This is a genomic window from Caballeronia sp. LZ029 (genome assembly GCF_031451275.1).
GTDB lineage: Bacteria > Pseudomonadota > Gammaproteobacteria > Burkholderiales > Burkholderiaceae > Caballeronia > Caballeronia jiangsuensis.
In genome coordinates this window covers 1,184,695-1,242,365 of record NZ_JARUXO010000004.1, presented here as the reverse complement: position 1 = coordinate 1,242,365, position 57,671 = coordinate 1,184,695, and the positions used below count along the sequence as shown (strand labels likewise).

The following is a 57,671-nucleotide window of genomic DNA, read 5'->3' as shown; positions in this document are numbered from 1 at the left end:
CGAATCTCGGCGACGAGATCGTCAACGTGCACAGCAAGCTGATGATCGTCGACGATGAATTGCTGATCGTTGGCTCGGCCAACCTGAACAATCGCTCGATGGTGCTCGACAGCGAGTGCAACGTGTCGATCGACGCGGGCGCCGATGCGCGCATCCGCCGCGCGATCGCCACGATGCGCGACACGCTGCTCGCGGAGCATCTCGGTTGCGAGGTCGCGGATGTCGTGCGCGAGCGCGACGCGCGAGGCGGCATGAACGCCGCGATTCAGGCGCTGCTGCGCGATCGAGACGAACATCGCACGCTGGTGCCGCTCGACCCGCAAGTGTCGATGGAACTCGATCAACTGATTCCGCCCGAAGCGCTGATCGATCCCGAAACGCCAATCGCCGCCGACGAACTCGTCGATCAGTTCGTGCCCGCAGAGAAGACGCGCCCGCTCATCGGACGCTTCGCGCTGCTCGGCGTGTTCGCGCTGATGATCGTAGGCGTGGCGGCACTGTGGCACTGGACGCCGCTCGGCGATTACGCGAACCTGAAGTCGCTCACGAACGCAACGCGCCATATCGACTCGCTGCCGCTCGCGCCGTTGTGGATCGTCGTCTGTTATGTCGCTGCTGCGGTCATGTCGGTGCCGATCACGCTGCTCATTGCGGCGACGGGCCTCGTCTTCGGCGCGTCATGGGGCGGCGCATACGCGTTCCTCGGTACGACGATCGCGGCCGCCATTTCCTATTCGCTCGGCAACTGGCTCGGCCGCGATGCGGTGCGCAAGCTCGCGGGCGCGCGCGTGAACCGGCTGTCCGAGCGCGTCGCGAAGCGCGGCATCGTCGCGGTGGTCGTGTTGCGACTCCTGCCGGTCGCGCCGTTTGCGATCGTCAATCTGGTCGCGGGCGCATCGCATATCCGCATGCGCGACTTCATGATCGGCACGATGCTCGGCATGGGTCCGGGCATCTTTCTGACGGTCGCGTTCGCGCATCAGCTCGTCGCATCGCTGCATCGGCCGACGATCGGCTCGTTCGCGGTGCTGATCGGCATCGGCGCGGTGTTGATCGGCGTGTCGCTGCTGCTGCAGCGCTTTCTCGGCCGCGCGGATCAGAAGGAAGCCCACGAAGGCGCGCCAGGCGATGCCGACAAGCCGCGCGCAAGCGACGAAGCCCGGCGCGCGAGCGAGCTGCGCGAAACCGGCACGATGCCGCGCGATGCGGCGGCGCGCGCATCGACGAGAAACGAGCGGCCCGACGAGGTCAGCTCATGACGTCGATGCGTGGCGAGCTGCGTATCGCGACCTACAACCTGCATGGCGCGATAGGCATCGACGGGAAGTTTTCGCCGGAGCGCATCGGCGCAGTGCTCGCGGAGATCGATGCCGACATCTTCGCGCTACAGGAAGTGCCGCTCGGCGGCAGCGGCTCGCCCGATGTGCTCGACGTGCTGCAACGCATGACGAACCTTCACGCGGTCGCGGGCCCGACGCTCGATACGCCCGAGCGCCGTTACGGCAACGCGGTGCTCACGCGCTATCCGGTGCGCGCGGTGCGCACGCTCGATCTGTCGTTCAGAAGCCGCGAGCCGCGCGGCGCACTCGATGCCGACATCGATTGCGGCGGCGAACTATGGCGCGTCGTCGCGACGCATCTCGGTCTTGCATCGAGCGAGCGGCGTGCACAAGTGGAGCAAGTGTTGCAAAACTTCGATACGCCCGCGCTGCCCGTGATCCTGCTCGGCGATCTCAACGAGTGGTTCGTCTATGGCCGCACGTTGCGGCGGCTCGTTACGCACTTTCATCGCGCGAGCGCGTTGCGCACCTTTCCGACGCGCTATCCGCTCTTCGCGCTCGATCGCATCTGGGTGCATCCCGGCGAGCGTCTCATGCGTGTCGACGTGCATCGCACACGGCTGTCGCGCATCGCTTCCGATCACTATCCGCTCATCGCTCACATCGCGCATCGCGCGTTTGCATCGTCCACGCAGGGTTAAAACGCATGACGTGTTCGATGTAAACGCAGCGAAGCACATGGCGAATGATGCCTTCATGGCTCGCGTGTCAGCGCGACACCACGAAAAACCCCTATAAAAACGATATAAAAGCGCAAAAGACTCGCACGAACTCGCTTGGCCTATGTAGAATCCGGCGTGATACGAACGCATCGGTGCGAACGTATTCGAATATCACTGACCAAAAAACAGGTAGGAGAAACATGCCGACTTCCGCTAAAACCGCTGCAAAGAAGGCCCCGGCCAAGAAGGCCACGGCGAAGACCGCCGCCGCACCGGCGAAGAAAGCTGCAGCACCGAAGGTTGCCGCGAAGAAAGTAGCCGCGAAGAAGACCACGGGCGCTCCCACGCCGATCAAGGATACGTTCACGAAGGCATCGCTCGCGACGCATCTCGCAGATCGCGCCGCTGTCGATCTGAAGGCTGTGAAGGCCGTGCTGGTCGCGCTGGAAGACACCATCCTCGGTTCGATCCACAAGAAGGGCGCTGGCGAATTCACGCTGTCGGGCCTGCTGAAGATCTCCGCGCAATCCGTGCCGGCGAAGAAGAAGCGCTTCGGCAAGGACCCGTTCACGGGCGCCGAGCGCTGGTTCCCGGCCAAGCCGGCAAGCGTTCGCATCAAGGCGCGCGCGTTGAAGAAGCTGAAGGACGCAGCGGCTTAAGTTTCTTTAGCCTGCGTTGCGGCTTTGGTTTCGTTGGCGAAATCGAAGCTCGATGAAAAAGAGGCCAGCTTCCCTTCAGTGGGATGCTGGCCTCTTTTGCTTGTGCGTTTCGATCAGCCGCGCACGTTGAATGGCGCGAAGACCTCGCTCAACCAGTCCGCGAAAACCCGTACGCGCGCGGAGAGCTGACGGTTCTGCGGATAGAGCACGGAGACGGGCATGGGCGGAGGCGGAAGGTCTGGAAGCACGACTTGCAGACGGCCATCGGCGAGGGCATCGTCGATGTGATAGCGCGGCACCTGCACAATGCCGAGCCCCGCGATCGCCGCTTGCGTATAGAGTTCGACGCCCGACACCGAAACCGCCGCCCGCAATTCGATGGTCTCGATACGCTCATCGACCGTGAATTCCAGCGGCAGCACGCGGCCCGTCGCGCTCGATACGAAGTTCACCGCGCGATGCGACGCCAGCGCTTCGAGATCGTCCGGCACGCCTTCACGCGCGAGATACGCGGGACTCGCCACGCTCACCTGTTCGAGCAGTGCAACGCGCCGGCCGATCATCGACGAATCCTGCAACGTGCCCGCGCGCAGCACGCAATCCACGCCTTCGCGCACGAGATCGACGAGCCTGTCGTCCTCGCCGATATGCAGTTCGATCTGCGCATGCCGTTCGAGAAACGCGGGCAGTCCCGGCATGACGAAGTGCCGCGCGAGCGTGCCTTGCAGGTTCACGCGCAACAGACCCTTCGGCGCCGTATGTCTGAACGAGCCTTCCGCTTCCTCCAGATCGGCGATCAGACGCACGCAACGCCGATAGTGTTCCTCGCCGTCATGCGTGAGACGCACGGTGCGCGTCGTGCGTTCGAGCAGACGCGCGCCGAGCCGCTCTTCCATGCGCTTCATCAGATTGGTGACGGTGGCGCGCGGTATCTGCAGATCGTCGGCGGCCTGCGTGAAGCTGTGCCGCTCCGCGATGCGCACGAAGACCTGCATTTCCTGGAATCGATCCATGAGCTCGAGATTGTTGAAGCAACTGGAACGATGATACTAAGCCACACGCGATGATCGCGGAAACGGAATGATTCATCATGCTCTCCATCGAACAGCTTTCCTTGAGGAGCACATCATGAGTCAGATCAATACGAAGCGCGTGGCCGTCGTCACGGGTGCATCGCGCGGCATCGGCGCACAGATCGCGCGGCGTCTCGCGCGCGACGGCTTCGCGGTTGCGGTGAACTATGCGTCGAGCGCGAAGGAAGCGGATGCGCTCGTCGCCGAATTGCGCGAAGCGGGAAGCGCATCGATCGCGGTGAAGGCGGATGTCGCCAAAGCCGACGACGTGCGCCGCATGTTCGAGACCGTCGAAGCGGAGCTCGGCAAGATCGATGCGCTGATCAATAACGCGGGCGTGCTCAAGACCGTGCCGCTCGCCGACACGAGCGACGCGCTCTACGACCAGACCTTCGATATCAACGTGCGCGGCACCTTCAACACGCTTCGCGAAGCGGCGGCGCGCATGAACGGCGGCGGGCGCATCGTCAATTTCTCGAGCACGACGCTCGCGCTCAACATGCCCGGCTACGCGATCTACAACGCGACGAAGGCCGCGGTCGAATCGTTCACGCATGTCTTCGCGAAGGAGTTGCGCGGACGCGGCATCACGGTGAATGCGGTTGCACCGGGGCCGGTGGCGACGTCGCTCTTTCTCGACGGCAAGACCGACGAACAGATCGCCACGTTCTCGAAGATGCCGCCGCTGGAAAGACTCGGTCAGCCGGACGATATCGCGTCGGTCGTCGCGTTTCTCGTCGGGCCGGATGCGGGCTGGGTCAACGGACAGGTGCTGCGCGCAAACGGCGGCATCGCGTGAGCCGCGCCTAGAACATCAGCGCGAACTGATCGATTGCGATGGCGCGCGGCTTCGTCGCGCGTTTCGTCGGCTGTGCGATGGTCGCGGCGACCGCGCGCACAGGCGCATCCTGTACGACGAGATGAAACGCCGGACGTGCATCGCAGGCGATCCACGCAAGTTGCCCGGACGCGAGACGTTTCGCGATCAGGCTGTACACATCGGAATCGAACGGGCGCAGATCGGGTGCATCGGCGAGCAGTTGCGCGATGTCGGCGCGCGTCGCGCATGTGCCGATATAGCACCAACGATCGATCACGTGCCATGCCTCGCGGCCGGTTTGTTCGTCGCGCTCGGCGATGGCGATCGGCCCTTCATGCGGCCATTTCACGAGCCGCGCATGGTCGAGCGCGGCGAGCGCGCGCGCCGCGTGTTCCGCGAGCGCTTCGGCTCCCGCGCACGATCCTAGGCAGCGTTTCACCTGATAGCCGAAGCAGCCGCGCCCGCGCGACAGCGGCGCTTTTTCGAGTCCGAGCGTCGCATGGCAGAGCGTGTGCTCGTCGGCGACATGGCGCATGAACTCGAGCGCCTTCGCCCGCGATGCGAACACGCCGAAGAGATGATCCTCGCGCGACAGATCGCGCCGGTTCGCCTTCACGAGCGCCGGCGCGCTCGCGCCCGGCAGCCACTGCCACGCGCACGTTCCCGACGCGCCCTTCAGCAGACGGTTGTGCGTCGGCTTCAATGCCTTCACGAGCTTCGCTTCGAGCAGCAGCGCGCCGAGTTCCCCGACCGTCTCCCGGCATTCGATGCGACGGATGGCCTGCGAGATCGACAAGTCCTTCTGAAGCCTGTGATCGCCCGAAAAATGGGCCGCGACGCGCTGTTTCACGTTGATGCTCTTGCCGACATAGAGCGGTACGTCGTCGTCGCCGTGAAAGAGATAGACGCCGGGCGTCGATGGCAACGCATCGAGCGCGCCTTCGGGCAGCGCGGCGGGCAGGCTCGCGCGCCGCACCAGCGTTTTGATGGCGGCATCGACGAGATCCTGCGAATAGAGCGCGTGAATCTTTTGCCAGAACTGCCATAAGAGATCGGCATCGGCGAGCGCGCGATGGCGTCCTTCGGGCGCGAGATTCAGCCGCGCGATGAGCGCATCGAGACCATGCCGCTCCACCGATGGAAAGAGCGCGCGCGAGAGCCGCACCGTGCACAGCGTATCCGCGCGAAACGCGATGCCCGCGCGCCGGAACTCGTTCTTGAGAAAGCCGTAATCGAAGCGCGCGTTGTGCGCGACGAAGAGCTTGCCATGAAGACGTTCGGCGAGCGCGGGCGCGAGCGATTCGAAGCTCGGCTGGCCGCGCAGCATCGAATCTTCGATGCCGGTCAGGCGCGAGATGAACGGCGGCACCGGCACGCCCGGATCGACGAGCACGCTCCAGCGCTCGATGCCCGCCGTGCTCGCTTCCACCACGCCGATTTCGGTGATGCGATCCTCGGTTGCGTTCGAGCCCGTGGTTTCCAGATCGACGAACACGATCGGGCGCGCGAGTCCCGCGAGCAGGGCATCGGCGAGGGAATCGGGTTCGTCTTCGAGCGCGTCGGACATGGGTGAAACGTTGAGCATGAACGCCGAGTCTAGCGCAAACGGGCATGCACCATCGCGGCACGTTAAAAAATTCGCACGCGCGAAGTGCTTTCGTTCGATACTGCGAAAAAGCCGCTGAAACAACGCGAAGGACGCAATGATGCAGATCTACGATGAAATGCGTCAGGACGACTCCGTGCGCCGTCACTACGCACGGTTTTCGCGCTGGCTCGCAATGCAGAGCCCCGAGACGATCGCGCGCAAGCGGGCGGAGGCGGACGTGCTGTTCCGGCGCGTCGGCATCACCTTCGCGGTGAACGGCGACCTGTCCGGCACCGAGCGGCTGATTCCCTTCGACATGATTCCGCGCATCATTCCCGGCGACGAATGGCGCGTGCTCGAAGCCGGTCTGCGGCAGCGCGTGCAGGCGCTCAATCTCTTTCTGCACGATGTCTATCACAACGGCGATATCGTGCTCGCCGGGCGCATTCCCGCGGAGCAGGTCTATACGAATGCGCAGTATCGGCCGGAGATACAGGGCGTGGACGTGCCGCTCGACGTGTACGCGCATATCGCGGGCGTCGATGTCGTGCGCGCGGGCGGCGCGGGCGAGTTCTACGTGCTCGAAGACAATCTGCGTGTGCCATCGGGCGTCTCGTACATGCTCGAAAACCGCAAGATGATGATGCGGCTCTTCCCCGAACTGTTCGTGCAGAACCGCGTCGCGCCGGTCGCGCATTATCCCGATCTGCTGCTGGAGACCCTGCGTTCGATCGCGCCCGAAGGTGTCGACGATCCGGCCGTCGTCGTGCTGACGCCCGGCATGTACAACTCGGCTTACTTCGAGCACACGTTCCTTGCGCAGCAGATGGGCGTGGAGCTCGTCGAAGGCAAGGATCTCTTCGTCGACGACAACTACGTCTTCATGCGCACGACGCACGGGCCGCGCCGCGTCGACGTGATCTATCGCCGCGTGGACGACGACTTTCTCGATCCGCTCGCGTTCCGCGCGGATTCGGCGCTCGGCATTCCGGGCTTGCTGACGTCGTATCGCGCGGGCCGCGTGACGCTCGCGAACGCGATGGGCACCGGCATCGCCGACGACAAATCGATCTATCCGTTCGTGCCCGACATGATCGAGTTTTATCTCGGCGAGAAACCGATCCTCAACAATGTGCCCACATATCAGTGCCGCAAGCCGGACGATCTCGCGTACACGCTCGCGCATCTGCCGGAGCTCGTCGTGAAGGAAGTGCACGGCGCGGGCGGCTACGGCATGCTCGTCGGGCCGGCATCGACGAAGGACGAGATCGAGGCGTTCCGCTTGCTGCTGCTCGCGCGGCCCGAAGGCTATATCGCCCAGCCGACGCTCGCGCTTTCCGCCTGCCCGACCTTCGTGGACGCGGGCATCGCGCCGCGTCATATCGATTTGCGGCCGTTCGTGCTCTCCGGCCGCGAAGTGTCGATGTGCGCGGGCGGCCTCACGCGCGTCGCGCTGCGGGAAGGCTCGCTCGTCGTCAATTCGTCGCAAGGCGGCGGGACGAAAGATACCTGGATGGTCGATTGATTCACTCACCGCACATGACCTCATGCTGAGCCGCACTGCCGATCACCTGTTCTGGATGGCGCGCTACATGGAACGCGCGGAGAACACCGCGCGCATGCTCGACATCGACATGGAAGGCGCGCTCCTGCCGCAAACGCCCGAACAGGAGGCGCGCGGGCAACGCTCGGTGCTGAAGATATCCGAGCTGGAGGAGATGTTCGACGAGCGTCATCCGGGATCGTCCTCGCGCGACGACATGCTGCATTTCATGGTCGCCGATGCGCGCAATCCGTCGAGCATCCTCTCGTGTTTGCAGGCGACGCGCGAGAACGCGCGCGCGGTGCGCGGCACGCTCACGACGGAAGGCTGGGAGACGATCAACTTCACGTGGCTCGAATTCAATCAGCGGCTCGCGAACCGGGAGCTCGAAACGGGCCCGGATGCGCTGTTCGAATGGGTCAAGTACCGCTCCAATCTGTGCCGCGGCGTGATGCAGGGCACCGCGCTGCGCGACGACGCGTTCTTCTTCATGCAACTCGGCGCCTATCTCGAACGCGCGGACAACACGGCGCGCATTCTCGATGTGCGCTTCGCCGACGCGACGCCCAACTCGCGCGAGGCGGCGCGCCAGCTCGAAGACTTCTATTACTGGACGTCGATTCTCAGTTCCGTGTCGGCGCTGGAGATCTATCGCAAGGTGTATCGCGATGTCGTGACGCCGGCGCGCGTCGTCGAACTGCTGATTCTCAACGAGCAGATGCCGCGCTCGCTGCTTGCCTCGCTCGATGGCGTCTGCGATACGCTCGCGAAGCTGCGCACGGATGCGTCGAAGGATTGCGAGCGCTTCGCGGGCAAGTTGCGCGCGGACGTGCTGTACTCCGACATCCGGCTGATTCTGGAGACGGGCGTGCACGCGTGGCTCACGCAGTTCCTGAAGCGCGTCGATGAACTCGGCCTGCGCGTGATGCACACTTTCCTCATGTTGCAGATTGCGTGAATCATGCTGCTGACCATACGCCACGACATCCGCTACCACTACGCCACGCCGGTGACGTATTCGATCCGGCAGTTTCGCGTGAGTCCGGCAAGCGGGGCTTCGCAGATCGTGCGGCACTGGCATGTCGAAGCGCCGGGCAAGCTCGATGCTGCGCGCGACGCCTATGGCAACGCGCTGCACACGCTCGTGCTGACGAAGCCGCACAGCGAGATTCACGTGAGCGTGACGGGCGAAGTCGCGACCGAAGCGCTGCCCGATGGCCGTCTCTTCGACGAAGCCGGGCCGATTCCGCTCGAGCATTTCACCTGCGCGACGCCGCTCACGATGCCCGATGCCGCGATCCGCGCGCTCGCGCACAGCGTGCCGTCGCTCGATACGCCCGCGTCGCTCGTCTCGCTGGCGGAGCGCATCGGTGAAAGCGTGCAGTATCGCAGCGAGCCGGCGTATGCCGCGGGCACGGCCGCGCAGGCGCTCGCGAGCGGCCTCGGCGATGCGCGCGATCTCGCGCATCTGCTGCTCGCGTGCTGCCGTGCGCGAGGTGTGCCCGCGCGCTGCGTGAGCGGCTATTTCGACGCTGGCACGGACGAAGCCGTGACGATGCACGCATGGACCGATGTCTGGGTGGAGCACGGCTGGGTGTCGCTGGATGCGACGCAGGGCGCGTTCGCGGGCGAGCGTCACTGCCGGCTCGCGGTGGCGCGGGACTACGAGGCGGCGGCGCCCGTGCGCGGCTCGCGCGTGGGCGGCAAGGAGGAGACGCTCTCGGTGCATGTCGGCATCGACACGCTGTGGGATCAGTAACGGGAGGGATGCGACGCGCGTTCGCGCTCAGTACAATGAGGGTTTGCTTGTTTCAGGATCGATTGACATGACTTATTGCGTGGGCATGTGCGTGGACGAGGGACTCGTGTTCCTGTCCGACACGCGCACCAACGCCGGCGTGGACCACGTGAGCGCCGCGCGCAAGATGGTTGTTTTCGAACAACCGGGCGAGCGCGTGATCGTTCTGCTCGCGGCGGGCAATCTCGCGCTGACCCAGGCCGTGACGCATCTGCTCGCGGAACCGACCGATCCCGGCGCACCCACGCTCTACAGCGCGCCGACGATGGCGGAAGCGGCGCGTATCGTCGGCGATGCGGTGCGGGAGGTGCATCGGCGCGATGCGCTGTCGCTCGCGGAGTTCAGCGTCGACTTCAATTGCAGCTTCATCCTCGGCGGACAAATTTGCGGCCAGCCGCCGCGTCTCTTCATGATCTACGCGGCCGGCAATTTCATCGAATCGACGCGCGTGTCGCCGTATTTTCAGATCGGCGAATCGAAGTACGGCAAGCCGATCATCGATCGCGTCATCACGCCGGCATCGCCGCTCGACGAAGCCGCGAAATGCGCGCTCATTTCGATGGATTCGACTCTGCGCTCGAATCTTTCTGTCGGTCTGCCGCTCGATCTGCTGGTCTATGAAAAGGACTCGCTGCGCGTCACGCGTTTCGCCACGCTCGACAACAACAGCGCCTATTACCAGATGATCAACAAGACGTGGGGCGAGCGTCTGAGGCAGCTTTTCGGCGAGATTCCGAACCCTTCCTGGACCGAGCTCGACAACGTCCCGCTGCGCCCGCGCGAAACGCGCAGCACGGTTCCGCGGCTCGTCATCGGCGACCTGCCGTGCCCGGGCGCACCCGCGCAGACACTCGCGGAAGACGTCGAAAAGAACGGCAACGCGCCGCAACTCTGACTTAACAATCGCGAGCACGAAAAAAAACAGCCATCGGAAAACCGATGGCTGTTCGAGCGTACTGCGTTCCTCCCGACGCGGCACTTGCGTGCCGCGCCAGTCGGTTGTTCTTAGAACTTGTGGCGCAGACCGATGAGCACCAGTTCCTGGTGGCTGCGGCCGCTGGCGAAACCGAAGTCGCTGATCGAGGCTTGCGCTTCTTGCGTCGTGCCGTCCGCGTTGCGCTGCGTGCCGCTCGCGTGCTGATAGGCGCCGACAGCGTAGACGTCGGTGCGCTTCGACAGCGAGTAGTCGGCGCCCAGGCTGACCTGGTGGTAGTTCGCCGAGGTGTCGCCGCTTGCGTGCGTGTACGTGTAGCCCAGACCGAGCAGCGTTGCCGGCGTCAGTTGGAAGTTCAGGTACGTGTTGGCCACGTTGAACTTCTCTTGTTCCCGGAACGTCGAGTTGCCGTCGTTCTTGTACTGCGCGAAGCTGTACGAAGCGCCGACCGTGAACGGACCGAACACGTACTGGCCTGCACCGCGCGCGATACCGATCGCGTGGGCCGTGTCGTAGCCGGCGTTGATCACCGTGTTGAACAGCGAGTCCGACGACGGGCTGTTCCAGCCGGTCGCGCGGTTCGCCGACGGGTTGTTCACGTACAAGTAGCTGGCCGCGATCGAGAACGGACCGTTGCCGTACGTTGCCGCACCGCCCCAGGTCTGGCCCTGGCCGGTCGTGCCCGCCAGGTTGCTGAAGCCGTAGATGCCTTCGAACTGGAAGCCACCGAACACCGGCGAAACGTACTTGACGGCGTTGTTCACGCGCAGGCTGTTGTCGTAGTTGTCGACGTCGCCCGGCGTAGCGAACGCTGCGCCCCAGTAGTTGTCGCCCGTGAGGCCCTGAACCATGTCCACCGACGGGTCATACTGACGACCCAACGTGACCGTACCCCACTGGTTGCCGCTCAAACCGACGAACGCTTGACGGCCGAACAGGCGACCGCCCTGGTTCGACTGGCCCGTGCCCGGATCGAAGCCGCTTTCCAACTGGAAGATTGCCTTCAGGCCGCCACCCAGGTCTTCCTGACCCTTCAAGCCCCAACGCGGGCCGGAGAGCGTGCCGTTGACCATGCCGAACAGATGGTCGCCGTTTTCGTTGGCGTGGCTCACGTAAGCGAGGCCAGTGTCGATCACGCCATAAAGCGTGACGCTGCTTTGTGCTTGCGCCGCACCTGCTGCGCCGAGGAGCGCCAGCGAGAGGGACGTCAGTGCGATTCGTTTCATCGAATTCTCCACGCGAATGATTAAAATCGTTGTTGCCGGCGCAGAGAATAACGCAACGTTTCGTAACTTAAGAAACGAAAAAATATTGACTGTCTCGAAAAACACACACTCAGGTCGGACGCCCGCCTGTAAAGGTTCTCCGGCAGTCTAAAAACGAATTTTGGGAGACAGGCGTGTCTTGGAAAAGTTCCGCGCGCAATCGGACATTCGAATAGCGATTTTTAGCAGCGATATTCGATTACGCTCGATTCAAATAACAAACCGCTTTCTCGACGGCTGATTTTTCGGATTGGATGGACAGCCGTGTTGCAGCGCGCGAAAGTCAGTTTCGAAAGTCCGATGCATCCTCGCGTGCGGAATCGCGCCGCGACAAAAGCGCAACCGCCATTCCCGCGCTCGCCGCGAAAAGCACCGCGCGCCACGGATGCCGCCGCACCGCCGCGTTTGCATTCGACGCCTTGCGGCCGGCGCCGACCATCGCGAGCGCGGTGACGCGAGTCGCAGTCGATTCCGCCCGCGCCAGCTTGCGCGACAACTCCAGCGCACGCGCCACGGCGGACACCTTCTTGCGCGCCTGTCCCGTCAGTTGCTGCGCGTGCTGCGCGCGGGCGCCGATCGCGCGTCGCGCGCTCGCCGGGACCGGCGCATCCACGCGAGCGCCCGCCGGCGTGACCGGCGCGGCCGTCGATGCGCCGGCGGCAAGCGGCGTCGCGGAGCGGGTCGATGCGGCGAGCATCGAGCCGATCTTCGCGCGGCTTCCGGGCGGCACGCGGCCGTTGTTCTGCTGTCCCCACGCGCCGCGCGGATCGTGCAGACGCGCGCGCGCCGCCGAGAACTCCGCGCCGAGCAGGAGCACGGCGGCGGAGAAGTACAGCCACATCAGGAGCACCGCGAGCGATCCCGCCGCGCCGAACGCGCTCGCGGTGCCCGCGTGCGTCAGATACAGCGCGAACAGCTTCTTGCCCGCGGAGAACAGCAGCGCGGCGACGAGCCCGCCGACGAGCGCATCGCGCCATTCCACCGGGGCATCGGGCAAGAACTTGAGCAGTGCGCCGAACGCGACCGTGAGAATCGCGAGGCCGACGGCGAGTTGCACGACATCGCCGACGATCACGAACGGCGAATTCGCCCACAGCCACATGCCGACCGCCTGAATCGCGGTATCGAGCACGAGCGAAACGATCAGCAGAAACGCGACGCCGAGCACGAGCCCGAACGACACGAGCCGCACGCGCACCATCGCCATGACGCTGGAGCGTTGTTCGCCGGTCATCGGCCAGACGATATTGAGCGCCGTATTGAGCGATGAAAACGTCGCCGACGCGCCGACCGCCAGCAGCACGAACGAAATGATCGCGGCGATGCCGGTCCCGCCGCTGCGATGCGCATTCTCGACGATGCTCTGCACGCCGGAGGCGGCCTGATCGCCCAGGAGTCCGTTCACCTGATGAAAGAGCTGCCCGCGCGCGGCTTCCGGCCCGAACACCCAGCCCGCGACGGCGATCACCATGACCAGTGTGGGCGCAAGCGAGAACGCCGAGTAGAAGGCGATGCTCGCGGCCATCGCGGCGCAGCGGTTTTCCGAGAACTGCTTGAGCGCGCCGAGCACCCAGGAAGCATCTTTTTTCACGACCGCTTCGATCTTCTGCGTGGACACGGAACTCATGACGACCTCTCGATTCGATTCGATGATGGAGCGCGGATGCCCGGCAATGTTCATCCGAGCGAGCACGTTCCATTCCAGAACATGCGCAAGCGGGCCTGCGATTTGCTAAACGAGCGAGGTTTGTGTCGGCGCACGGGCGCATTGGTGCAAACACCGTGTCAACCCGTCTGCGAGATGTAATCGGTCACCATATACTCTAGAAACCCACTTTACGACGCGTCGAGGGCAATCATGCTCCAGATGTCACGGCGACAGTTCCTGAAGGTCTCCGCGAGCACGCTGGCCGGTTCGAGCCTGGTGGCAATGGGCTTCTCTCCGGCACCCGCGCTTGCCGAAGTCCGGCAGTACAAACTGTCGCGTACCACGGAAACGCGCAATACCTGTCCGTACTGCTCGGTCGGGTGCGGCATCCTGATGTACGGCCTCGGCGACAACGCCAAGAATGCGAAGGCCAGCATCATCCATATCGAAGGCGATCCGGATCATCCGGTCAATCGGGGCACGCTCTGCCCGAAAGGCGCCTCGCTCATCGACTTCATTCATAGCCCGAGCCGGCTGCTGTATCCCGAGCATCGCGCGCCGGGGTCGAACGAGTGGAAACGCATCTCGTGGGAAGAGGCGCTCGACCGCATCGCCGTGCTGCTCAAGGAAGATCGTGATGCGAATTTCGTCGAGACCACGCCCGACGGCAAGAAGGTCAATCGCTGGCTGACCTCGGGCTTTCTCGCGGCGTCGGCGGGGAGCAACGAGGTCGGCTATCTGACGCACAAGACCGTGCGTAGCTGGGGGATGCTCGCATTCGACAATCAGGCGCGTGTCTGACATGGCCCGACGGTGGCAGGTCTTGCCCCGACGTTTGGCCGTGGAGCGATGACGAACCATTGGGTCGACATCAAGAACACGGACCTGATTCTCGTGATGGGCGGCAACGCAGCCGAAGCGCACCCGTGCGGTTTCAAGTGGGTGACCGAGGCGAAGGCGCATCGGCGTGCGCGGCTCATCGTCGTGGACCCGCGCTTCACGCGCACGGCATCGGTCGCGGATTTCTACGCGCCGATTCGCACCGGCACGGACATCGCGTTCCTGGGCGGCGTCATCAACTATCTGCTCACGAACGACAAGATCCAGCACGAGTACGTGAAGAATTACACGGACATGTCGTTCATCGTGCGCGAGGACTTCGCGTTCAAGGACGGCCTGTTCTCCGGCTACGACGCTGAAAAACGCAAGTACGACAAATCGAGCTGGGACTACGAGCGCGGCGACGACGGCTACGTGAAGACCGATCCGACGTTGCAGGATCCGCGCTGCGTCTACAACCTGCTGAAGCAGCATTACGCCGCCTACACGCCCGAGATGGTGACGAAAGTCTGCGGCACGCCGACCGACAAGTTCCTCAAGGTATGCGAGATGCTCGCGACGACCGCCGCGCCGAATCGCGCGGGCACGATCCTCTATGCGCTCGGCTGGACGCATCACTCGGTCGGCGCGCAGATGATCCGCACGGGCGCGATGGTGCAGCTTCTGCTCGGCAACATCGGCATCGCGGGCGGCGGCATGAACGCGCTGCGCGGGCATTCGAACATTCAGGGCCTGACGGACCTCGGCCTGATGTCGAACCTGCTGCCCGGCTACATGACCTTGCCGATGGAAGGCGAACAGGACTACGAGGCGTTCATCAAGAAGCGCGCGGCGCAGCCGCTGCGGCCGAATCAGTTGAGCTACTGGAAGAACTATCGCGCGTTCCACGTGAGCTTCATGAAATCGTGGTGGGGCGACAACGCGACGGCAGAAAACAACTTCGGATTCGACTACCTGCCCAAGCTCGACAAGTCCTACGACATGCTCCAGGTGTTCGAGCTGATGGCCGCGGGCAAGATGAACGGCTATATCTGCCAGGGCTTCAATCCGCTCGCGGCGGCGCCGAACAAGGCGAAGATCGGGCTGGGTCTGTCGAAGCTGAAGTGGCTCGTCATCATGGACCCGCTCGCGACGGAAACGTCGGAGTTCTGGAAGAACCACGGCGAATTCAACGATGTCGATGCGTCGAAAATCCAGACTGAAGTCTTCCGTCTGCCGACGAGTTGTTTCGCGGAAGAGCGCGGCTCGCTCGTGAGTTCGTCGCGGGTGCTGCAATGGCACTGGCAGGGCACGACGCCCCCCGGCGAGGCGAAGAGCGACCTGGAGATCATGTCGGGCCTGTGGCTGCGCATGCGCAAGGCGTATCAGGAGAAGGGCGGAAAGTATCCCGATCCGATCCTGAAGATGACGTGGCCGTATGCGGACCCGGAAAGCCCGACGCCCGAAGAGATGGCGATGGAGTTCAACGGCCGCGCGCTCGCCGACGTCACCGATCCCGCCGATCAGACGAAAGTGCTCGCGAAACGCGGCGAGCAGCTCGCGAGCTTCGCGCAACTGCGCGACGACGGCTCGACCGCGAGCGGTTGCTGGATCTTCTGCGGCTCGTGGACCCAGGCGGGCAATCAGATGGGCCGGCGCGACAACTCGGACCCGACGGGCATCGGCCAGACGCTCGGCTGGGCGTGGGCATGGCCGGCGAACCGCCGCGTGCTGTACAACCGCGCATCGTGCGATGTGAACGGCAAGCCGTTCGATCCGTCGAGAAAGCTCGTCGCGTGGAACGGACGCGCATGGACGGGCGCGGACATCCCCGACTTCAAGGCCGACGAGCCACCGGACAAGGGCATGAGCCCCTTCATCATGAACCCGGAAGGCGTAGCGCGTTTCTTCGCGCGCGACGGCATGAACGAAGGACCGTTCCCCGCGCATTACGAACCGTTCGAAACGCCGCTCGGCTACAACCCGTTCTTCCCGGACAACAAGGCCGTGACGAGCAATCCGGCCGCGCGCGTATTCCCGGACGATCGCGCCGCGTTCGGCACCGCCGACAAGTTCCCGAACACCGCGACCACCTACCGGCTCACCGAGCACTTCCACTACTGGACCAAGCACGCGCGCCTGAACGCGATCGTGCAGCCGCAGCAGTTCGTGGAGATCGGCGAGGAGCATGCGAAGGAAGTGGGCGTCGTCGCGGGGGATCGCGTGAAGGTGTCGAGCAATCGCGGGCATATCGTCGCGGTGGCGCTCGTCACCAAACGCATCAAGCCGTTGATGGTGGAGGGCAAGAAGGTGCACACCGTCGGCCTGCCGTTGCACTGGGGCTTCAAGGGCCTCGCGCAGCCGGGCTATCTCGTCAACACTCTCACGCCTTCCGTGGGCGACGGAAACTCGCAGACACCCGAGTTCAAGTCGTTTCTCGTGAAGGTAGAGAAGGCATAAGGGGGACGAGATGGCTCTGCAATCGCTCGATATCAAGCGTCTCTCGGCGACGACCGTGCCGCAGACGCAGGTGCGCGAGCCGGTCACGGGGACGGTGGCGAAACTCATCGACGTGTCGAAGTGCATCGGCTGCAAGGCGTGTCAGACGGCCTGCATGGAGTGGAACGACCTGCGCGACGACATCGGTCACACGACCGGCGTCTACGACAACCCGCGCGACCTCACGGAGCATTCGTGGACGGTGATGCGCTTCACCGAATACGAGAATCCGAAGGGCGACCTCGAATGGCTGATCCGCAAGGACGGCTGCATGCATTGCGAGGATCCGGGCTGTCTGAAGGCGTGTCCGTCGCCGGGCGCGATCGTGCAGTACACGAACGGCATCGTGGATTTTCACGAGGAGAACTGCATCGGTTGCGGGTATTGCATCACCGGCTGTCCGTTCAACATTCCGCGGCTCTCGAAGGAAGATCATCGCGTGTACAAGTGCACGCTGTGCTCGGATCGCGTCGCGGTCGGACAGGAACCCGCGTGCGTGAAGACGTGCCCGACCGGCGCGATCATGTTCGGCACCAAGGTGGACATGCAGGCGCAGGCGGCGGAGCGTATCGAAGACTTGAAGGAGCGCGGCTTCGCGAACGCGGGACTATACGATCCGGCGGGCGTGGGCGGCACGCATGTGATGTACGTGCTGCATCACGCCGATCAGCCGGAGCTGTATCACGGGCTTGCTAAAGACCCGCACATCAGCCCGCTCGTGTCGATCTGGAAGGGCGTGACGAAGCCGCTCGCGATGGCGGGCATCGCGCTGGCGGCGCTCGCGGGCTTCTTCCATTACACGCGCATCGGGCCGAACGAAGTCAGCGAGGAAGACGAACTGGAAGCGCACCGCGAAGCGGAAGAGATGCGGCGTCGGCGGGAAGGCGGACAGGAGCGCGAAGATGAAACACGATAGCGAACTGCGTGACGTGAAGGGCCATCGTCTGATCGTGCGCTATACGCCGAACGAACGCACGAATCACTGGATCACCGCGATCACGTTCGTGCTGCTCGCGCTTTCCGGGCTCGCGATGTTCCATCCGTCGATGTCATGGCTCTATGCGATTTTCGGCGGCGGGCAGTGGACGCGCATTCTGCATCCGTTCGTGGGCTGCGTGATGTTCATCTCGTTCCTGATCCTCGCGCTGCGCTTCTGGCATCACAACTATCTGGACCGGAACGACATCCAGTGGATGAAGCAGATGAACGACGTGCTCACCAATCGCGAGGATCGTCTGCCGGAAATCGGCAAATACAACGCGGGGCAGAAGCTGCTGTTCTTCGTGATGGTCGCGAGCCTCGTGCTGCTGCTGCTGAGCGGGATCGTGATATGGCGCGCGTACTTCGCGTTCTATTTTCCGATCACGGTGATTCGCATCGCGTCGGTCGTGCATGCGGCGACGGCGTTCGTGCTGATCGTGTCGATCATCGTGCATATCTACGCCGCGCTGTGGGTGAAAGGGTCGATCGGCGCGATGACGCGCGGCACGGTCACGTATGGATGGGCGAGGAAGCATCATCCGCGGTGGTTCAGGGATGTGATCGGGAAGTAGAGGCCGGGGTTCAGTCGAGAATGGTTTGGAGACGCGCGAGTGCATCGTTGATGACTTCGGCCGGGGCGCGTTCGATCTTCCGCGCGCCGCGGGCTTCGAGGTCGAGTGTGCGGATCATGTTGACGAGCGCGACACCCTGCGTTTCTGTTCCAGAGCCCGACAGAGGGACCGCGAATCCGGCGAAACGCGCGAAGTTGCCGCCTTGCGTAATGGGCGCGACGAGGGCGACGCCCATTGCGTTGAACACGGCAGGCGAAAGCACGAGCGCAGGCCGGAAGTCGCCTTGTTGTTCATGTCCGAGGGCCGGATTCAGATTCACCCGCACGATGTCGCCGCGTTCGAACTTGACGCGTCTTACCATGCTTCACGCCCCACCGGTTTAGTGTCGTTCCATGCGGCCAGGTCTTCGGGAAGCGGCGCCTTCGGATCGCACTGCGCAACCAGATCCTCGAGCGAATATCTGGGACGCGCCGGCGCAAGCACGATGCCCTCGGGGCGAACTTCCACGGTCAACCTGTCGCCCAACGAGAGATGAACCTGGTCGAGCAAGGTCGCAGGAAGCCGGACCGCCGCGCTGTTGCCCCATTTTTGAATCGTGAGTTCCATTTCAATCTCCGGGATGTATCGCCACTGTAGATACGTCGGCCTCGACGGTCAACGCAAATGTATCTTCATTGTAGATACAATGGCTGACCGGAAGCAGGCAATTCAGTCAGTCTCCTCCTTCGAACAAGCTGATATCCTTGGATGGAGCGTCGAGCAACCAGAATCAGAACTCCGCGAGGAAACCTTCCGTGGTCCAACGCATAGTCGAAGCCGCGCGAATCGAATCGCTCGATCCATCGGCGATTCCGCGCTTGCGCATGCCCGAGCGCGCAACGATATTCGCCGCGCGCGCCGCGCGTCTTCAGCACCTCGCCGACGCGAGCAATCCCATCGCCGGTTATTTGCGGCTGATGGCCGCGCTCGCCGATGCCCAGCAGCGCGTGCTCACGAGCTTCAGTGCGCCGATGCCCTCGCGCGCATCGATCGAACTGAACCAGCGCCATTCGATGCCGATCGTCCCCGCGCTTAGCGATGCGCGCGATCCCGCGTGGCGCGACGTGCTCTTCATGCTGCTCGACAGCATCGAGGCCGCCGGCGCGCTGACACCCGCGCTCACGCAACTCGTCGGCCGCCTGCGTGCGCTGGACGCCGCTGCGCTCGACGGTCACGCCGATGCGATCCTCGCGCTGCGCTTCGCCGAGATCGATCCGGCCGCGGCCCCCTTCATCGCGGCCGCGCTGCAAGTCGTGTGGACCGATCTCGCGAGCCGCATCGACACGAACGACGTGCCGTATCTCGACACGCCCGGCGTATGTCCCGTCTGCGGTTCGGTGCCGGTGGCGAGCATCGTGCGCGTCGGCGGTGTGTACGACGGCTATCGCTACGCGCAATGCGGCCTCTGCGCGACGGAGCTTCACGTGGTCCGCGCCAAGTGCACGAACTGCGATTCGACCAAGGGCATCGCCTATCACGTGATGGGCACCGGCGACGAACCCGAAAGCGAGAAGTCCGCGAGGGCGAAGAGCGCGCCGCTCAAGGCGGAGTCGTGCGACGAATGCGGCACGTATCGCAAGATCGGCTATCAGGAGAAGGCCTACGATTTCGAGCCCTACGCCGACGATCTCGCGAGCCTCACGCTCGACCTGTTGATGGGCGAGGCCGGCTATCGGCGCGCGTCGCCTCATCCGTGGCTGTGGCCCGAACTTTCGGAAGACGATCGATGAGCGACGTCAAAGGCGGCGAGGGCGGCGAACTGCGCGCATTGATGGCCCGTGTGCCGTCGGTCGAGCGCGTGCTCGCATCGGCGGAATTCGAGGCGGTGATCGCCGCATACGGGCGCACGCAGACGCTCGCCGCGTTGCGCGAGACACTCGACGCATGGCGCGCCGATGCGCAGGCAGGCCGCGCATCCGTCGATGCCCTGAGCGATGCGCAACTCGCGCGCACGGTCGATGCGCGGCTCGCGAAGCGCGCGCGCAGCAGCGTGCGCAGCGTCTTCAATCTGACGGGCACGGTGCTGCACACCAACCTGGGCCGCGCACTCCTGCCCGACGAAGCGGTGCGGGCGGTGGCCGAGATTCTCACGCGGCCCGCGAACCTCGAATTCGATCTCGACACGGGCGCGCGCGGCGATCGCGACGATCTCATCAACGGCCTGATCTGCGAGCTGACCGGCGCCGAAGCCGCGACGGTCGTGAACAACAACGCGGCGGCCGTGCTGCTCACGCTGTCCGCGCTCGCATCGCGCAAGGAAGTGATCGTGTCGCGCGGCGAGCTCGTCGAAATCGGCGGCGCGTTTCGCATCCCCGACATCATGAGCCGCGCGGGCGCGAAGCTGCGCGAGGTCGGCACGACGAATCGCACGCATCTGAAAGACTACGACGAAGCAATCAACGCAAAAACCGCGCTGCTGATGAAGGTCCATTGCAGCAACTACGCGGTGAGCGGCTTCACGAAGGAAGTGACGCTCGCGGAACTCGCGCCGCTCGCGAAAGCGCGCGGGCTGCCCGTCGCGATGGATCTCGGCAGCGGCACGCTCGTCGATCTCGCGCAATGGGGCTTGCCGCGCGAAGCGACGGTGCGCGAGACCGTCGCGGCGGGCGCGGATCTCGTCACCTTCAGCGGCGACAAGCTGCTCGGCGGGCCGCAGGCGGGGCTGATCGTCGGGCGGCGCGAACTCATCGCGAAGATCAAGAAGCATCCGCTGAAGCGCGCATTGCGCGTCGGCAAGCTGACGCTCGCGGCGCTCGAAGCGGTGTTGCGCCTGTATCGCGCGCCTGAAACGCTGGCCGAACGTCTCACGACCTTGCGTCTGCTCACGCGCCCCGCCGACGCCATGAGGCTCGCGGCCGAGCGCATCGAGCCTGCGTTGCAGGCTTTTGTCGGCGGCGAATTCACGGTCGGCGCCGAACCGATGTTCAGCCAGATCGGCAGCGGCGCGTTGCCCGTCGATGTGTTGCCGAGCTACGGACTCGCGGTGCGCCTCGCGAGCGGCAAGCGTCCGGGCGGCGCGCTCAACCGCATCGAAAAGCGGCTGCGCGACTTGCCGCGACCGGTGCTCGGGCGCATCGCGGACAACGCCTTGCGGCTCGATCTGCGCTGTCTCGAAGAGGCCGATGAAGCCGCGTTCGTCGCGCAACTGGAAGCACGCGAATGATCGTCGGCACGGCGGGGCATATCGACCACGGCAAGACCACGCTCGTGCGCGCGTTGTCGGGGGTGGACACCGATCGGCTGAAGGAAGAGAAGGCGCGCGGCATCTCGATCGAACTGGGTTATGCGTACGTGCCTTTGGACGACGGCGGCGTGCTCGGCTTCATCGACGTGCCCGGACACGAGAAGCTCGTGCACACGATGGCGGCGGGCGCGTGCGGCATCGACTTCGCGTTGCTCGTGATCGCCGCCGACGATGGCGTGATGCCGCAGACACGCGAGCATCTCGCGATACTCGAACTGCTCGGCGTGACGCGCGGCACGGTCGCGGTGACCAAGTGCGATCGCGTGGAGGCATCGCGCGTGCGCGAGGTGCATGCGCAAATCGAAGCGCTGCTCGCGGACGGCCCGTTGCGCGGCGCACCGTTGTTCGACACCGACGCAACCAGAGCCGACGATGCAGGCGTCGCCGCACTGGACGCGCATCTTCGCGATGCCGCCGCGCACTGGCAAACGCGCCGCGACGACGGCTTTTTCCGGCTCGCGGTCGATCGCGTGTTCACGTTGACGGGACAAGGCACGATCGCGACCGGCACGGTCTTCGCGGGCCGCGTGAACGTCGGCGACATGCTGGCGCTCGCGCCGCGCGAACCGTCCGGTGCGCCCGTGCGCGTGCGCAGCATTCACGCGCAGAACCGCGCGGCGCAGACGGGTGGAGCGGGCGAGCGCTGCGCGCTCAATCTCGCGGGCATCGACAAGGATGCGCTCGCGCGTGGCGACTGGATCGTCGATGCGCGGCTCGCGCGTGCATCCGAACGGCTCGATGTCGAACTCACCTTGCTCGCGGACGCGCAACTCACGCTCACGCATTGGGCGCCCTTGCATGTGCATCTCGGTACGACGCATCGCGTCGCGCATGTCGCGCTGCTCGAAGCCGACACGCTGGCATCGGGGCACACGGCGCGCGTGCAACTCGTCTTCGATCAACCGGTTTGCGCGCTGCCCGGCGACCGCTTCATCGTGCGCAATGCGCAGGCGAACCGGACGGTCGGCGGCGGACGTGTGCTCGATCCGTTCGCGCCCGCTCGCAAGCGCCGCACGCCGCAGCGCCGCGCATGGCTCGATGCGCTCGTCGCGATGCTGGACACGGGCCGCGTCGATGCGCTCTTCGAGGAAGCGCCGTATGGCCTGCCGCGCTCGCTGATCGAGCATCTGCGCGGACGATCGATATCGCCGGAAGGCCTGCGCGCGGTATCGACGCACGACGACACGCTTTACATTGCATCGCGTCATTGGGACGCCATGACAACGCGCCTCAACGATGCGCTCGCCGCATTCCACGAACGCTTTCCCGATGAGCAGGGCCCAGACGCCGCGCGCCTGCGCCGCATGGCCGCGCCGCTCGCGCCCGATGCGCTGTGGCGCGCACTCGTCGACGATGCGGCGGCGAGCGGATCGATCGCGAGAAGCGGGCCGTGGCTGCATCTGCCATCGCATGCGGTGACGCTCGACGAACGGGAAGAAACGCTGGCGCGCGCGGTGCTCGCATCGCTCGAAGAAGGGCGTTTCGAGCCGCCGTGGGTGCGCGATCTCGCCCGCGCGCACGGCATCGGCGAGGACGAGATGCGCAGGCTCCTCAAAAAGCTCGCGCGCCGCGGCGACGTTTATCAGGTCGTGCGCGATCTGTTCTACTGCCGCGCGTCGATCGGCGCATTGGCGGACCTCGTCGCGCAGCAGGCGCAAACGCAGGGCGGCGCGATCGGCGCGGCCGATTTCCGCGATGCGAGTGCGCTCGGGCGCAAACGCGCGATACAGATTTTGGAGTTCTTCGACCGGGTTGGGTACACTCGATTCCACCGCGACCTTCACCTGTTGCGCGGCGATAGCCGCTGGCACGGGTCCGTCTGACGATTGCGCATTAGCGCATTCGCCTGTCGATCACGATGGAGCATTCCTACTTCAAGCTGTTGCACCTCTTGTCGGGCCACCCGGAGTGGGCGCTCGCGGTGGTGCTGCTCGCGTCGTTTCTCGAATCGGTCGCGTTCATCGGCACCTTCGTGCCGGGCAGCACCGCGATGTTCATCGCCGGTGCGCTCGTCGGCGCGGGCGCGCTGAATCTCGGCTGGGTATTCGTCTGCGCGATTGCGGGCGCCATCGCCGGCGACGCCGCGAGCTTCTGGTTCGGACAGCACTATGCGGACAGAATCGCGCAGATGTGGCCGTTTCGCGCGCATCCGGGCGCGCTCGTCGCCGGCAAGAAATATTTCGATGCGCACGGCGCGAAGAGCGTCGTGCTCGCGCGCTTCGTTGCGCCGATGCGCGCCGTCGTGCCCGTCGTCGCGGGCGTCGCGGGCATGACGCCCGCGCGGTTCCTCGTCGTCAACATCCTGAGCGCGCTCATCTGGGCGCCGACGCATATCCTGCCGGGCGTCGTGTTCGGCGCGTCGATCGAACTGGCGGGCGCGGTGTCGATCCGGCTCGTCGTGATCCTGATCATCGTCACCGCGCTCTGCTGGATCGTGTTCAATCTCACGCGGCTGATCGTGTCGCACGCGATGCGCTGGACCATCGCGTCGCGCGAAGCGCTGCTCGCGTGGGCGCAGACGGGCGATGGCCTGCCGGCGCGGCTCGTGTCGCGCGCGCTCGATCCGGGCAATCCGGCGACCGGCCTCATCGTGACGATCTCGGTGCTGCTGCTCGCCTCCGCGATCCTCTTTTTCTCGGTGCTCGCGAATGTCGCGCGCGGCACATCGATCGTGCAGGTCGATGTGTCGATCTATCGGCTGCTGCAATCGTTCCGCTCGACCTGGGCCGATTCGATCCTCGACGGCGCGGCGACCCTCGGCAGCACGCAAACGCTGCTCGCGCTCGGCGCGATGGTCATCGTGTGGATGAGCTTCGAGCGGCGCTGGCGCACGGTCGCATACTGGGTCGTCGCGGTGGCGTTTTCGCAGTTGCTCGTCGCGGCGATCCGCTTCACCGCGCACGAGCCGGTGCCGGTTTCCTTCGCGCCGACCGAGCACAGCTTTCCGAGCAGCCATGTGGCGGCGACGGTCGTGATCTACGGCTTTCTCGCGTTTTTGCTGCTGCGGCGCGTGGGTTTGCTGACGGGCGTATTCATCGCGACGGCGACATCGGCCATCGTCACGGCGGTCGGCCTCGCGGGGTTGTATTTCGGCCGCTTCACCATCTCCGATGCGCTCGGCAGCGCGGCGCTCGCGGCCGCGTGGGTCTTTCTGATCGCGCTCACGGCCGTATGGCGCAACCCCGGCAAACCGAAACCGCGGCCCCTGATGCCGATCGCCGTGCTGGCCGTGATCTGCGCGAGCGTCGCGCTGCAACTGAGCGACGACACGGAGGCGCATAGCGCCGCGCCTTCGACCGTCGTCATCACGCCGATTCAGTGGACCGATACGGTGTGGCGCACGTTTTCGTGCTATCGGGCGAACATGGAGGGCGATCGTCGCGAGCCGATCACCGTGCAATGGGCGGCGACGCCCGAGCAGATTCGCGCGCAGTTGATGTCGCGCGGCTGGACGGAGGTATCGCATGTAAGCTTGAAGAGCGTGATGTCGGTGGTGTTGCCGAATGCGCCCGCGATCGAATTGCCCGCGTTGCCGCGCCTGAATAACGGCGAGCCGTCGAAGCTCGTGTTCGCGCGCTCGTCCCGAGGCGCCGACGAGCGCGACGTGCTGCGCTTCTGGCCGACGCATTACGAAGTGCGGCAGGGCGCGGGCGCGCCGCCTGCGCCGATCTGGCTCGGTTCGGTCGTGCACGAGCGCCTGCGGCGTCCGTCGTGGCCGTTCAACGTGCTGAGACCGGACCGGCGCGTCGATCCGATGGCCTTCGATCAGGGCGAGGCATCGCCCTGGCGCGGCATCGAAATTGCGAGTAGTGCGGGATGTGGAAGCGTGCCGGTGATGCTCGTCGAGTCGAGGTCCGAATGAGGTTTCGATTGATGCGTCGCGGGTCATCGAGAGGTGCCGATTGATCCAGATTCCGCCGTCGGCGATCGTGCAATGGGGCAGCGCGGCCGTGTTCGCGAATGTCCTCTTGACGCGTCTTGGCGTGCCGCTGCCGTCCGCGCCGTTGCTCGTGTTCGCGGGCTCGGCCGTGGCTAGCGGACGATTGTCCTTCGCGCACGTGCTCTTCGCCGCGCTGTGCGGCGCATTGCTCGGCGACAGCGTGTGGTTCTCGGCGGGGCGCATCTACGGGCGGCGGCTCGTCGCGGCGCTGTCGAGACGATCGTATGCGGTCGATAGCGGCATGCGCACGACGGGCGAGTTGTTCGAGCGGCACGGCGCGCCGATCGTCGCGGTATCGAAGTTCGTGCCGGGACTCGGGCTCGTCACGCCGCCGCTGATGGGCACGACGCAGATCGCGGTGCTCGCGTTCTTCTTCTGGGATACGGCGGGAATCGTCGCGTGGGCGTCGTTCTGGCTCCTGGGCGGCGCGCTCTTCGAGCATCAATTGCATCTCGCCGTGCTCGCGCTCGAATCGCATGGCGCGACGGTGGTGGATGTGCTCGTGGCGGCGGCGTTGCTGTATTGCATTTATCGATTGATGCGGCGCAGACAGCCGCGTGCGCACCCGCATCCCGACGATAGCGGCGGGTGACGACGCGCCGTTATAATCGGACGCCCGGACGGATTCTCGCCGTGGGTCAGGGAAGGCATCCGTATCCGGTGGTGCGGCCGGGCTTCAAACCCGGTAGGGGGTGTCAGACACTCTCTGGTCGGTTCGACTCCGGCTGCCTTCCGCCAGTTGGTCTTCTTGCGAAGACGCGTCATGCCGCCGTTCGGCCGCCGTTCACGCGCAGCACTTCCCCCGTCATGAAACTGGCCGACGCCACATACACGATCGCATCGGCGATTTCCTCCGGGGTGCCCGCGCGCCTGAGCGGCACCGTGTCGAGAAACGCGGCCTTGCGCTCCGGCGTCTGCGTGAGCCGGTCGAGCATCGGCGTTTGCACCGGTCCGGGCGCGACGGCATTAACGCGCACGCCGAAAGCGGCGGCTTCCAGCGCCCCGGACTTCGTCAGCCCTTCGACTGCGTGCTTGCTCGCGACATAAAGCGATGCGCCCGCCGCGCCGCGCGCGCCCATCGTCGAGGACACGTTGACGATGCTGCCGCCGCGTTGCGCCGACATCACGCGCAGCTCATGCTTCATCGCGAGCAAGGTGCCGAGCACGTTCGTCTCGAACACGGCTGCGTAGCGCGCGGCCGTCTGCTCGACGATGGGCATCGATTCGCCTTCGATGCCCGCCGCGTTCACCGCGATATCCAGCCTTCCGAAGCGCGCGACCGCATATTCGACGAGCGCCTGCACGTCCTCTTCGACGCGCACATCGGCCTCGATGAACTCCGCTTGCGCGCCGAGCGAGCGCAGCGTGTCGGCGAGCGCGTGACCTTCGTCCACGCGCCGGCCTGAAATCACGACGTTGGCGTTCGAGCGCGCGAAGGCGAGCGCGCTCGCGCGGCCGATGCCGCTCAGCGCGCCTGTGACGAGTACCACTTTCTGGTCGTTCATGCCGGTTCCTTATGCATGTTCTTCGATCGAATCGACGCGATCGGTGTAGAACGCGAGGTGCTCGCGGATCGGCTCGACCGCGGAATAGGGCGCTTCGTAGGTCCAGACCGCATCGACCGAGCGCTCACCGCCCGAGGCGATCGAGAAGTACGCGGCATCGCCCTTGTATGGGCAGTAAGTCGCGTGGTCCGTGCGTTCGAGCTGGGCCATGTCGACATCCTTTCTCGGGATGTAGAACACAGGCGGATAATGCGCTTCGCGCAGTGTCAGCGCATCGCGCGTATCGGCGACGATGCGCCCCGCGATGGTAACCACGACGCGCGAAGGATTGCGCTCGATCGTGATCGGATGATCGGGTCCGGGAATCTTCACGGCTCGCGCCGTGTTCGTGATAGTTGTGCTGGACATGCTGATGCTCCTGAATTAGTTCGGATAACGAAAGTAATTAGAGTTTCGATCCGCCATCGACGCGCAGCGTGTCGCCCGTGATCCAGCGCGCCTTGTCGGAAGCGAGGAAGGTCACCGCGCCGGCGATGTCCTCAGGCTGCGCGATGCGCTTCAGCGCCTGAAGGCCCAGCGTGTAGTCGCGGCCTTCGTCGGTGCTTGCGAAGCTCGACATGTCGGTCGCGACGACGCCCGGCGCGACGGCGTTCACGCGCACGCCACGCTCGCCGAGCGCGGACGCGAAGTGCCGCACGAGGGTATCGACCGCGCCCTTCGTCGCTGCGTACGCGGCCAGCTCGCCGACCGACGCGCGCGCCGCCAGCGACGAAAGCAGCACGACGCTGCTGCCGTCGGTGAGCATCGGCAGAAGCTGCTGCACGAGAAAGAACGGCGCGCGCACATTGACGGCGAAGAGCGCGTCGAAGTCTTCGACCGTCGTATCTTCGATGCTCGCGGCTTTCGCGATGCCCGCGTTCGCGACCAGCACGTCGAGCCGTCCGCCGACCACAGCGCGCACCTGGCTGGCGAGCGTATGCGGACCGTCGGCGCTGCGCAAATCGGCGGCGACTTTCTGCGCGTGTCCGCCGCTCGCGATGATTTCAGCGACGGTCGAATCGGCGGCCGCCTCGTTGCTGCTGTAATGCACGAGCACGCGTGCACCGGCGCGGCCCAGCGCGAGCGCGATGGCGCGGCCGATGCCGCGGGATGCGCCCGTGACGAGCGCGGCTTTTCCGGTGAAATCGTTCATGACGAGACTCCTTGCTTTGCATGAGGGATAGCGGGCGATAACTTCGGCGTATGGCTGAAGAACCGCCTTGCTGAAACCGACAGTGCTGAATGCGACTGCTGATGAGCAATCTAGCCCTCGCTTGCGCAAAGAAAAAAGACTTTGTAGGCTGGCGGGTATGCCTCAAAAGCATGACCCGCGAACCGGACAGAACAGGAGGGACGATGGAGCTGCGCCATCTGCGTTATTTCGTTGCCGTCGCGGAAACGGGCAGCCTCACGGTCGCCGCCGAGCAGCGGCTGTTCACGTCGCAGCCATCGCTCAGCCGGCAGATTCGCGATCTGGAGGACGAAGTGCGGGCGGAACTATTCAGCCGCAGTGCGCGCGGCGTCGAGCTGACGGCATCCGGCAAGGCATTTCTCGACCATGCACGGCTCGCGCTGGCCCAGGTCGACGCGGCCGTCGAGGCGGCGCGCCGCGCAGCGAGTCCCGCCAAACAGGTGTTCGCACTCGGCTTTCTGACGGGGCAGGAGATGACGTGGCTGCCTCGCGCGATGCGCGTATTGCGCGACGAGTTGCCGAACATCGACGTGACGGTATCGAGCGGCTACTCGCCCGATCTCGCCGACGCCGTGGCGCGCGGCAAACTCGACCTCGCGTTCGTGCGCAGGGAGCCGGGGCTGGACCTCGAATATCACGTGGTCCATCGCGAGAAGCTCGTCGTGCTGATGCCGAGCGATCACAGGCTGACGGCGAAAAGCGCCATCGGGCCGTCGGATTTGCGGGGCGAGACCTTCGTCATGGCGTCGAACAAGGCGCGTGTCCTGCACGATGTGGTCGCGGAATATCTGCGGGAAAACGGCATCGATCCGAAGCCTGCGCATGGCGTCGACAATCTCGCGATGGCGATGTCGCTCGTCGCGTCGACGCGCGGGGTTTCGCTGATGCCCGAATACGCGAACAATCTGCTGCCGTGGTCGGTCGTGAGCCGGCCGCTGGAAGGCGAAGCGCCTACCGTCGATCTTGCGCTCGGCTACAGCCGTTCGAATGCATCGCCGGTGCTGAAAATGTTTTTATCCAGAGCGGATGAACTGATTGCCGCAAACTGAGCGACCGACGCCGAAGCGCCGCGGCTTAAGGGAAAAGTGCGTATAAAATGGCTGATTGTGAGAATAAAATTTCCACGCGGTCGGTGGTTCGCGTGGTTGAACACATCGTTGCACCACGGGATTTTTCTTTTTCGGTGACGGCCGCGCCGGAAAGGCGATAATGGCTCATCGAGCAAATACATACTGGACAGGGACGCAGGCTCCGCTGACGGAGAAATACGTCGGCCAACGGTCCTTGTACGGTTCAACATGGATCATCAATGTCCAATAGTCTTCCCGGTATTCAAGGCGATTTTCTGAACGCACTCAGGAAAGAGCGCAAACGTGTCGCGATCTTTCTGGTCAACGGAATCAAGCTGACCGGCCATATTCAGTCGTTCGATACCTACATGGTCTACCTCAACTCGACCAGTGGATCGCAGGTGCTTTTCAAACACGCGATCTCGACGATCTGCGAGGATCACGGTCCGGCCGGCCGGCCGAATTTTCACGACAAATCCGGCCCGCGTGACAATTCAACGCGTCCGGGCGCCGGCGGCAGACCGAATCGGACTCGCGGACCGCAGTAAGCGGCCGCCTTATTCGCGCGGCGGCAGTAAGGCCGAGAGCAGCCGCCGCAACTCCGCGCTTTCCCGCGCGGTCAACCTCGTCGTGAGAATGCGCTCGACCTCTTCGACACGCGGGCGCAACGCGGCCAGTTGCTTCTTGCCGGCCGCGGTGAGAAAGAGCACATAACTGCGCTTGTCGACGGGATCGTCGGAACGCTCGACGAGGCCGTTGCGGACCATCCGCGCGACCAGATCGGCGATGGTCGAACGGTCCACGTCGAGTTCATCGCCGAGTTGCCGCTGGTTGACGCCGGGCGTCCTGTGCAGGATTTCGAGCGCCGCGTACTGGACGCTCGTGATTTCGGCGGAGACTTCGCTGAGCCACACCGCAACGTGGCGCTGCTGGGCGCGGCGCACGAGGCTGCCCGTGAATGTCGGGCGCACTTCGGGCTCGTTTTTATTGATCGGCAATTTCGCAGTGTCGGAGTGGGTTAGTGCGTGCGGAAGATCGGCCGGAAGAACGCGGCCAGTTCCTCGTAGGCATCGAGCGGAAGAACGTGGGCGACGTATTGATCCGGACGGACCACCACGAGTGCGCCCCGTTCGCGATCGACGGCGCGCTCGCCGAAGATATCAGTCGCTGCGTCGTTCGTAAATGCCTTCTCGTAGTCGATGAGACCGTGGCGTCCCTTGCGCGGAAGCAGAAGCGCGGGCAGGTCTTCGACACGCACATCGCGATGAGGCTGCTGCAGCACCGCGCGCAAATCGAGCACGCTGTCGATGTCGGCATCCTCTGGCGTGACGCGCCGCAAGACGGAATCGGGCGAGGTGGCGAGATGTTGGCATAGCGCGTCGAGCGCGACGCCTTTCGCATCCGCGAACGCGTACAGACGCCAGCGACCATCGGCGCGGGCCGCGTGTCCGAGATGAGCGGGCTTTGCATCCGCGACACGAACGACCGGCGATGAGTGAAAGCGCGTCCCGATCACGAAGCCTTCGGCGAGCGCCTGATGCGTTGTATCGCCCGTCAGTACGCCGGGCCGGTAATGCGTCGCGAGGCCGGCCGTATATCGGCCCGCACGCACGAAATACGCCTGAAGCTCAGCAGGATCGACGCCGCCCGCTTCCGGCCGATTCGGATCCTTCGGCGGCGCGGCCATCATCGCGGACCATTCCTTGTCGAAATCGATCAACGCTTTCGCGATGGGCTGACGCTCATCCGAATACGTGCGCAACAGGTCCGCGTCGCTGCGCCCCTGCAAGACCGCGCCGAGTTTCCAGCCGAGATTGAAGCCGTCCTGCATCGACACGTTCATGCCCTGGCCGGCCTTCGCGCTATGCGTGTGGCAGGCGTCGCCGGCGATGAACACGCGCGGATCGCGAGAGGTTCCATCGGCCATGAGCGCATCGTCGAAGCGGTCGGTCAGACGCTGGCCCACTTCGTACACCGAGAACCACGCGACTTCTTTCACATCAAGCGAATACGGATGCAGAATGTGCTGCGCCGTTTCGATGATGCGATCGACGGAAATCTGCTTGATGCCGTCACGATTCTCCGGCGTGACCTCGCCGAGATCGACATAGAAGCGAACCAGATAGCCGCCCTCGCGCGGAATGATGAGCAGATTGCCCTTGCTTGCGGACTGGATCGCCGCCTTCAGCCGGATGTCCGGGAAGTCGGTGACGGCGAGCGCATCCATCACGCCCCATGCATGGTTCGCCGCATCGCCGCGCAGCGTTTGTCCGATGGCCGTGCGCACGGCGCTGCGGGCGCCATCGCAACCGACGACATAACGCGCGCGCACAGTCACTTGCTCGCCGAGCCGCGCTGCATCGGTGCGGCGCAACGTGACGCGCACCGGAAATTCGTGCGCATCGTCGCGTTGAATGTCGATGGCTTCGAGATCGTAATCCGGCTCGATTCGCTCGGGCGAACGACGCATCACATCGAGGAGATAGTCCTGCACACGCGCCTGATTGACGATCACGTGCGGAAATTCGGACATGCCTGTTTCGGTATCCTGAACACGACCGGTACGCTTGATTGCATCGCGATCATGCGCGTCGGGCCGCCAGAAGACTGTCTCGTTGACCCAATAGGCCTCGCGCAAAAGGCGATCGCTGAGTCCGAATGCATTGAACATCTCGACGGTGCGGCATGCGACGCCATCCGCCTGTCCCATCAGCAACGGACCGCCGCGACGTTCGACGATGCGCGTTCTGATCGACGGAAATTGCGACAGTTGCGCCGCCAGCACGAGTCCCGCAGGACCGCTTCCGACGATGAGCACGTCGACCGTCTCGGGCATCTCGACGCGCGGTGCGCCCTCGGCCGCCGGTTCGATCGTGGGATCGCCGACACGGAAACCGTTCAGATGAAATTGCATGATGTCTTCCTCCATTGCTCAGCACGTCTGTGTGTGATGAGAAATATACTCCGTACACCAACTATTTGAAAATGCTTTTGTGATGGATGTTTACCCTGATGCGGGGCCGCACAGGGTTTCCGTTGCTCACCTCTTCGGAATGCGCTTTTTCTTCTCGCGGAGTTCGGCGCCTGCGTCGACCGGCGTAAAGGGCGCCTGGAACCGATTGATCAGGAAATCGATGAACGCGCGAGCCCGGGCCGTCTGATTCTTCTGCCGGGGGTAATAGACGAACAGGTCGGCGGAAGGAAGAACCGTGTTCGGCAGGACGAGATGGAGCCGTCCGCTCTGCACGTACTTCGCGAGGTCCCATTCGGAACGAATCAGAATCCCGTGGCCGTCCAGCGCCCAGCGAAGAGCGATGTCGCCATCGTTGCTCGACAGCGCCCCTTTGACCTTGATGGCCTCGATGTGATCGTTGACGATGTAGCGCCATACGCCGTATGCGTCATCGTTCTGCCGATGAATGATGCACCGATGCCGGGCCAGATCTTCGACGCGCTCCGGCGTCCCGTGTTTTTCGAGGTATTTCGGCGACGCGCAAAGGAAGCGACGGTTGCTCATGATGCGTCGCGCGCTCAGGCGGCTATCGGGCAATTCGCCGAACCTGATGGCCATGTCGAACGCGCCTTCGACCAGATCGACGGGGCGGTCCGTCACTTCGAACTGAACCTCGACGCTCGGAAAGCGCCTGGCGAACTCCGATACGAGCGGGGCAATCGTCGTCCTGCCGAACCCGAGCGTCGCGTTGATACGCAAAAGCCCTTGCGGGTCGCTTTTCGCGCCTGAAATCGCCTCTTCCATTTCGCGGACCTGCCCGACGATCTGCGAGGCGTATCGCAGGTACGTCTCGCCTTCGGGTGTGAGGCTGACGCTGCGAGTCGTTCTGTTGACGAGCCGCGCCCCCAGCCGCCCCTCGATGACGCCGAGCCGCTTCGTCGCCGCGGGCGGTGACAGGTCGAGCGCGCGCGCCGCTCCGGACAGGCTTTTCAACTTCGCGAGAAGAACGAAAAACTCGAAATCGGAAGTCGGGTCAGAATTCACTTTGGGTGAAGAATGAAATGAAATTAAGTGCAGTGTAGCAGCGCATTTTGCGGATAAGCTAGGTCCACATCGCAATGAACACAGGAGACAGTGCCGTGAGAATCGTTGAAATCCGCGAAAAGACCGTTCCCATCAGTTCCCCGATCCGCAACGCTTATATCGACTTCAGCAAGATGACGCTGAGCCTCGTTGCCGTCGTGACGGATGTCATCCGAGATGGCAAACCGGTGATCGGCTATGGCTTCAATTCCAATGGCCGCTATGGTCAGGGCAAGCTGATGCGCGAGCGCTTCATTCCCCGCATTCTCGAAGCCGATCCCTCCACGCTGGTGGACGACATCGGCGACAATCTCGACCCGCACAAAATCTGGGCGACGATGTTCACGAACGAAAAGCCCGGCGGTCATGGCGAGCGTTCGGTTGCCATCGGCACGATCGATATGGCTGTGTGGGATGCAGTCGCCAAGATCGAAGGCAAGCCGCTGTTCCAGTTGCTCGCCGACCGTTACGGCGATGGCAATCCGAATCGCAAAATCTTCGTGTACGCGGCGGGCGGTTACTACTATCCCGGCCAGGACCACGAGAAGCTGAAGGACGAAATGCGCAGCTACATCGATCGTGGTTATACGGTCGTCAAGAAGAAGATCGGCGGCGCGTCGCTCGACGAAGACCTGCGCCGCATCGATTCCATTCTGAGCGTTTTGCAGGATGGGCAGAAACTCGCGGTCGATGCGAATGGCCGCTTCGACCTCGACACGGCGATCCGGTACGCGAAGGCGCTCTCGCAATACGATCTCTTCTGGTACGAGGAACCGGGCGATCCGCTCGACTTCGAACTGCAGGCGACGCTGCGCAACTACTACGACAAACCGATGGCGACAGGCGAAGACCTGTTTTCCATGCAGGACGCGCGCAACCTCATTCGTTACGGCGGCATGCGTCCCGACCGCGACTGGCTTCAGTTCGATTGCGCGCTGAGTTACGGGCTCGTCGAATATCTGCGCACGCTCGACATGCTGCGTCAGCATGGCTGGTCCGCGAGCCGCTGCATTCCGCACGGCGGCCATCAGATGTCGTTGAACATCGCCGCTGGACTCGGCCTTGGCGGCAACGAATCGTATCCCGACCTGTTCCAGCCATACGGCGGCTTCCCCGATGGAGTCAAGGTCGAGAACGGTCACATCACGATGCCGGACCTCCCGGGCATCGGCTTCGAAGGCAAGTCCGACCTCATCGCCGAGATGAGGAAGTTGTCCGCATAAGATTCATCGGCGGTAGCGCTAAACGGGCCGTGCCGCCGCGAGCGCGTCGCCTTGCCCGAGATCGCAGCCTTCCCATCTGAAGAACTGGAGGTCCTCGCTGTTCGACAAGCCATCCGCGATGGCGCTGACGCCGAGCGTATGCGCGAGCGCGATGATCGCGCGTGCGACCACCGCGCGCTCATGTCGATGCGTGACGTCCCTGACGAACTTCGAATGAATCTTGATGCGATTCGGCCGTAGCGCCTGAAGATCGAAAAGCGACATGCGTTCGAGGCCGAAGTCCACCAGCGTGATCGACACGCCGAGCGCCTGCAACGCGCGTGCAGCGAGACGGCGCGCGCCGAGCGATGGACCGCTGAATTGCAGATCGAGCGCTTCGCCTTGAAGGCCGGCTTCCGCGAGACACGTCTTCACCATCGTGATTAGTTGATCGTCGGTGAGATGCTTCGACAGAAGCGGTATCGAGATGCGCGGCGCGGGCTCTTCGCCGCTATCGCGGCAACCGTGTGCGAGCACGCATGCGCGGCGAAGCATGGCTTCGTCGAGCGATTGAAGCAACGCGGCATCGTCGGTCAGCATGGCAATCCGCCCGGCCGACAGCGCGCCTTCGCGTGAAGGCCATGCGGCCTGCATCTCGACACCGCTCACAGCGTTCGATGCGAGATCGATCTGCGGCAGCGCGTGCATCGACCACGCATCCGATCGAAGCGCGGCTTCGAGATCGTCGCGGATTCCGCGCTCATGTTCGCGATCGATCGGTCCGCCGCTGTCGTCGATCGTGGACGCCGTCGCGAGCGTTTGAGCGCTGCGCAACGCCTTGATCGTCTCGTACGTGCGAAGACCGGTGACCACGATCGATGTCAGTTTCTGCGCGGTCAGTTCGGTCTTCAGAAAGTAGCCGTTGATCTCGTAGCGGGTGATCACGTCGCGTTCCGGCGCCATGCCGGGCTGACCGGTGCGCAGGATGATCTGCACGTCGCGGTCTTCGAGCGTGTCGCGGATATGGCGCACGAGTTCGAGGCCGGCATCGTCGGCTTCCATCACGACGTCGAGCAGGATCAGCGCCGTGCCCGGATGCGCGGCGAGATACGCACGCGCCTCGGCGGCGGACAGCGCGCTCGACAACTCGATGGGCCTGCCCGAAAACGCGGCATCGGCGAGCACGAGGCGCGTGACTTCGTGAATCTCGGGTGCGTCGTCGACGAGCAGCACGTGCCAGGGCGGAGCCTGCGGTCCCGCGAGCTTGCGCGATGCATCGGCATGCGCGGGTTCGCTGCGCAACCATGAAGGCGCGGTCATTGTCTTTCTCCCTGGCCCGGTATGGTTTGGATCGCACCGTCATGCGAGCGCGCGGTGAGCGGCAGCGTGACGGCGAACACGGTGCCCTTGCGCACGCCGTTGCGCACCGCGAGCGTGCCGTCGAGCGCGCGCGTGACGAGCGCATACGCGAGATGCAGCCCGAGGCCGCTGCCGCCCGAACCGCGCCGCGTCGTAAAGAACGGCTCGAAGATGCGCTCGTGCAGTTCGTCGGGAATGCCGGAGCCGTCGTCTTCATGTTCGAGCACGACATGCGTGTCGCCCGAACGCCGCGCCGAGATGACGATATGCCCGACCTCGCCCGGCGCGAACGCATGCACGAGGGAATTGAGGATCAGGTTGGTGAGCACTTGCGCGAGCGGGCCGGGGAACGAATCCATCAGAATGCCGGGCGGACAGTCCACGCGCAACGATACGCGCGTGCCGCGCAGTTTGGGCTCGACGCTCAGCACCGTTTCGCGAATGTACTCGCCGAGATCGAAATGACGTCGCGCCTCGCTGACCTGATCGACGGCCACCTGCTTGAAGCTTTGCACGAGGCGCGCGGCGCGATCGGCGTTGGATAACATGAGGCGCGTCGACTGGCCCGCGTCGCGCAGATAGCTGCCCAGTGCTTCCTCGGTGAGATCCTGACGCCTGAGACTGTCGCTGATGCCCTCGGTCCGATCCCGCAGATACGATGCCGCGCTCACGACGATGCCGACCGGCGTGTTGATCTCATGCGCGACGCCCGCGACGAGACCGCCGAGCGCGGCCATGCGTTCCGATTCGACGAGTTCCTTGCGCGTCGCTTCGAGGTTGTGCAGCGACTGAAGCAAGTCGCCTTGTGCGAGTTCGCGGCTCTCCTGAGACAACACGATCCACCACGCGCCGAACGCGAGCAGGGGCAGCGTGGCCGCATAGGTGTGAAGCAGCACATCGGCGATCTGGCCGCGCGCCGCTGCATCGGCGATTTCGATCAGGCGATACGACAGCAGATACACCGCGCCCGTCGCGGTCGATGCAATCACGAACAAGCCGAAGAAGCGCCCAATGCGCCGCCCGAAATGCGGCGCGAGCGTGCTGGGTCCGGGCGGCTCCGCGAGTTCCTCGGCGGTCGCTGCGGCAGGCATCTTGCATCGATCGCGGCAGTGGTTGTCGAGACCGCAGCACAACGAGCAGATCGAGCCTTGATTGAACGGACACCACGCCATGTCGGCGGCTTCGTAATCGCGCTCGCAGATGCAGCAGCGCACGAGTTGCGTGCGCGGCATATCGGCGTGTTGCTCGTCGACGCGCGCGATGTAATAGCGGCCGCCTGTCGCGTAGGCAATTGCAATCGCGCTGACGAAAGCGAGGAATAGCGCGATGAACGCGGAATACGCACGCGCGTAATCGCCGAACAGGCCCGCGAACGCACAGGTCGATACGACCGACGCAATCAGCATCGCGCCGCAGCCGACCGGATTCACCTGATAGAGATGCGCCCGCTTGAACTCGATGCGGCGCGGACTGATCCCGAGCGGCTTGAGCACGACGAGGTCCGCGACGAGCGCGCCGAGCCACGCGATCACGAGATTCGAATACACGCTCAACACGGTTTCGAGCGTCTTGAAGATGCCGAGCAAGGTAAGCAGCAACGCGATCATCACGTTGAACACGAGCCATACGACGCGTCCCGGATGATAGTGCGTGAGGCGCGCGAACACGTTCGACCACGCGAGCGAACCGGCGTACGCATTGGTCACGTTGATCTTCACCTGCGAGATCACGACGAAGAACGTCGCCACCGCGAGCGCCAACGCAGGGCTCTCGAATACATGCCGGTACGCGGTGACATACATATGCACCGGCACGACGGCATCGACGGCGGGCACGCCATCTTCCAGTGCGAGCACGGCAAGCAGGCTGCCGGCGAGAAGCTTGAGGCCGCCGACCACGATCCATCCCGGGCCGGCCGTGAGCATCGCGGTCCACCATGCGAAGCGGTTGCGCGCCGTGCGATCGGGCAGAAAGCGCAAGTAGTCCACCTGCTCGCCGATCTGCCCCATCAGCGAGAACAGCACGCCGGCGGCCGTGCCGAACAGCAATACGTCGATGCCGCCGCCGCGCGCCTGCGCATTCGCGCCGATGCCCGCAAACGCGGCCCATCGATGCAGCACGTCCGGGTCCTTCCACAGAATGAAGGCGAACGGCGCGACGAGCAGAATCGCCCAGAGCGGCTGCGTCCACATCTGCAGCTTGTTGATGAGCGTGACGCCGAAGAACACGAGGGGAATGATCAGCAACGACGACAGCAGATAGCCGATCACGATATTGATGCCGGCCGCCAGTTCCAGCGCCTGCGCGAGTATCGCGGCTTCGAGCGCGAAGAAGATGAACGTGAACGACGCATAGATCAGCGAGGTGATCGTGGACCCGACATAACCGAAGCCCGCGCCGCGCGTGAGCAGATCGATATCGACATTGGCTTCGCTGGAGTAATACGCGATCGGCACGCTGACGAGAAAGATCAGCGCGCACACGACGAGTATCGCGGGAAATGCGTTATGAAAACCGAAGCTCAATGTGATGCTCGCGCCGATAGCTTCGAGCGCGAGAAACGAGATGCCGCCGATCGCGGTATTGGCGAGCGTCGATGGCGACCAGCGCCGATAAGAGCTTGCTGCGTAACGCAACGCGTAATCTTCGAGTGTTTCGTTGGCCACCCAGGACTGATAGTCGCGTTTGATTCGCATGAGGGTTGGCCACCGGATCAGCAAGCCATTCGATTGAACGAGTCGATTATTCGCTCAAAGCTGCAATGCCGCAATATTGCCGCGAAAGCTTCCGCTATTGCGCAGCCGGGTTTGTGCCGATTGACCCCGATGGTGCGTCTGCCAACACTGGCGGGCAGACCTTCGTGTGTTGTTGCAGCTCTTTCCCGACGCCTTCATTTTCCGTTTCGGAGCAGACATGACGCCGCTGTTTGCGAGCGCCGTGGCACCTGTCGCCGGCGACGACCTTGTTTATCGCGTACACGCAGCGGGCGATTCCGACGACGCCTGGTGCGCCGTGCTCGCGCAAATCCGCGAGCGTTTCCGCGCACGCTGGGCCGCGCTCTCGCGTCATAGCTTTGCGACGCGTCAAGGCTTCGCGCTGTATTCCGCGCCGCGCGATCCGCAACTCAGTGCGGCGCTATCCGATTACGCTTCGCGCAATCCGTGGTTTCTGTCGAGCGATGCCTATCGGGAAGGCCGCGTGATGGCGGGCGATGAACTGCTCAGCAATCGCGAGCTCGTCAAAACCGACTTCTATCGCGGGCTTTTATTGCCGCACGGGCTTTATCACAGGCTATGCGGCGTGATTGCGCGACGCAACACGCTCGTCCATTACCTCGACCTGCATCGCGGTCCCGATGAGCCTCGCTTCGGCCCGCGTGAACGAAGCGCGTTCGCGGCGCTCTTGCCGCACATCACGCTCGCGCTCGACTTGCGCTGGCGTCTGCGCGAAACGGACGACATGAATCGCGCGTTGCGAAGCATCGTGAACACACATGCGCGCGCGGCGATGCTCGTCGATTCGAACGGGCGCATGGTGTTCGGCGGCGATGGCGCGCAGAACGCGTGCGAGTCCGTGGCGGGACTGCGTATCGAGGAAGGGCGCATCGCCGCGGCGACGCACATCGACGATCGCGTGTTGCAGGAAGCGATCGCACGCGCCACGCATGCATCGGCCGATGCGGACGAGCGCGCTGCGCAGGTGCTCTCGCTTTCGGCGCCGGGCCAGTCGCAGCCGAGCGTCATTTCGATCCGCGCGGCGGGCTCCGTGTTCAGCGCGGAGTTGGGCGAGATGCGGCGTCTCGCGATCGTCACGGCGCTCAATGTGCCTTCGGAAGACGATCACGCCGATTGCGCGTTCGTGCGGCAGTTCGGTCTCAGCCCGGCGCAGGCGCGCATGAGTTCGCTGATCGTCACCGGTCATTCCATCGCGAGCGCGGCGCGTGAACTGCACGTATCCGAGAACACCGCGCGCAGTCATCTCAAGCAAATCTTCCAGAAGACCGACACGCACAGCCAGATGGAACTCGTCCATCTGCATGGCCGCATCTGCTTATCCCTCTGATCTGAAACCTCACCCATTTGGGTGAGGCCGCATGCCCCGGATGGGCGAATCAAATTCCTCGCGCTGGGGGATTCGCGCCTGGTGGCGCGTCCCTATCATGAGTCCTGTCCCAAGCCGCGATGTCCGCGCATCGACGCTGGCAGGCGTGCATCGTGAACCCATTTTCGAACGCAGACACCTTGCGCCGCCTTGCGTGCGCGATGAGGAGAACACCATGCTGGGTTTGTGTTTGCTGTATGTCGGCGCCGTGCTGTTTCTCAATGGGCTCTGGCTGCTCGGAAAGATCGGCGATCGCGAGATATGGGTCATCAATGTCTTCGCGGGCGGCATCACCTTGCTCGCGTCGCTGAAGCTCGCATTCGGCGCGGGCGCGGATGCGACATCGATCAAGGCGGCCGCGCTCACCTTGCTCTTCACGTTCACGTACTTCTGGGTGGCGATCAATCGCTATAACGGCGCCGATGGCCGCGGGCTCGGCTGGTTCAGCCTGTTCGTCGCGATCACGATCATTCCGGTCGGCATCGATTCGATCACGCACGCGAGTTCCGCGTGGTCCGTGTGGTTCGCGCTGTGCTGGTTCGGCTGGGCGTTTCTGTGGCTGCTGTTCTTCGTGCTGCTCGCGTTGCAACGGCCCATCGTCAAGCTGACGGGCACGGTCACGGTGATCGCCGGCATTCTCACGGGCTGGCTGCCCGGATATCTCTTGCTCAATGGCACGCTGAGTTAGTCATGCTTCAACCGAAGTGCTGTCCCTATGCCGGCATGCGAGCCGGCCTGATCCGACAAGGAGACATACGTCATGGCTGAAACGCTCATCAAGGTCGACCTGAATCAATCCGCATTCGACAACGAGCAGGTGCACAACCGCTGGCACCCCGACATTCCGATGACCGCATGGGTCAAGCCCGGCGACGAGTTCATTCTCGAAACCTACGACTGGACCGGCGGCTTCATCAAGAACAACGATTCGGCCGACGATGTGCGCGACATCGATCTGTCGATCGTCCACTTTCTATCGGGACCGGTCGGCGTGCATGGCGCCGCGCCCGGCGACCTGCTCGTCGTGGACCTGCTCGATATCGGCGCGAAGGCGGAGAGTCAGTGGGGCTTCAACGGCTTCTTCTCGAAGAAGAACGGCGGCGGCTTTCTGACCGATCACTTTCCGCTCGCGCAGAAATCCATCTGGGATTTTCACGGGCTCTATACGACGTCGCGCCATGTGCCGCAAGTCTCGTTCGCCGGCCTGATTCATCCGGGACTGATCGGCTGCCTGCCCGATCCGAAGCTGCTCGCGACATGGAATCAGCGCGAAGTCGATTTCATCAAGACGCAGCCCGATCGCGTGCCGCCGCTCGCGAATCCGCCGTTCGCCGCGACCGCGCACATGGGCAAGATGACGGGCGATGCACGCGAAAAGGCCGCGGCCGAAGGCGCGCGCACGGTGCCGCCGCGCGAGCACGGCGGCAATTGCGACATCAAGGATTTGTCGCGTGGATCGAAGATATTCTTTCCGGTGTATGTGGAAGGCGCGGGACTTTCCGTCGGCGATCTTCACTTCAGCCAGGGCGATGGCGAGATCACCTTCTGCGGCGCGATCGAAATGGCGGGCTGGGTCCATATGCGCGTGAGCGTAATCAAGGACGGCATGGCGAAGTACGGCATCAAGAACCCGATCTTCAAGCCGAGCCCGATCACGCCGCGTTACGACGACTACCTGATCTTCGAAGGCATCTCGGTGGACGAAGCGGGCAAGCAGCATTATCTCGACGTGCATATCGCGTATCGCCAGGCATGTCTCAATGCAATCGAGTATCTGACGAAGTTCGGCTACACGCGCGCGCAGGCGTATTCGATTCTGGGAACCGCGCCGGTGCAAGGGCATATCAGCGGCGTCGTGGATATCCCGAACGCATGCGCCACGTTATGGCTGCCGACGCAGATCTTCGACTTCGACATTCGTCCAAACGCCGATGGCCCGGTCAAGGCGGTGAAGGGCGGCGTGGATATTCCGCTGTCGCAGGACAAGGCCTGAGTTCATGAGAGTCGAAAGGCGCGCTGCGATGCCTGCCTCGCGCCTTTCCTGCACGGAGTGCGAGATCGATGCCGATCTATCAATACGAATGTGAATCGTGCGGCAGCTTCGACGTGATGCGCAGCATCGCGGATCGTGATCTGCCGCATCTTTGTCCGGAATGCGGCGTGCAGACCATCCGCGCCATCACGAGCACGGCGATGCTTTCATTGATGCCGCAAAGTCAGCGCGACGCCTACGCGACCAACGAACGCAGCGCGAACGCGCCGACGAGTTCGAAGAGCCTCGGCTATCGACACGGCCCGGGCTGTGCCTGCTGCAAGCCGAAAGCGTCATCGGCCGATGCCGCGCGGCCATCGATGAAGTCGCCGGCCGGGCGTCCGTGGATGATCAGTCACTGACGCGATGTGAGGCGATCCGCTCGCCGATCTGCGCAATCGCGATACGCACGGCCTTGCGCACTTCCGGATCGCCATCAGCGAGCGCGGCTTCGAGCACGGCCAGCGCATCGGTATGGCCGAGTTCGCCGAGCGCGAGCGCGGCTTCCTTGCGCACGTTGCTGATCGGGAAAGTCAGCAACGCCGATACCGCGTGCATGCTCGCGGCATCGCGCAAACGTCCGAGCGTGCGCGCGGCTTGTAACGTGACCTGCCAGTATTCGTCGGCGAGCGCGCGTTCGAGTGCATCGCGGGCGGCGGTGAGACGTAGTTTGCCGAGCGTCGCCGCCGCTTCTTCCCGCACGCGCCATGCTTCATCCGACAGCGCATGCGTCAACGTGACGAGCACGCTATCGTCCGTGGCGAATCCGAGCGCGCCGACGGCGGCGTGCCGCACATCGGCGGATGTATCGTTTTGCGCGAGTTGCGTCAATCGCTCCAGCGCATGCGTATGACGCAGCCATCCGAGGACGCCGACAGCCTCACGCCTCACGAGCGGCGACGCATCCGATAACGCCGTCAATGCAGGCGCGGCCGCTTCCGGCAAACGCAATTCGCGCAGCGCGCGCAGCAGCGCCGCGCGCTTGAACGCATCGGCATCGGCGTCGGCGAGATGCGGCAGCAGCCGTTCGCCCACAGCGGGATCTTTCAGCGCAGTGAGGCTTTCGGCTGCCGCTTCGCGCGTGCCCGCGTCGCTATCGGTGAGTGCGGCGCACAGCGCATCGACGGCTTCGTTCGTATCCCATGCGCCGAGACGTTGCGCGGCCGTGCGACGTACATCGGCATTCGCATCGTGACGCAAGGCATGGGCAAGCGAGGGCAGCCACGTTTCGTCTTCGAGATCGGCGGCTTCGATCACGGCGAGACGGCGCACGGCGGCGTCGTCATGCGCGAGGCGATCAAAGAGGGTGTCGGTAACCGTCATGAGGCAACTCTCGTCATCGAAGAAGATACGGAATGTCGACATGCACGGCATTGGTCGGACAATCGCGCTCGCAGGGCATGCAATACCAGCATTCGTCGAACTTCATGAATGCCTTGCCGGTTTCGGGATCGATCGCGAGCAGGTCCATCGGACAGACGTCGATGCAGACCGTGCAGCCCTTGTCGGCGATGCACTTGTCTTCGTCGATCATCACGGGAAGGCTCGAGCGCATACGCGCTTCGCGGGGCACGAGGGCCATTTCTTTCTCTCCTATGCAGCGACCGGCTGCGACGTGCGAGCCACACGCAGACGCGAATACGCGCCGCGCTCGGACTCGTCGACGGGAACCACATACGGTTCCACGGGTTTCTTGAACGAGGTCATGCGCCCCGTTGCATCCTTCTTCAGATGCGCATGGTAGAACCATTCGGCATCGTTGCGCTCGGGATAATCGACGCGATGGTGATAAAGACCCCAGCGGCTCTCCGTGCGAAAGAGCGACGCGCGCGCGGCCATTTCGGCGCAATCGAGAATCGCGGCGACTTCGGCGGCGCGCATCAGTTCATGCGGATCGGCGGCGGCGAGTTGCTCCACGTCCTCGCGGATTTCGGCAAAACGCTGCAGGCCAATTTCCATGCGGCGCGTGACCTTCGGCGGCTGCAGATAGTCGTTGACGAACCGGCGCAGCTTGTATTCGACCTGCGATGGCGGCAGGCCATGCGTGCGCGACAGCGGCGCGAATATGCGATCGCGTTCGCGCCCGATCTGCGATGCATCGAGCGCCGGCAATGCGCGGCCCGCGACATGCGCAGCCGCGTCTTCGCCCGCGAACCATCCGTAGGTGAACGCGCCGAGCATGTAGTTGTGCGGCACGGCCGCCATGTCGCCCGCGGCGTAAAGTCCTTGCACGGAGGTGCGCGCGTGCTCGTCGACCCATACGCCCGATGCGCTGTGCCCGCTGCAAAGGCCGATCTCCGAGATATGCATCTCGATCATGCGCGTGCGATAGTCGTTGCCGCGTCGCGCGTGAAAGCGTCCGCGGCTCGGCCGCTCGTTGGTGTGCAGGATCGTCTCGATCGTCTGAATCGTTTCTTCCGCGAGATGGTCGAGCTTCAGGAACACCGGGCCGTTGCCGCTCTGGAGTTCCTGATAGAACTCCCACATCATCTGCCCGCTCCAGTAATCGCATTCGATGAAGCGCTCGCCTTTGCCGTTCGCCGTATAGCCGCCGAGCGGACCGGTCACATACGCGCACGCCGGGCCGTTGTAATCCTTGATGAGCGGATTGATCTGGAAGCATTCGAGGTTCGCGAGTTCCGCGCCCGCGTGATACGCCATTGCGTAACCGTCGCCGGCATTGGTCGGGTTCTCGTAGGTGCCCATCAGGTAGCCCGATGCGGGCAAGCCCAGTCGTCCGGCCGCGCCGCAACAGAGAATCACGGCTTTCGCACGAATCACGTAGAAATCGGCGCTGCGGCAATCGAAGCCCATCACGCCCGCGATTTCGCCGTTCGGGCCGTTGAGCAAGCGCGTCGCGACGATACGATTCGTGATCTCCACACGCGCCCGTTTCAACTGGCGGTAGAGCACCTTCTTGACATCGTGGCCTTCGGGCATCGGCAGCACGTACGCGCCCATGTGATGCACCTTGCGCACGGCATAGTCGCCGGTGTGATCCTTTTCGAACTTCACGCCCCAGCGGTCGAGTTCCTCGATCGTCGTGAAGCTGTGGCGCGCATAGGCGTAGATCGTGGCCTGATTGACGATGCCGTCGTTCGCCACGGTGATTTCCTTCGTGTACTGCTCGGGCGTCGCGTGGCCGGGAATGATGGCGTTGTTCAGACCGTCCATGCCCATCGAGATCGCGCCGCTGCGCTTCACGTGCGCCTTGTCGATGAGCAGCACGCGCAGGCTCGGGTCGCGCTGCTTCGCCTTGATGGCGGCCATCGGGCCGGCCGTGCCGCCGCCAACGACGACGATGTCGTATTCGAGTTCGTGGGTTTGCATGATCTGGAATCGTTACTTGTTATGACAAGTTAGGACCAGATTCTAGAAGCCCGCGAAGCGCGAGGGAATCAATTGTTTTTGCTTTGCTTCTGCCTGTTTCGAATAACGCGCGGCGCGCTTGCGGCCGACCGTTCGCGATCGATGCGCAGCCGGTATTGAAACGTATCGCCGCGGAAGTAGAGGTATTCGAAGTCGATGGGCTTGCCGTCGGCATCGTGCGTGAGGCGCTCGATACGCAGGAGCGGTGCGCCTTTCTTCACGTCGAGCGCATCCGCGATGTCCGGCGCGGCGGCTATTGCATCGATGGCGAGATCGGCGTGACCGAGCGGCACGGCGCAGTCGTTCTCCAGCATCAGGAAGATATCGCGCGTCGCGAGTTCCGCGCGTTTCAGGCGTTTGCCGAGGGCTTCGGGCAGAAACGTGACTTCGTACGAAACGGGCGAGCGATTGAGCAGGCGCACACGATGAATCTCCGCGACCCCGCTGCCTTCGGCGAGACCGAGTTGCGCCGCGACTTCCGCAGGCGCGGGCACGAAGCGCAATTGCACGACGCGGTTGATGATCTCGTGTCCGCTCTCCGACATCGCTTCCGCGAAACCCTGCAACGATGTCACGTTCTGGAACGTCTTCGGCTGCGACACGAACGAGCCTTTGCCGTGCACCTTGAAGATCAGCCCTTCCTTTTGCAGATCGCCGAGCGCCTGACGGATCGTGATGCGGCTCACGTCGAACATCGCCATCAGCTCGCTTTCCGAGGGCATGCGGCTCATCGGCGGATAGCGGCCATCGAGAATGCCGGTGCGCAGCACGTCCTTGATCTGCGTGTAGAGCGGAACGTGCGATTCGGGCGAGATGGACGGGCGACGGGTGGACATGAGCGATGGAAGGGCAGAAGGCGGCTGCTGCGAGTTGCGATTATAGCGGCGGGTTCCGGCTGCATCGCCATAAACAAATGACGAAATATTGGTTAGCCGCATCCGCGCGCTGCCCGAGAATGGAGCCTGACTAGTTCGAGTCGAGCGAGGACCGAAGATGAATGAGCGCAGCGCGCGGGACGCAGGAACGTCGAGCTTGCCGGTCACGCTCGTGACCGTGCCCGGATTGCATGGCAGCGAGGATGCGCACTGGCAGAGCTGGCTCGAGCGCGAGACGCCCGGCGCGCGGCGCGTCGAGCAGCGCGACTGGAACACGCCGAATCTCGCCATCTGGAGCGACGCCGTTCGCGACGTGCTCGCGAGCATCGACGGTCCTGTCGTTATCGCGGCGCATAGCTTCGGATGTCTCGCGACAGCCCATGCGCTGTCGCACGCGGGCGCGTTTCAGGCGCATGCCGCAAACGTGAAGGGCGTGCTGTTCGTCGCGCCCGCGAGTCCGGCGAAGTTCCGTTTCGCGGGCGCGTTCACCGCACGCCGACTCGACACGCTGTCGCTCGTCGTCGGCAGCGAGACCGATCCGTGGATGCCGCTCGACGATGCGCGCACGCTCGCGCAGCGCTGGAACAGCGCGTTCGTGAATCTCGGCGATGCGGGGCATATCAATACATCGGCGGGATTCGGGCCGTGGCCGCTCGCGAAGCATTTCGTCGAAACGCTCGCGCGGCGTGCATCGCCCGAATACGAAGAAGAGGAAGCGCGCGCGTACGGCTGATATCGCGGCGCAAGGATGTGTGTAGGATGCATGGCCGCCTTCGGGCGGCCTTTGTTCGTTGGCGTGGTTCGAACCCTGTCTCTGGAGAAAAAATGGCGGTCTATAACAAGCTGGTCATCACCGTTGCGCTCGGCATCGCGGCAAGCGTCGCGCAGGCGGACACGACGCTGCTCAACGTGTCCTACGACGTGACGCGCGAGCTCTACAAGGACATCGACGCGGCCTTCGTCGCGGACTACAAGAAGAAGACCGGCGAGACGGTATCGGTGCGGCAGTCGCATGGCGCATCGAGCGCGCAGGCGTTGTCGGTGACGCAGGGGCTGCAGGCCGATGTCGTGACGATGAATCAGCCCAACGACATCGACCTGCTCGCCGAGCGCGGCCAGCTCGTGCCCGCCAACTGGCGCACCCGTCTGCCCGATGCCAGCGCGCCCTACACGACGACGATGGTCTTTCTCGTCCACAAGGGCAATCCGAAGAACATCAGGGACTGGAACGATCTCGCGCGGCCCGGCGTGCAGGCGGTGATCGCGAATCCGAAGACATCGGGCAACGGGCGCTACGCGTATCTCGCGGCGTGGGGCTACAAGAAGCAGCAGGGCGCATCCGACGCGCAGGTGCAGGACTTCGAGAAAGCCATCTTCAAAAACGTGCCCGTGCTCGATACGGGCGGTCGCGGCGCGACGACGACATTTACGCAGCGCGGCATCGGCGATGTGCTCGTCACGTTCGAGAACGAAGTCGGCCTGATGAGCGCGGGGCCGGGCGCGAAGGATTTCGAAGCGGTGTACCCGTCGGTGAGTCTGCTCGCGGAGCCGCCGGTATCGATCGTCGACAAGGTGGTGGACAAGCGCGGCACGCGCAAGGAAGCCCAGGCGTATCTCGACTTCCTTTACACGCCCGCGGCGCAGGAGATCATCGCGCAGCATCATCTGCGGCCGCGCAACGCGGACGTGCTCGCGAAGCATGCGGGCGAGTTCAGGCCGCTCAAGACCTTCACGGTCGAGCAGATGTTCGGAAGCTGGCAAAAGGCGCAGCAGACGCATTTCGCCGATGGCGGCACGTTCGATCAGGTCGTGGCGGACAAGAACTGATGCGGGCTTCGGTCTGACCATAGCGGCGGGATGCGAAACACATCCGTGCGTATCTATAATTCGATCCATCCCGCGAAGATGCGCGCGTTTGCCCCGCGCTACGCTATGCCTTTACCGTCAAGGTGAGCGCGATGCCGTCATCGACACCCGCCGTGAAGCTCATCGTCGTCACCGCGCTCGTCGGTTTGGGCGCGGGGCTCGGCGGCATGTCGCTGGCGCTCCTGCTGCACGCGATCCAGCACGTCGCGTTCGGCTACAGCCTCGACGAACTGACCGGCGGCGAGAGCTTTCTCATCGGCATTTCGGCCGCGCCGCCGGAACGCCGCTTCATCGTGCTGGCGTTGTGCGGCGTGATCGCGGGCGCCGGCTGGTGGTGCGTGTATCGCTTCGGCAAACCGCTCGTCAGCATCCGTCAGGCCATCGACGCCGACGATCCGCGCATGCCGCCCGCCACCACGCTCGCGCATACGCTCCTGCAGATCGTCACCGTGGCGATGGGTTCGCCGCTCGGACGCGAAGTCGCGCCGCGCGAGATCGGTTCGTTGTGGGCGGGATGGCTTGCGCACTATGCGGGCCTCACGCCGGCGCAATCGCGCATCATGGTGGCGTGCGGCGCGGGCGCGGGGCTTGCCGCGGTCTATAACGTGCCGCTCGGCGGCGCGGTCTTCGTGCTCGAAGTGCTGCTGTGCACATTCGACGCGACGATCATCGCGGCGGCCTTCGCCACCTCGGCGATCGGCGCGATCGTCGCGTGGATCGGACTCGGCGACGCGCAGCAGTATCGTCTGCCCGCCTTCACGCTCAACGCGCAACTCATCGTATGGGCCATCGTGATGGGGCCTGTCTTCGGCGCGGCCGCGCGGCTCTTCGTGAAGCTCACGAGCGCCGCGCGCAAGAAGGCGCCGCGCGGGCGCATGCTGCCCCTCTTGTCGATCCTGAACTTCGCGATGATCGGCGTGCTCGTCATCTATTTCCCGCAGCTCGCGGGCAACGGCAAAGGCCCCGCGGGTCTTTCGTTCGACGATTCCGTGAACTTCGCGCTCGCCGGCGTGCTGCTGGTGCTGAGAGTGACGATCGTCGTGACCTCGTTGCGCGCCGGCGCGCAGGGCGGTTTGCTCACGCCGGGCCTCGCGAACGGCGCATTGCTCGGCGTCGTGCTCGGCGGCGTATGGAGCGGCTTCTGGCCGGGCACGCCGCCCGGCGCATTCGCGGTCGTCGGCGCGGCGGCGTTCCTGGGCGCGTCGATGCAGATGCCGTTGACCGCGCTCGTGCTGATGATCGAGTTCACGCGCTTCAATCACGACTTCCTGATTCCAACCGCGCTTGCGATGACGGGCGCGACGCTCACCTATCGCGTGCTCGCGCAGGCTCGTATCGCGGAGCCGTCAACTGCGCCCGAGCAAACGCTTCAGCGTCTTCCCGATTGAGCGCATGAACGTCGCGATGACCGCGACCGGTCATTCGATCACTGCGCCTCGCTCTCGTCGGTGTCTTCATCGGCGATGGCTTCGTGATTCATGGCGGCCGCGGCCAGCGCACTCGCCTGTTCCGGCTGCGCTTCCTTGCGCTCGCTGTAGCGGCTCGTGAGGTAGTCGGACCGATCGCGCACGAGCAGCGTGAATTTGACGAGTTCCTCCATCACATCGACGACCCGATCGTAATAGGGCGACGGTTTCATCCGGCCGTTCTCGTCGAACTCCTGCCAGGCTTTGGCGACGGACGACTGGTTGGGGATCGTCACCATGCGCATCCAGCGGCCGAGCAGGCGAAGCGCATTCACGGCGTTGAAGGACTGCGATCCGCCGCACACCTGCATGACGGCGAGCGTGCGGCCCTGCGTCGGACGAACACCGGCGGATTCGAGCGGCAGCCAGTCGATCTGGTTCTTGAACACGGACGTGAGCGTGCCGTGACGCTCGGGGCTGCACCAGACCTGTCCCTCCGACCACTCCGAGAGCGCGCGCAGTTCGGCCACCTTGGGATGGTCGGCGGCCACGCTGTCGACCACGGGCAGGCCGTGAGAATCGAACACGCGTGTTTCGGCGCCGAACAATTGCAGCAGCCGCTCGGCTTCCAGCGTCAGAAAGCGGCTATACGAAGTCGGGCGCAACGAGCCGTATAACAACAGGATTCGCGGGGCATGCGTGCGGATCGAGCGCGGCTGGAGTTTGTCGCTGTCGGGAATGTCGACGTGCCCGGCGCTCAAGTTGGGGAGATTCGGAAGCATGTGTGTGGTGAACGGTCAGGCGGATTGATACCAGCGTTGCGAGCGATTGACGACGCCGACCACCAGCAGCATGACCGGCACTTCGATGAGCACGCCGACGACCGTCGCGAGCGCCGCGCCCGAATGAAAGCCGAACAGGCTGATCGCGGTGGCGACGGCGAGCTCGAAGAAATTGCTCGCGCCGATCAGGCTCGACGGACCGGCTATGCAGTGCGCGACGCGCAGACGGCGATTCAGCAAGTACGCAAGGCCCGAATTGAAGAACACCTGGATCAGGATCGGCACCGCGAGCATCGCAATGACGAGCGGCTCTCGAACGATCGCTTCGCCCTGAAAGCCGAACAGCAGCACGAGCGTCGCGAGCAGCGCGGCGATCGACCACGGACCCAGACGGGCGAGCGTGTGTTTGAAGAAGGCCTCACCGCGCGCCATCAGTCGCCTGCGCAGCCATTGGGCGAGCATGACTGGAACGATGATGTATAGCCCGACCGACACGAGCAGCGTTGCCCATGGCACCGTGATCGACGATAGCCCGAGCAGCAACGCCACCAGCGGAGCGAACGCGACGATCATGATCGCGTCGTTGAGCGCGACTTGCGAGAGCGTGAAGTACGGATCGCCCTTGCACAGTTGCGACCACACGAAGACCATCGCCGTGCAGGGCGCGGCCGCGAGCAGAATCAGGCCCGCGATATAGCTGTCGAGCTGATCGGCAGGCAGCCAGCCGGCGAATGCGTGACGCACGAAAATCCAGCCGAGCAGGGCCATCGAAAACGGCTTGACGAGCCAGTTCACGAACAAGGTCACGCCGATGCCGCGCCAGTGACGACCGACCTGCGCGAGCGCGGAGAAATCTATCCGGATGAGCATCGGAATGATCATCACCCAGATCAGCGCGCCCACGGGCAGGTTGACGTGCGCGATCTCCATGCGGCCGATCGTGTGAAAGAGCGGGGCAAAGACCTGACCCAGACCGATGCCGGTCACGATGCACAGCATCACCCAGACCGTCAGATATCGCTCGAAGAAACCGATGGCCGGCGTGGCCTTGTCGCGGGCGGCGTTCGTCGTGCTCATTTGCAGTCAGACCGGCCGCTCGCCGCGCAAGGCGCGCCCGCGCAGCAGTTTTCCGTCAGAAAGCCGATGAGCCCGGTCATGGCGTCGAAGTCGGCCGAGTAGAACACGAAGCGGCCGTCTTGCCGCGAACTCACGAGCCCGGCGTGCGAGAGGTCCTTGAGATGAAACGACAGGCTCGACGGCGCAAGGCCGACTTGCTGCGCGATTTCGCCGGCGGCGATGCCATCGGGTCCTGCGACCACCAGGGTTCTGAAGATCGCAAGGCGCGATTCATGAGCGAGCGCGCCGAGCGCGCGTACGACGAGGTTCGAGTCCATGACCGCAACCATAACCGATGAATTTCGACATTTCAACAAATATCGAAATAACCCTGGGTTGCGAATGGGCGTGGCGCTACCTGTGCGTCTCGCTATCCGCTCGCGCGACGCTCGAACCCGACGCGATGGGCGAGCCCATCGCCTGAAACAGCGCGGCGGTGTCGCTCAGGCGCGCACTGCTCGAGCGGATCGTCGAGAGGCGCGCGTTGAGGTACTGCTGTTCGCTGCCGCGCGCGGCGTGCGGCGGGATTGCGCCGAGCCGCACGCGCGCCGCCGCATCCGCCGATGCATCGCGTGCGGCGTTGCTCGCGCTGTCGGCGAAGGCGAGCGCTTCGCCGTCGGTTTCGAGCGAAGCCAGCGTATTCGCGACGTTCTGAAACGCCGAGAGCACGGTCTGCTTGTACTGCGCGACCGCGGCGTCATACATGGCGATGGCCGCGCGGCGTTGCGCGAGCAGCGCGCCGCCATGAAAGATCGGCTGCGACAGCGATGCGCCCACGCTCCACAACGCGCCCGCGCCCGACAGCGCGGTCGGCCAGTCGAAGCCGCCTTTGCCCATCGACGCGGATATCGACAGGCTCGGAAACAACTGCGCCGTCGCGACGCCGACCTGCGCGGCGGCCGCCTTCAATGCGGCATCGGCGGCCTGAATGTCGGGGCGCGTCTGCAACAACGCCGATGGCATGACGACCGGCACATCGGAGGGCACGGCGAGGCTCGCCAGATCGAGATCGTCGGGCGCCTGATCGGGCGTGCGTCCGAGCAGCACGGCGAGCGCGTGACGCGTCGCGAGCCATTGCGCGCGCAAGCCCGGCAATTGCGCCGCGAGCGACGCGGCGTTCTGCTGCGCGCTGAGCATGTCGGCGCGCGACAGGGAGCCGAGCGCATAGCGGCGCTGTGCGTCGTGCGCGTCGTCGTTGGCGAGCGCGACGAGGCGTTCGGTCACGTCGATCTGCGCATGCAATGCCGCCGCGCCGATCGCGCCCGTCACGATGTTGGCCGCGAGCGCGCGCCGTGCGGCATCGAGTTGAAAGGCCTGTTGATCGACCTGCGCGGCGAGCGCCGCATTCGCGAAACGCGCCGCGCCGAAGAGATCGAACGTGTATTGCGCCTGAATCTGGCCGACGAAAAGGTTATAGAGCACGGTCGGCGGGCCGCCCTGGGGAATGCCCAAGCCGCGTTGCCGCGTCGCTTGCCCGCCTGCGTCGATCTGCGGGAACAGCGACGAACCGACCTGCGCGCGCAACTGTTCGCGTGCGGCGACGAGACTCTTGTCCGCCGCCGCGAGATTCGGGCTCGCGCGCAAGCCTTCATCGACGAGCGCATTCAACGGATCCGAGCGATACAGCTTCCACCATTCGGGCACGGGCGCCGCGTCCGCGACGAAGCGCTGCGACGCGCCTTCGGCCGTGACGCTCGCTTCCGCCTGCGGCTGCGCGCCGTAGTGCGCGGGCTGCGGCATCGCGGGCGGCTTGCCGTCGGGACCGAGCGCGCATGCACCGAGCGCGACGCACGCCGCAGTCATCAAAAGCCGGCGATTCATGACGATGCTCCTTCGCGTTCGTCGAGCTTCACGCGAAACCACGCGGCATAGAGCGCGGGCAGATAGAAAAGGGTGAGCACGGTCGCGCTCGTGATGCCGCCCATCAGCGCGGTCGCCATCGGGCCGAAGAAGTTGCTGCGCAGAAGCGGAATCAGCGCGAGCACGGCGGCTGCGGCCGTCAGCGTGATGGGCCGGAAACGCCGCACCGTCGCGCCGATGATCGCATCGAAGCGTTTGTGCCCCGATGCGATGTCCTGCTCGATCTGATCGACGAGAATCACCGAGTTGCGCATGATGATGCCGAACATCGCGATTACGCCGAGCATCGCGACGAAACCGAACGGCTTGCCGAACGCGAGCAGCGTCACGACCACGCCGATCAACCCGAGCGGTGCGGTGAGCACGACCATCATCACGCGCGAGAAGCTCTGCAACTGGATCATCAGAAGCGTCAGCACGACGATCACCATCACCGGAATCTGCGCATTGATCGACGCCTGACCCTTGCCGCTTTCCTCGACCGGTCCGCCCACTTCGATGCGATAGCCGACCGGCAATGCACGGCGAATCTCGTCGAGCTTCTTGTCGATGGCCTGGGTCACGTCGATGCCCTGCGCGTCGCCCTTCACGTCCGACTGCACGGTGATGGTCGGCTGGCGGTCGCGTTCCCAGATCACGCCGTATTCGAGCGTATCGACGACGCGTCCCAGCGCGGAGAGCGGCACCGGTCCGTGCGGCGTCGGCATCGCGAGCGTCGCGAGTCGCGCCGGATCGACGCGCTCGGCACGCGGCGCACGCAAATCGACGCTGATGAGCTTGTCGCGCTCGCGATACTGCGTGACCGTGGTGCCGGTCAGCGTCATCGCGAGAAAGCTCGCGATATCCTGCGACGAGACGCCCGCATCGCGCGCCTTCTGCTGATCGATCTCGAAGCGCACCGAACGCTCGGAAGGTTCGTCCCAGTCGAACTGCACGTTGGTCGTGCGCGAGTCGGCGCGCATGTCGGCGGAAACCTGCTCGGCGACGTGACGCACCGTGCCGATATCGTCGCCGCTCACGCGAAACTGCACCGGATAGCCGACAGGCGGCCCGTTCTCCAGACGCGACAGACGCGTGCGTATGGCAGGGAAGCGCTCGCGCAACATCGGATCGAGCCAGCGCGCCAGCGCTTCGCGCGCTTCGACCGACTTCGCGGTGACGACGAACTGCGCGAAGTTCGGCGTCGGCAATTGCTGATCAAGCGGCAGATAGAAGCGCGGCGCGCCGGTGCCGACGAAGCTCACGACATGATCGATTTCGTCACGGCCCTTCAGCGCTTCTTCCAGCCGCTTCGCTTCGCGCAAGGTCGCTTCGAACGATGCGCCTTCCTGCAATCTCACGTCGATCAGCAGTTCGGGGCGATCCGAGCTCGGGAAGAACTGTTGCGGCACGAGCGTGAAGCCGGCCATCGCGATGACGAAGAGCACGACCGTGATCGCGAGCACGACGAAGCGGCGCTTCACGCACCAGCCGACCCAGCGGCGCAGGCGTCCGTAGAACTTCGTGTCGTAGATATCGTGTTCGTGATCGTCGGGCAGATGCGCTTCTTTTTTCCGCTCGGGCAGGAGCTTGTAGCCGAGCAACGGGATCAGCACGACTGCCGCGAGCCACGATGCGATCAGCGCGATCGCCGACACTTCGAAGATCGAGCGCGTGTATTCGCCGGTGCTCGATTTCGCGAGCGCGATCGGCAGAAAACCCGCGACGGTGACGAGCGTGCCGGTCAGCATCGGGAACGCGGTGCTCGTGTAGGCGAACGCGGCGGCGCGCGCGCGGCTCCAGCCCTGTTCGAGCTTCACGGCCATCATTTCGACGGCGATGATCGCGTCATCGACGAGCAATCCCAGCGCAAGGATCAGCGTGCCGAGCGATACCTTGTGCAGGCCGATATCGAACAGATACATGAAGAGCGCGGTGACGGCGAGCACGATGGGAATCGAGATCACGACCACCATGCCGGTGCGCACGCCGAGCGACACGAGACTCACGATCAGCACGATGACGACCGCTTCGGCGACTGCTTCGAGAAAGTCGTCCACCGAATGCGAGACCGCGTGCGGCATGCTGGACACTTCGGTGAGCTTCAGTCCCGCGGGCAGTTGCGCGCGCAGCTTGATCATCGATTCGTCGAGCGACTTGCCGAGACGCACGACGTCTTCGCCCGGCTGCATCGTGACGCCGATGCCGAGCACGGGCGTGCCCGCCGAGCGCATCTGCGTGGCGGGCGGATCGATGTAGCCGCGCTTGATCGTCGCGATGTCACCGAGGCGGAACGAGCGGCCGTTCACGGTGACGAGCGTATCGGCGAGCGCGTCCACGCTCGTGAACTGCCCGCTCGGGCGCACGAACACGCGATCGTTGGGCGTCGTCAGAACGCCCGCGGTCGAGACGGCGTTCTGTCCGTCGATGGCCTGCGCGATCTGCTGCGGCGAGATGTTCAGGCGCGTGAGCGTCGTGTTGGGACTCTCGACATAGATGCGCTCTTCCTGGTCGCCGAAGTAATCGACCTTCGCGACGCCCGGCACGCGCAGCAGAACCGTGCGCAAGGCATCGGCGTAATCGTGCAGTTGCGCGGGCGAGAAGCCGTCGCCTTCGAGCGCGTAGATGTTGGTGTAGACATCGCCGAATTCATCGTTGAAGAACGGGCCTTGCGCACCGGGCGGCAAGGTCGCGGCGATATCGCCCACTTTCTTGCGGATCTGATACCACTCCTCCGGCACGTCCTTCGCGGGCGCGGAGTCCTTCATCTGAAAGAAGATGAGCGACTCGCCGGGGCGCGAATAGCTGCGCATGAAATCCGTGTACGGCGTTTCCTGCAACTTGCGCGCGATGCGGTCCGTCACTTCCTCCTGCACCTGACGCGCGGTGGCGCCCGGCCAGAACGTGCGAATGACCATCACGCGGAAGGTGAAGGGCGGATCTTCCGATTGCGCGAGCCGCGTATAGGCGAGGATGCCGAAGATCGTCGACATCGCGATGAGAAATACGACGAGCGCGCGATGCCGCAGCGCCCATGCCGAGAGATTGAAGCGGCCTTCTTCGTGGCGATGCGCGTTGTCGTCTTCGCGAATGTCGCTCATGACGCGAAGTCCTCGGGATGCAGCGGCGCAACGACGCGCACTTTCTCGCCCGCGGACACCGTATGCACGCCTTGCCATACGATGCGCTCGCCCGCTTCGATGCCGCTCGCGAGCGTCACCGTGCGCTCGCCGTAGCGCGCGACTTCGACGCGCCTCAGTTCGAGCGCATCGCCCGGCTGCTTGACGATCCACACGGCGGGATGGCCGTTGTCGTGGAACAGCGCCGTCGATGGAATCGTGAACGCGCCTTTCGCGCCATTCGGTGCGGCGAACGCGATGTCCGCCGTCATGCCGAGGCGCACGTCGGGCGTCGGCGCTTCGAGCGTGAGCTTCGCGCGCCAGGTGCGGCTCTGGGTATCGGCGGCGGGCGAGAGCTCGCGCACGCGCGCCTTGAAGGTCCGCCCCGGCAATGCCGCGAGCTTCACATTCGCTTCCTTGCCCACGGCGAACGCGCCGAGCGCGGCTTCGGGCACGTCGCAGATCGCGTCGATATCGCCGCTCCAGGCGAGCGTATAGACGGCCTGGCCCGAGGTCACATTCTGGCCGGTGTCGGCCTGCTCGGCGGTGATGACGCCCGCGTGATCGGCGGTGAGTGTCGCGTAGCGCAACTGATCGGCGGAAAGTCCCGCCTGCTGCTGCGCCTGATTGCGCTGCGCGAGCGCGGACGCGTAGGCGTTCTGCGTCTGTTCGAGTTGCGCGGGCGCGATGAGATTTTCCGCGGCCTGCGCGCGATCGCGGTCGAGCTGCTGCTTCGCATAGACGAGCTGATGCTCGGCGGCGTCGAGCTGCGCGCGGGCGCTCGCGCTGTTCTTCTCGGCATCGGCGGGATCGAGCCGGGCGACGACTTGCCCGGCCTTCACGCTGTCGCCGAGGCGCACGCGCCGCTCGAGAATCTTGCCGTTGATGCGAAAGGAAAGCGGCGTCGAATAACGCGACTGAATCTGTCCGGGCAGGCTGGATGCGCTCGCGTGTCCGTCCGCTTGCGCCGCGACGGCGACGACCGGACGCGGCGCGGGTGCGGGCGCTTCATGCCGCTTGCAGGCGACGAGCGTTACACAGACGATCGGAACGAATGCCGCGCGCGCCACGACCGACATGGCTGAGTGGAAGAGCTTCACGAGAACCTCGGCGCCCGCAAGGGCATGGTGCCGCGCACCTCGCAACGACTGCGCGCGGCTCATGGGCGAAGCAAGGAAAAAGGTGACCCGGCGGGCAATTTCGAGAAACGAGCGAAAGCGGGGCAGATCGATGCGTCGACCTGACAACCCCGTCCGGCAAGGGTTTCGACGACCCGGACGCGAATACGAAATGAATTCTAATACACACTTGTATCTGAATGCAAAGCCGGATTTGTAAG

50 protein-coding genes and 1 tRNA gene (1 of these 51 running past the window's edge) are annotated in these 57,671 nt (G+C 64.3%); 27 read left to right on the top strand and 24 right to left on the bottom strand.

Annotation, left to right across the window (positions count from 1 at the left end; all coding sequences use genetic code 11):
- The 3 genes from QCE73_RS31725 to QCE73_RS31715 form a co-directional block, all read left to right on the top strand.
- On the top strand, positions 1–1,259 hold the 3' portion of the coding sequence (locus QCE73_RS31725) for a VTT domain-containing protein (protein WP_309885011.1). 1,042 nt of this gene lie to the left of the window's left edge; the window shows 1,259 of its 2,301 coding nt (coding positions 1,043–2,301); its start codon lies off the left edge, out of view; the stop codon is at positions 1,257–1,259.
- Positions 1,256–1,981 (top strand): endonuclease/exonuclease/phosphatase family protein, encoded by a 726-nt coding sequence (locus QCE73_RS31720; RefSeq protein WP_309885010.1) that lies wholly within the window; start codon positions 1,256–1,258, stop codon positions 1,979–1,981. The genes QCE73_RS31725 and QCE73_RS31720 overlap by 4 nt, the downstream gene beginning before the upstream one ends.
- 221 nt (positions 1,982–2,202) lie before the next feature.
- Positions 2,203–2,661 carry an HU family DNA-binding protein gene (locus QCE73_RS31715; RefSeq protein WP_035509301.1) on the top strand — a complete coding sequence of 153 codons (459 nt, stop codon included), beginning with the start codon at positions 2,203–2,205 and terminating at the stop codon, positions 2,659–2,661.
- 113 nt (positions 2,662–2,774) lie between these two features.
- On the opposite strand, the gene QCE73_RS31710 is transcribed toward QCE73_RS31715, so the two are convergent.
- On the bottom strand, positions 2,775–3,674 hold the full coding sequence (locus tag QCE73_RS31710) for a LysR family transcriptional regulator (protein ID WP_309885009.1): 900 nt from the start codon (positions 3,672–3,674) through the stop codon (positions 2,775–2,777).
- A gap of 115 nt (positions 3,675–3,789) precedes the next feature.
- Between QCE73_RS31710 and QCE73_RS31705 the strand changes: the two genes are divergently transcribed.
- Complete coding sequence (locus QCE73_RS31705) at positions 3,790–4,533, top strand: SDR family oxidoreductase (RefSeq protein ID WP_309885008.1); 744 nt, start codon at positions 3,790–3,792, stop codon at positions 4,531–4,533.
- A 7-nt stretch (positions 4,534–4,540) separates the two neighbouring features.
- On the opposite strand, the gene QCE73_RS31700 is transcribed toward QCE73_RS31705, so the two are convergent.
- Positions 4,541–6,121: an exonuclease domain-containing protein gene (locus QCE73_RS31700; RefSeq protein ID WP_309885007.1), complete on the bottom strand. Its 1,581-nt coding sequence runs from the start codon at positions 6,119–6,121 to the stop codon at positions 4,541–4,543.
- A gap of 139 nt (positions 6,122–6,260) precedes the next feature.
- Between QCE73_RS31700 and QCE73_RS31695 the strand changes: the two genes are divergently transcribed.
- The 4 genes from QCE73_RS31695 (at position 6,261) to QCE73_RS31680 (ending at position 10,378) form a co-directional block, all read left to right on the top strand.
- Positions 6,261–7,667, top strand: coding sequence for a circularly permuted type 2 ATP-grasp protein (locus QCE73_RS31695; protein WP_309885295.1), 1,407 nt, complete (start codon positions 6,261–6,263; stop codon positions 7,665–7,667).
- A gap of 22 nt (positions 7,668–7,689) precedes the next feature.
- Positions 7,690–8,643: an alpha-E domain-containing protein gene (locus tag QCE73_RS31690; protein WP_035509292.1), complete on the top strand. Its 954-nt coding sequence runs from the start codon at positions 7,690–7,692 to the stop codon at positions 8,641–8,643.
- A 3-nt stretch (positions 8,644–8,646) separates the two neighbouring features.
- Positions 8,647–9,444, top strand: coding sequence for a transglutaminase family protein (locus QCE73_RS31685; RefSeq protein WP_309885006.1), 798 nt, complete (start codon positions 8,647–8,649; stop codon positions 9,442–9,444).
- Positions 9,445–9,511: 67 nt separating this feature from the next.
- On the top strand, positions 9,512–10,378 hold the full coding sequence (locus tag QCE73_RS31680) for a proteasome-type protease (RefSeq protein ID WP_075583951.1): 867 nt from the start codon (positions 9,512–9,514) through the stop codon (positions 10,376–10,378).
- A gap of 110 nt (positions 10,379–10,488) precedes the next feature.
- On the opposite strand, the gene QCE73_RS31675 is transcribed toward QCE73_RS31680, so the two are convergent.
- Positions 10,489–11,643, bottom strand: a complete 1,155-nt coding sequence (locus tag QCE73_RS31675) for a porin (RefSeq protein WP_309885005.1) — start codon at positions 11,641–11,643, stop codon at positions 10,489–10,491.
- Positions 11,644–11,965: 322 nt separating this feature from the next.
- Positions 11,966–13,309, bottom strand: a complete 1,344-nt coding sequence (locus tag QCE73_RS31670) for a YihY/virulence factor BrkB family protein (RefSeq protein ID WP_035509355.1) — start codon at positions 13,307–13,309, stop codon at positions 11,966–11,968.
- A 231-nt stretch (positions 13,310–13,540) separates the two neighbouring features.
- Here QCE73_RS31670 and fdnG point away from each other — a divergent pair, with 231 nt between their 5' ends.
- Genes fdnG through QCE73_RS31655 form a run of 3 tightly spaced genes read left to right on the top strand, consistent with a single transcriptional unit; the run spans position 13,541 to position 18,201 of the window.
- Positions 13,541–16,609, top strand: coding sequence for a formate dehydrogenase-N subunit alpha (fdnG, locus tag QCE73_RS31665; protein WP_309885004.1), 3,069 nt, complete (start codon positions 13,541–13,543; stop codon positions 16,607–16,609).
- Positions 16,610–16,619: 10 nt separating this feature from the next.
- Positions 16,620–17,564, top strand: a complete 945-nt coding sequence (gene fdxH / locus QCE73_RS31660; protein WP_309885003.1) for a formate dehydrogenase subunit beta — start codon at positions 16,620–16,622, stop codon at positions 17,562–17,564.
- Positions 17,551–18,201 (top strand): formate dehydrogenase subunit gamma, encoded by a 651-nt coding sequence (locus QCE73_RS31655; RefSeq protein WP_035509275.1) that lies wholly within the window; start codon positions 17,551–17,553, stop codon positions 18,199–18,201. Before fdxH ends, QCE73_RS31655 begins: the two co-directional genes overlap by 14 nt.
- Positions 18,202–18,211: 10 nt before the next feature.
- Here QCE73_RS31655 and QCE73_RS31650 read toward each other — a convergent pair whose 3' ends face one another.
- Both QCE73_RS31650 and QCE73_RS31645 read right to left on the bottom strand, forming a co-directional pair.
- A complete protein-coding gene (locus QCE73_RS31650; protein ID WP_035509273.1) occupies positions 18,212–18,562 on the bottom strand; it encodes a type II toxin-antitoxin system ChpB family toxin in 351 nt (116 codons plus the stop codon).
- Positions 18,556–18,807 (bottom strand): AbrB/MazE/SpoVT family DNA-binding domain-containing protein, encoded by a 252-nt coding sequence (locus tag QCE73_RS31645; protein ID WP_035509269.1) that lies wholly within the window; start codon positions 18,805–18,807, stop codon positions 18,556–18,558. Before QCE73_RS31645 ends, QCE73_RS31650 begins: the two co-directional genes overlap by 7 nt.
- Positions 18,808–18,995: 188 nt before the next feature.
- Here QCE73_RS31645 and fdhE point away from each other — a divergent pair, with 188 nt between their 5' ends.
- The 6 genes from fdhE to QCE73_RS31615 all read left to right on the top strand — a co-directional run bounded on the left by fdhE (position 18,996) and on the right by QCE73_RS31615 (position 26,162).
- A complete protein-coding gene (gene fdhE / locus QCE73_RS31640) occupies positions 18,996–19,970 on the top strand; it encodes a formate dehydrogenase accessory protein FdhE (protein ID WP_309885002.1) in 975 nt (324 codons plus the stop codon).
- Positions 19,967–21,403: an L-seryl-tRNA(Sec) selenium transferase gene (selA, locus tag QCE73_RS31635; RefSeq protein WP_309885001.1), complete on the top strand. Its 1,437-nt coding sequence runs from the start codon at positions 19,967–19,969 to the stop codon at positions 21,401–21,403. The genes fdhE and selA overlap by 4 nt, the downstream gene beginning before the upstream one ends.
- Positions 21,400–23,307, top strand: a complete 1,908-nt coding sequence (gene selB / locus QCE73_RS31630; protein ID WP_309884999.1) for a selenocysteine-specific translation elongation factor — start codon at positions 21,400–21,402, stop codon at positions 23,305–23,307. The genes selA and selB overlap by 4 nt, the downstream gene beginning before the upstream one ends.
- 35 nt (positions 23,308–23,342) lie before the next feature.
- Positions 23,343–25,346, top strand: a complete 2,004-nt coding sequence (locus QCE73_RS31625) for a VTT domain-containing protein (RefSeq protein ID WP_309884998.1) — start codon at positions 23,343–23,345, stop codon at positions 25,344–25,346.
- Between the two features lie 40 nt (positions 25,347–25,386).
- Complete coding sequence (locus tag QCE73_RS31620) at positions 25,387–26,016, top strand: DedA family protein (protein WP_035507231.1); 630 nt, start codon at positions 25,387–25,389, stop codon at positions 26,014–26,016.
- Between the two features lie 50 nt (positions 26,017–26,066).
- Positions 26,067–26,162, top strand: a tRNA-Sec gene (locus QCE73_RS31615).
- A 23-nt stretch (positions 26,163–26,185) separates the two neighbouring features.
- Here QCE73_RS31615 and QCE73_RS31610 read toward each other — a convergent pair.
- Genes QCE73_RS31610 through QCE73_RS31600 form a run of 3 tightly spaced genes read right to left on the bottom strand, consistent with a single transcriptional unit; the run spans position 26,186 to position 28,121 of the window.
- Complete coding sequence (locus QCE73_RS31610; protein ID WP_309884997.1) at positions 26,186–26,929, bottom strand: glucose 1-dehydrogenase; 744 nt, start codon at positions 26,927–26,929, stop codon at positions 26,186–26,188.
- Positions 26,930–26,938: 9 nt separating this feature from the next.
- On the bottom strand, positions 26,939–27,337 hold the full coding sequence (locus QCE73_RS31605; RefSeq protein WP_309884996.1) for a DUF427 domain-containing protein: 399 nt from the start codon (positions 27,335–27,337) through the stop codon (positions 26,939–26,941).
- A gap of 37 nt (positions 27,338–27,374) precedes the next feature.
- Positions 27,375–28,121: an SDR family oxidoreductase gene (locus QCE73_RS31600; protein ID WP_309884995.1), complete on the bottom strand. Its 747-nt coding sequence runs from the start codon at positions 28,119–28,121 to the stop codon at positions 27,375–27,377.
- A 203-nt stretch (positions 28,122–28,324) separates the two neighbouring features.
- On the opposite strand from QCE73_RS31600, the gene QCE73_RS31595 reads away from it, so the two are divergent.
- Positions 28,325–29,209: a LysR family transcriptional regulator gene (locus tag QCE73_RS31595; protein WP_309884994.1), complete on the top strand. Its 885-nt coding sequence runs from the start codon at positions 28,325–28,327 to the stop codon at positions 29,207–29,209.
- A gap of 260 nt (positions 29,210–29,469) precedes the next feature.
- On the top strand, positions 29,470–29,778 hold the full coding sequence (hfq, locus tag QCE73_RS39460) for an RNA chaperone Hfq (RefSeq protein ID WP_051627102.1): 309 nt from the start codon (positions 29,470–29,472) through the stop codon (positions 29,776–29,778).
- A gap of 9 nt (positions 29,779–29,787) precedes the next feature.
- Here hfq and QCE73_RS31585 read toward each other — a convergent pair whose 3' ends face one another.
- From QCE73_RS31585 to QCE73_RS31575, 3 genes are all read right to left on the bottom strand, one after another.
- Positions 29,788–30,228, bottom strand: coding sequence for a MarR family transcriptional regulator (locus QCE73_RS31585; protein ID WP_309884993.1), 441 nt, complete (start codon positions 30,226–30,228; stop codon positions 29,788–29,790).
- 20 nt (positions 30,229–30,248) lie between these two features.
- Positions 30,249–32,144 (bottom strand): FAD-binding monooxygenase, encoded by a 1,896-nt coding sequence (locus tag QCE73_RS31580; RefSeq protein ID WP_309884992.1) that lies wholly within the window; start codon positions 32,142–32,144, stop codon positions 30,249–30,251.
- 126 nt (positions 32,145–32,270) lie between these two features.
- Entirely contained in the window at positions 32,271–33,167 is an 897-nt protein-coding gene (locus tag QCE73_RS31575) for a LysR substrate-binding domain-containing protein (protein WP_404989844.1), read from the bottom strand.
- A gap of 155 nt (positions 33,168–33,322) precedes the next feature.
- On the opposite strand from QCE73_RS31575, the gene QCE73_RS31570 reads away from it, so the two are divergent.
- On the top strand, positions 33,323–34,489 hold the full coding sequence (locus QCE73_RS31570; RefSeq protein WP_309884990.1) for a mandelate racemase/muconate lactonizing enzyme family protein: 1,167 nt from the start codon (positions 33,323–33,325) through the stop codon (positions 34,487–34,489).
- A gap of 18 nt (positions 34,490–34,507) precedes the next feature.
- On the opposite strand, the gene QCE73_RS31565 is transcribed toward QCE73_RS31570, so the two are convergent.
- Positions 34,508–35,788, bottom strand: a complete 1,281-nt coding sequence (locus tag QCE73_RS31565) for an EAL domain-containing protein (RefSeq protein ID WP_309884989.1) — start codon at positions 35,786–35,788, stop codon at positions 34,508–34,510.
- Positions 35,785–38,523 (bottom strand): ATP-binding protein, encoded by a 2,739-nt coding sequence (locus tag QCE73_RS31560; RefSeq protein ID WP_309884988.1) that lies wholly within the window; start codon positions 38,521–38,523, stop codon positions 35,785–35,787. The genes QCE73_RS31565 and QCE73_RS31560 overlap by 4 nt, the downstream gene beginning before the upstream one ends.
- A gap of 217 nt (positions 38,524–38,740) precedes the next feature.
- Between QCE73_RS31560 and QCE73_RS31555 the strand changes: the two genes are divergently transcribed.
- The 4 genes from QCE73_RS31555 (at position 38,741) to QCE73_RS31540 (ending at position 42,322) form a co-directional block, all read left to right on the top strand.
- A complete protein-coding gene (locus QCE73_RS31555; protein ID WP_309884987.1) occupies positions 38,741–39,889 on the top strand; it encodes a helix-turn-helix transcriptional regulator in 1,149 nt (382 codons plus the stop codon).
- Between the two features lie 214 nt (positions 39,890–40,103).
- Positions 40,104–40,616, top strand: coding sequence for an AmiS/UreI family transporter (locus tag QCE73_RS31550; protein ID WP_035507354.1), 513 nt, complete (start codon positions 40,104–40,106; stop codon positions 40,614–40,616).
- A gap of 72 nt (positions 40,617–40,688) precedes the next feature.
- Positions 40,689–41,921 (top strand): formamidase, encoded by a 1,233-nt coding sequence (fmdA, locus tag QCE73_RS31545; RefSeq protein ID WP_035507248.1) that lies wholly within the window; start codon positions 40,689–40,691, stop codon positions 41,919–41,921.
- Between the two features lie 68 nt (positions 41,922–41,989).
- Complete coding sequence (locus QCE73_RS31540) at positions 41,990–42,322, top strand: FmdB family zinc ribbon protein (RefSeq protein ID WP_035507250.1); 333 nt, start codon at positions 41,990–41,992, stop codon at positions 42,320–42,322.
- Here QCE73_RS31540 and QCE73_RS31535 read toward each other — a convergent pair.
- The 4 genes from QCE73_RS31535 to QCE73_RS31520 all read right to left on the bottom strand — a co-directional run bounded on the left by QCE73_RS31535 (position 42,312) and on the right by QCE73_RS31520 (position 46,165).
- Entirely contained in the window at positions 42,312–43,283 is a 972-nt protein-coding gene (locus tag QCE73_RS31535) for a HEAT repeat domain-containing protein (RefSeq protein WP_309884986.1), read from the bottom strand. The two genes, QCE73_RS31540 and QCE73_RS31535, sit on opposite strands and share 11 nt — an antisense overlap.
- Positions 43,284–43,296: 13 nt before the next feature.
- Complete coding sequence (locus QCE73_RS31530) at positions 43,297–43,542, bottom strand: ferredoxin family protein (RefSeq protein WP_035507254.1); 246 nt, start codon at positions 43,540–43,542, stop codon at positions 43,297–43,299.
- An 11-nt stretch (positions 43,543–43,553) separates the two neighbouring features.
- A complete protein-coding gene (locus tag QCE73_RS31525) occupies positions 43,554–45,290 on the bottom strand; it encodes a fumarate reductase/succinate dehydrogenase flavoprotein subunit (protein WP_309884985.1) in 1,737 nt (578 codons plus the stop codon).
- 68 nt (positions 45,291–45,358) lie between these two features.
- Entirely contained in the window at positions 45,359–46,165 is an 807-nt protein-coding gene (locus QCE73_RS31520) for a GntR family transcriptional regulator (protein ID WP_309884984.1), read from the bottom strand.
- A 157-nt stretch (positions 46,166–46,322) separates the two neighbouring features.
- Here QCE73_RS31520 and QCE73_RS31515 point away from each other — a divergent pair, with 157 nt between their 5' ends.
- The 3 genes from QCE73_RS31515 to QCE73_RS31505 all read left to right on the top strand — a co-directional run bounded on the left by QCE73_RS31515 (position 46,323) and on the right by QCE73_RS31505 (position 49,458).
- Complete coding sequence (locus QCE73_RS31515; protein WP_309884983.1) at positions 46,323–46,937, top strand: alpha/beta hydrolase; 615 nt, start codon at positions 46,323–46,325, stop codon at positions 46,935–46,937.
- A 92-nt stretch (positions 46,938–47,029) separates the two neighbouring features.
- On the top strand, positions 47,030–48,031 hold the full coding sequence (locus tag QCE73_RS31510; RefSeq protein ID WP_309884982.1) for a sulfate ABC transporter substrate-binding protein: 1,002 nt from the start codon (positions 47,030–47,032) through the stop codon (positions 48,029–48,031).
- Between the two features lie 131 nt (positions 48,032–48,162).
- Positions 48,163–49,458, top strand: a complete 1,296-nt coding sequence (locus QCE73_RS31505) for a chloride channel protein (protein WP_309884981.1) — start codon at positions 48,163–48,165, stop codon at positions 49,456–49,458.
- Positions 49,459–49,496: 38 nt separating this feature from the next.
- Here the strand turns inward: QCE73_RS31505 and arsH are convergent, their stop codons facing one another.
- The 6 genes from arsH to QCE73_RS31475 form a co-directional block, all read right to left on the bottom strand.
- Positions 49,497–50,258 (bottom strand): arsenical resistance protein ArsH, encoded by a 762-nt coding sequence (gene arsH, locus QCE73_RS31500; RefSeq protein ID WP_309884980.1) that lies wholly within the window; start codon positions 50,256–50,258, stop codon positions 49,497–49,499.
- Between the two features lie 15 nt (positions 50,259–50,273).
- Positions 50,274–51,335 carry an ACR3 family arsenite efflux transporter gene (gene arsB, locus QCE73_RS31495; protein WP_309884979.1) on the bottom strand — a complete coding sequence of 354 codons (1,062 nt, stop codon included), beginning with the start codon at positions 51,333–51,335 and terminating at the stop codon, positions 50,274–50,276.
- Complete coding sequence (locus tag QCE73_RS31490; RefSeq protein ID WP_035507356.1) at positions 51,332–51,652, bottom strand: helix-turn-helix transcriptional regulator; 321 nt, start codon at positions 51,650–51,652, stop codon at positions 51,332–51,334. Before QCE73_RS31490 ends, arsB begins: the two co-directional genes overlap by 4 nt.
- Positions 51,653–51,728: 76 nt before the next feature.
- Entirely contained in the window at positions 51,729–53,195 is a 1,467-nt protein-coding gene (locus QCE73_RS31485; RefSeq protein ID WP_309884978.1) for an efflux transporter outer membrane subunit, read from the bottom strand.
- On the bottom strand, positions 53,192–56,314 hold the full coding sequence (locus QCE73_RS31480; RefSeq protein ID WP_309884977.1) for an efflux RND transporter permease subunit: 3,123 nt from the start codon (positions 56,312–56,314) through the stop codon (positions 53,192–53,194). The genes QCE73_RS31485 and QCE73_RS31480 overlap by 4 nt, the downstream gene beginning before the upstream one ends.
- A complete protein-coding gene (locus QCE73_RS31475; RefSeq protein ID WP_309885294.1) occupies positions 56,311–57,411 on the bottom strand; it encodes an efflux RND transporter periplasmic adaptor subunit in 1,101 nt (366 codons plus the stop codon). Before QCE73_RS31475 ends, QCE73_RS31480 begins: the two co-directional genes overlap by 4 nt.
- Positions 57,412–57,671: the final 260 nt, after the last annotated feature.

Coding starts and splice junctions, on each gene's coding strand:
- QCE73_RS31720 (WP_309885010.1), top strand. CDS start 1,256: ATGACGTCGATGCGTGGCGAGCTGCGTATCGCGACCTACAACCTGCAT.
- QCE73_RS31715 (WP_035509301.1), top strand. CDS start 2,203: ATGCCGACTTCCGCTAAAACCGCTGCAAAGAAGGCCCCGGCCAAGAAG.
- QCE73_RS31710 (WP_309885009.1), bottom strand. CDS start 3,674: ATGGATCGATTCCAGGAAATGCAGGTCTTCGTGCGCATCGCGGAGCGG.
- QCE73_RS31705 (WP_309885008.1), top strand. CDS start 3,790: ATGAGTCAGATCAATACGAAGCGCGTGGCCGTCGTCACGGGTGCATCG.
- QCE73_RS31700 (WP_309885007.1), bottom strand. CDS start 6,121: ATGTCCGACGCGCTCGAAGACGAACCCGATTCCCTCGCCGATGCCCTG.
- QCE73_RS31695 (WP_309885295.1), top strand. CDS start 6,261: ATGCAGATCTACGATGAAATGCGTCAGGACGACTCCGTGCGCCGTCAC.
- QCE73_RS31690 (WP_035509292.1), top strand. CDS start 7,690: ATGCTGAGCCGCACTGCCGATCACCTGTTCTGGATGGCGCGCTACATG.
- QCE73_RS31685 (WP_309885006.1), top strand. CDS start 8,647: ATGCTGCTGACCATACGCCACGACATCCGCTACCACTACGCCACGCCG.
- QCE73_RS31680 (WP_075583951.1), top strand. CDS start 9,512: ATGACTTATTGCGTGGGCATGTGCGTGGACGAGGGACTCGTGTTCCTG.
- QCE73_RS31675 (WP_309885005.1), bottom strand. CDS start 11,643: ATGAAACGAATCGCACTGACGTCCCTCTCGCTGGCGCTCCTCGGCGCA.
- QCE73_RS31670 (WP_035509355.1), bottom strand. CDS start 13,309: ATGAGTTCCGTGTCCACGCAGAAGATCGAAGCGGTCGTGAAAAAAGAT.
- fdxH (WP_309885003.1), top strand. CDS start 16,620: ATGGCTCTGCAATCGCTCGATATCAAGCGTCTCTCGGCGACGACCGTG.
- QCE73_RS31655 (WP_035509275.1), top strand. CDS start 17,551: ATGAAACACGATAGCGAACTGCGTGACGTGAAGGGCCATCGTCTGATC.
- QCE73_RS31650 (WP_035509273.1), bottom strand. CDS start 18,562: ATGGTAAGACGCGTCAAGTTCGAACGCGGCGACATCGTGCGGGTGAAT.
- QCE73_RS31645 (WP_035509269.1), bottom strand. CDS start 18,807: ATGGAACTCACGATTCAAAAATGGGGCAACAGCGCGGCGGTCCGGCTT.
- selA (WP_309885001.1), top strand. CDS start 19,967: ATGAGCGACGTCAAAGGCGGCGAGGGCGGCGAACTGCGCGCATTGATG.
- selB (WP_309884999.1), top strand. CDS start 21,400: ATGATCGTCGGCACGGCGGGGCATATCGACCACGGCAAGACCACGCTC.
- QCE73_RS31625 (WP_309884998.1), top strand. CDS start 23,343: ATGGAGCATTCCTACTTCAAGCTGTTGCACCTCTTGTCGGGCCACCCG.
- QCE73_RS31610 (WP_309884997.1), bottom strand. CDS start 26,929: ATGAACGACCAGAAAGTGGTACTCGTCACAGGCGCGCTGAGCGGCATC.
- QCE73_RS31605 (WP_309884996.1), bottom strand. CDS start 27,337: ATGTCCAGCACAACTATCACGAACACGGCGCGAGCCGTGAAGATTCCC.
- QCE73_RS31600 (WP_309884995.1), bottom strand. CDS start 28,121: ATGAACGATTTCACCGGAAAAGCCGCGCTCGTCACGGGCGCATCCCGC.
- QCE73_RS31595 (WP_309884994.1), top strand. CDS start 28,325: ATGGAGCTGCGCCATCTGCGTTATTTCGTTGCCGTCGCGGAAACGGGC.
- hfq (WP_051627102.1), top strand. CDS start 29,470: ATGTCCAATAGTCTTCCCGGTATTCAAGGCGATTTTCTGAACGCACTC.
- QCE73_RS31580 (WP_309884992.1), bottom strand. CDS start 32,144: ATGCAATTTCATCTGAACGGTTTCCGTGTCGGCGATCCCACGATCGAA.
- QCE73_RS31565 (WP_309884989.1), bottom strand. CDS start 35,788: ATGACCGCGCCTTCATGGTTGCGCAGCGAACCCGCGCATGCCGATGCA.
- QCE73_RS31560 (WP_309884988.1), bottom strand. CDS start 38,523: ATGCGAATCAAACGCGACTATCAGTCCTGGGTGGCCAACGAAACACTC.
- QCE73_RS31555 (WP_309884987.1), top strand. CDS start 38,741: ATGACGCCGCTGTTTGCGAGCGCCGTGGCACCTGTCGCCGGCGACGAC.
- QCE73_RS31550 (WP_035507354.1), top strand. CDS start 40,104: ATGCTGGGTTTGTGTTTGCTGTATGTCGGCGCCGTGCTGTTTCTCAAT.
- fmdA (WP_035507248.1), top strand. CDS start 40,689: ATGGCTGAAACGCTCATCAAGGTCGACCTGAATCAATCCGCATTCGAC.
- QCE73_RS31540 (WP_035507250.1), top strand. CDS start 41,990: ATGCCGATCTATCAATACGAATGTGAATCGTGCGGCAGCTTCGACGTG.
- QCE73_RS31535 (WP_309884986.1), bottom strand. CDS start 43,283: ATGACGGTTACCGACACCCTCTTTGATCGCCTCGCGCATGACGACGCC.
- QCE73_RS31530 (WP_035507254.1), bottom strand. CDS start 43,542: ATGGCCCTCGTGCCCCGCGAAGCGCGTATGCGCTCGAGCCTTCCCGTG.
- QCE73_RS31525 (WP_309884985.1), bottom strand. CDS start 45,290: ATGCAAACCCACGAACTCGAATACGACATCGTCGTCGTTGGCGGCGGC.
- QCE73_RS31520 (WP_309884984.1), bottom strand. CDS start 46,165: ATGTCCACCCGTCGCCCGTCCATCTCGCCCGAATCGCACGTTCCGCTC.
- QCE73_RS31515 (WP_309884983.1), top strand. CDS start 46,323: ATGAATGAGCGCAGCGCGCGGGACGCAGGAACGTCGAGCTTGCCGGTC.
- QCE73_RS31510 (WP_309884982.1), top strand. CDS start 47,030: ATGGCGGTCTATAACAAGCTGGTCATCACCGTTGCGCTCGGCATCGCG.
- QCE73_RS31505 (WP_309884981.1), top strand. CDS start 48,163: ATGCCGTCATCGACACCCGCCGTGAAGCTCATCGTCGTCACCGCGCTC.
- arsH (WP_309884980.1), bottom strand. CDS start 50,258: ATGCTTCCGAATCTCCCCAACTTGAGCGCCGGGCACGTCGACATTCCC.
- arsB (WP_309884979.1), bottom strand. CDS start 51,335: ATGAGCACGACGAACGCCGCCCGCGACAAGGCCACGCCGGCCATCGGT.
- QCE73_RS31490 (WP_035507356.1), bottom strand. CDS start 51,652: ATGGACTCGAACCTCGTCGTACGCGCGCTCGGCGCGCTCGCTCATGAA.
- QCE73_RS31485 (WP_309884978.1), bottom strand. CDS start 53,195: ATGAATCGCCGGCTTTTGATGACTGCGGCGTGCGTCGCGCTCGGTGCA.
- QCE73_RS31480 (WP_309884977.1), bottom strand. CDS start 56,314: ATGAGCGACATTCGCGAAGACGACAACGCGCATCGCCACGAAGAAGGC.
- QCE73_RS31475 (WP_309885294.1), bottom strand. CDS start 57,411: ATGTCGGTCGTGGCGCGCGCGGCATTCGTTCCGATCGTCTGTGTAACG.